This is a genomic window from Rhizobium sp. NZLR1b (assembly GCF_019685155.1).
Taxonomy (GTDB): domain Bacteria; phylum Pseudomonadota; class Alphaproteobacteria; order Rhizobiales; family Rhizobiaceae; genus Rhizobium.
The window spans coordinates 1-56459 of the sequence record NZ_JABDWC010000007.1 but is presented as its reverse complement, the minus strand read 5'-3'; the positions used below and the strand labels follow the sequence as shown (position 1 = coordinate 56459).

The following is a 56459-nucleotide window of genomic DNA, read 5'->3' as shown; positions in this document are numbered from 1 at the left end:
TCGTCTCCTGCTTCGTGCTCGGCAATCCGCTGCAGCCGGTCTGGCGCGGCGAGATCCAGGGGGCCGGCCTCGGCCTTGCGGTCGATGTCTGGAACGATGATGGCAGACCGGTACGCGGCGAGAAGGGGGAGCTCGTCTGCACCAAAGCCTTCCCGTCGATGCCGGTGATGTTCTGGAACGACCCCGACGGCGCCAAGTATCGCGCCGCCTATTTCGAGCGGTTCGACAATGTCTGGTGCCACGGTGATTTTGCCGAATGGACGGAGCATGGCGGCCTGATCATCCATGGCCGTTCGGATGCGACGCTCAATCCCGGCGGCGTGCGCATCGGCACCGCCGAGATCTACAATCAGGTTGAGCAGATGGACGAGGTGGCCGAGGCGCTCTGCATCGGCCAGGAGTGGGACGACGATGTGCGCGTCATCCTCTTCGTTCGCCTTGCCCCCGGCGTGGCGCTGACCGAGGATCTGGTCAAGGCGATCAAGACGCGTATTCGCACCGGAGCCTCGCCGCGGCACGTGCCGGCGAAGATCATCGCGGTCGCCGATATTCCCCGCACCAAATCCGGCAAGATCGTCGAGCTTGCGGTGCGCGAGGTCGTCCACAACAGGCCGGTGAAAAACCAGGAAGCGCTCGCCAATCCCGAGGCGTTGCAGCTCTTCGCGGGGTTGGAGGAACTCAAGGATTGATTGCGGATCGGAAGTTACAAGCTTTTGTCACTTATCCATGCACTGTCATGGACACCTTTCGTTAAGAAAGGTTTGTCAAATCTAAAAGCCAACTTGGGGGCCGTAAATGAACGAGGCGGCCTGGAGCCTTCCGGCTTTCGATGATGGTGATCGACTGAGCTCTTGTTGAACAGCACCAAATTCAAAGGCAGCCCTCGGCTGCCTTTTCTTTATGCCAAGCGCTTCCTATTTATCGCGATCAACCTGCCAGCACGCGCTGCGACGGAAAGGTGATTTCGACGAGCGTGCCCTCGTTCGGCGCCGAATTGATCGAGAACACCGCCCGGTTGGCATCGACCATCGCCTTGGTCAGCGGCAGGCCGAGCCCGGTGCCGTCTCCGCGATGGCGCGATTGGGTCGAGGAAACCTGCCGGAACGGCTTCATCGCCTGGTCGAGCTCGCTGCGCGTCATGCCGATGCCGGTATCGCGGACCCTGAGCACGACGCTGCCATTGGCCTCATAGGATGTGGAAACGACGATCTGCCCGCCTGATGGAGTGAAGCGGATGGCGTTCGACAGGATGTTGAGCGCGATCTGCTTAATCGAGCGCAGATCCGCCACGACCTCTGGCACCGCATGCGACAGCGCCGTGCGGATGATGACACGCTGGCCGTTTGCCTGCGGCTGGACCAGCGCCACGGCCTCGGCGACCGCCTCGTTGAGGCCGACGGCGGCAAAATCGAGATCCATCTCGCCCGCCTCGATCTTCGAAATGTCGAGCAGGTCATTGACGATATCGAGAACGTGCCGGCCGGAACGGCCGATGTCGTTGGCATATTCGATATAGCGCGGATGGCCGATCGGCCCGAAGCGCTCGCCGGCCATCATGTCGGAAAAGCCGATGATGGCGTTGAGCGGCGTGCGAATCTCGTGGCTGACGCGGGCAAGGAAATCGGTCTTGTGGGCGTTGGCGGTTTCGGCCGCACCCTTGGCGTTGCGCAGCTCGTCCTCGGTGCGCTTCCACTGGGTGATGTCGCGGATGACGGCGCAATAGCCGTTGGAGGAGGTGAGCTGGCCCATCGTCATGAACAACGGCACGAAGCCGCCGGCGGCCTCGCGGCCGATCACTTCGCGCCCGTCGTTCAACACACTGGCGACGCCATGGCCGGAAAGGCCATGGAGATAGTCGAGCACTGCCTTCTGGCTCTCATGGGCAAACAGCATAACGAAGGGTTTGCCGCGCGTCTCCTGCTCATCGTAATTGAAGAGCGCGCTCGCCGACCGGTTCATCGAGCGGATATCGCCCTCCGTGCCGATGACGACGACGCCGTCGGTCGCCGTTTCCAGGATCGAGCGCAGTTCCTCTACCTCGACCTGAAGCTTGGCCACCTTTTCGACCATCCGCTCGGGACGCGCTTCGGACCGGGCTTCGGATCGGCCCTCGGAGCGATTTGTCTCGCTGCGGCTATCATCCTTGCCTTCCACCGGCATCAGCGCCAGCATCAGGGCATTGGCGTCTTCCCAGCGCACCGATTGCAGCCGCGCTGTCACCGGAACCAGGCTGTCGTCGGCCTTGACCAGCATCATTGTGCCGGAGCCTGCGGCCTTTTCCTCGAGTTCGCGGCGCTGCAGCAGGGCTTCGATGCCGCCAACCTCGCGCAATGCGTCGAGCGTCGCATAGCCGGTCAGCCGCATGAATTCCGGATTGGCATGGATCAGCGCATCGCCGACATGGATGAGCACGGCAACCGGCAGCTGGTCGACCGTTCCCAGCGAAAGCCCGTCGGTCATCTTGATGCGCGGCGGGATGAAGCTCGTCAGGACCTCGATCTGGCTGACCGTCTCCTCCAGCCCTTCCGTCGCCTCGTCCTCGGTTAAGACTTCAGGCTCCTCGGCGGCGCCGTCGTCGTCGCCCGCCGCGTCGTCGGCATTCTCGAAAATCGCTTCCTGCGGCGCGATCTCCTCGAGCGACGGCACTTCCGTCTCGTTGGCAACGGGTGTTTCGGCCGCGAGGTCTTCCGATTCGGGAGCCTCTTCGAAGCTGGCCGTTTCCGTCACGGGTTCGATCGGTGCCGGCGCAGCAGCTTCATCCTTGCTGGCGCCGAAGGCCTCGAGACGCTTGGCGATCTCGCGGAAATTGGCCTGCTCGGCGGCCGTCAGTCCGGCGCTGCTGTTATGAAGCTGAACGATCTTGTCGGAGAAACGGCGATTGGGCGTTTCCGAAATGCGAAGCGCCGGCGGCTCGTCCGATGTTTCCGCTTCCGGTTCGGCGGCGGAGATATCACGGGCATCGGCACTATCGCCTGCTGCTTGCGAAACACTTTCCTGGAAAACCGGCTCGCCAGATGCCTGCTCGCCTGACTCCTGCTCAATGGACGCCTGCTCGGTGGCAATCTCTTCCGGCGCGGGCTCAGTCTCCGTCTCCGGCTCGGTTGCCGCAAACGCCTGGTCCTCGACCTCATCCGTCAGGACCGGTTCGATTACGGCCTCTTCCTGCACTGCCGGCACTGCGTGTTCCACCTCGGCAATGGTCTCGGACACCGGGCCGAGGCTTGCCGCATCATGGCCGATACCGTCTGGGCCGAGCGTCAGGCCGAGTGCCAGCGGATCTTCCTGCGCATCGGAAAGCCGGACGACGCCGAAGCCGCGGAAACCGTCGAAGTCGCGGTTGCGGGTATAGGTCGGCAGCGCCGCCAGATCGACCGGAACAACGAGGCTGGTGCCTTCGACCGGCCAGAGGATCGTTTTGCCTGACCATGTGTCGCGGCGGGCGAGCGCCTCTGCAAGCTTGCCATCGGGATCGAGATTGAAGAGGGCGGCGACATCGCCGAAGGCAGAACCGATAATGTCGGATGCATGCGGACCGACGGCATCGGCAAATTCGTGGCTGACCTCGTTGAAACGGCCCTCTGCATCGATCTTCCAGACGAAGCGCGTGGCGCGGCTGTTCGGCCTGAAAACGAAGCCGGGTTCAGCTGCAAGCTCGGGGACGGGGGAGGGGGCCACAGGCATTGCAATGACGGGCTCTTCGTGAACCGCTTCCGGCCCCTCTCCGACAGGCGCTTCGATGTCTTCGACAGGCGCTTCCGCCGTTGCCGCTGTTTCCACCGTCTCCGTGACGGAGGCCAGGTCGTCCTCGATGATGGAGGCAGGCTCGTTGGCTTCATCCGCGCTGCTGTCGATCACGCCGCCGTCGCACTCCGGCTCCGCATGCCCGGCGAGATCGGTCTCCTCAACCACCTCGTCTGCGGATGCCGCTGCGGTCTCTGCCGGCAGATCATTTTCACCGGTGATTTCCTCGAGCGTTTCCTCGACTTCCTCAATCCCCGACACCGCCTCGATGATTTCGGTAAAGCCTGCGGCGGCAACCGGCTCGTCACGGAGCTGTTCGGCCGGTGACACGCTATCTTCCTGCGCCGGCGCATCGATCGGTTCGGGCGCCGCGGGTGTGTCGATTGGGTCGAGATGGCCGATCGCGGTCTCCACCGCAAAGAGCAGATTGAGCGCCGGCTCGTCGCTGAGCTTGCCGACTGCTGCCGGAAGATTGCCTCTGCCTGTGGCGACGGGTCGCTTCACCAGCCGGTCGGGATGCGCGCCGGCAAGGTTAATCAAGGTCTTTGCCGTCTGCTCGGAAATCCCGAGCGAGGCAAAACCTGGCGAGGCGGCGATGACGTCGCCGTTGGCGCCGATCACCGCCATATGCGTGTCGGGATCATCAAGCCCCTGCAGCATCTGGGCCGCCGAGGCGCTGGCTGCGAGCGGCTTTGCCGAGACCGGCACCGAAAACAGCATGGCCTTTTCGCCTGAGGAAAGCCGGATTAGTTCGGCCGCCGCCTGCACCTGCACGCGCTGGAAGCCCTTGGCAACGCGGATCATCAGGCTTCTGGAGTCACCGATATCGGCAAGTTGGCGCGCGGCCGTTTCCAGCTGGCGGAAGGTAATGTCGGTGCGGTCGACGCCCTGGTCGAGCAGATCATAGACGGCCGAATGGCCGAATAGTTCGGCGCCGGCACCGTTCGCCCAGAGCAGGCGGGCAAGATCGGCCGAAAACAGCACCATCGCCTCGCCGCGTGAAAATCGTTCCCGCACCCGCGCATGCACGGCGATATCGATGAACGGATATTGGACTGCGGGCATGATCAAACCTTGTCGCTGTCGGCCTTCTTAAATTAACGGCTTATTAATAACTGCGGGGCGCATGCGGGTCCAGAAGAGGAGGGGGTTTTCGGCCGGCAAGGTTAACGTCTTGTGCATTGCACAATAAATGTTGCAATGCACAATGGAATGTCTTATATAAGCATCATCCCAACTATTGCAGGCAGCGACTGCCTCAGCCCAAAGGATGCGCCCCATGGCTACCATAAAGACCGACGACGTTTTTTCAATCGCTTCTTTCGACCCGTCCAAGTTCTCGGAATCCTTCCGTGAATTCGCCGAAAAGGGCGCTCAGCAGTCGAAGGACGCCTATGCCAAGCTGAAGACCGCTGGCGAAGAAGCCGGCAAGACGCTCGAAGCCACCGTACAGACCGCGCAGGCCGGCACCGTCGAGATCGGCCTGAAGGCGATCGACGTTCTGCGGATCAATGCCGAGAACTCGCTGTCGCACATGGAAGCGCTGCTCGGCGTCAAGTCCGTCGCAGAATTCTTCGAGCTGCAGACCTCGTTCATCCGCAAGCAGGCCGAGCTCACCGTCGAGCAGGCGAAGTCGATGCAGGAAACCACCAAGCAGGTGGCCGAAAAGCTGGCAAAGCCCTCCAAGGAAGCGGCCGAAAAGGCCATGGCTTCTTTCAAGGTTGCCTGATCGGTCTTGACCGGTCGAAGACAAAAGGCTGGACCCCGCGTCCAGCCTTTTTCTATATTGACGAGGAATGGGGCTTGAATTCATCGCCAAGTCCTCGTATGTGACCCCCGTCGCGCCAAGCGCGATTTATGCGGTTGTAGCTCAGTTGGTTAGAGCGCAGGTTTGTGGCACCTGAGGTCGGAGGTTCGAGACCCCCCAACCGTACCATCTCCCCCACACGATCAGAACGAAAACCCAGTTCCCGCCGTTTCGATGGAACCCATCCCATCTCGCGCCGTTCTCCAAGTTAACGGGAGAATATGCATGTCGAAAACCCTTCTCTATGGCGCGACCAAAATCGACGAGACCAACAGCGCTTATGCGCCGGTCGAAAGCCTTGCTGCCTTCCAGTGGAAGAACCGCGTCTTCGTTGTTTTCGCCGACAAGGGCAATGCCCGCGCCGCCCGCCAGGAAAACCAGTTGTTGGCCGACCGCTCAGCCCTCGACGAGCGGGATCTGGTGGTGCTCAAGATATCCGGCGCGGGTGTCCGGCCGCTCTTCGGTGACGCGGATGGTCTTGAAGGCGAAGCGATCCGCCGCGATTTCGAGGTGGCGGAGATCGGGGAATTCGCCGCCTTCCTTGTCGGCAAGGACGGCACCGTGAAGCTCAAGCTCAGCGAGCCGATCACCGCCGGCGAGCTTTTCGCCATCATCGACAGCATGCCGATGCGCGCTGCCGAATCGCTGAAGCCGGACAGATAACCCGGCCGAACGTCAGCTTAATCGAACATTATGAAAAGGGAGGCGGTCATGTCCGTGCCCAACGAACCCATTCCTGATCAGCCGCCGATGCCGGCACCCGGCTGGAAGCCGATGCCGCCGATCACCGAGCCCGAGCCGGACAGGCTTCCCGACGAGGCACCCGTTCCCAATCCCGATGAGAACGACGAGCCGGCAAAGCACGTTGGCGGTCTTTAAAGAAAGATCTGCCGTTCGGCGCTGACCAGTTCCTGCAGGAAGTCGACGACGCTCCTGACGCGTACGAGGTCGCGCGCCGTTTCGTGATAGGTCGTCCAATAGGCGCGCCGGATCGAAACGTCCGGCAGGATGCGCTGCAGCTCCGGATACTGCCGGGCAATATAATCGTGCAGGATGCCGATGCCGGCGCCGGATCGCACCGCCTCCGTCTGCCCGATCGCCGTCGAGATTTCGAAGCTCGCATCCCAGCTTCGCATCACCTCGCCGGAGAAATTCAGCGAGGCGGTGAAGATCAGATCTTCGACGTAACCGATGCGCGGATGCGCCTTCAGCGCGTCGATATCACCGGGCGTGCCCCTGGAGGCGAGATAGTCGCGCGAGGCATAGAGGCCGAGCGTGTAGTCGGTGAGCTTGGAGGAGACGAGCCGCCCCTGTTCGGGCCGTTCCAGCGTTATCGCGATATCGGCCTCGCGCTGAGACAGCGAAAAGGAGCGCGGCACCGGTACAAGCTGGATCTTCAGCGCCGGATGGCGCTCGATCAGCCGGCCCATGCGCGGCGCAAGAAAGGAAACACCGAACCCATCCGGCGCGCCGACGCGCACCGTCCCGGCGATCGCCGTATCGGTGTGGCCGAGCTTGGCCTGCGCAGCGAGCATTTCCGTTTCCATCCGCTCTGCCGATGCCAGGAACACTTCGCCTTCGGCCGTCAACTCGCAGCCATTGGTGCGACGGATGAAAAGCCGGGTCTTCAGCGCCTCTTCCAGCGACGTCAGTCGACGCGAGAGCGTGGCGTGGTTGAGCCCCAGCCGCTTGGAGGCGGCAAGGATCTGCCCGGTGCGGGCGACCGCGAGGAAAATCCGGACATCGTCCCAGTTCATGGCTTGGCCCGCATTGCGATCGGATCGACCTCGATCAGCGTCAGCGATGTCACCATGCCGGCCGTCGCGGTCTTGTATTTGAGGAAATGCGGTGTTTGCAGATGGGCCTCGTAGGCCTGCTGGTCGGCATAGACCTCGAGAATTCGGATCCGGTTTGGATTGTCCCTGATGGAAACAGCGCTGAGCGAAATTACGCCGTCTTCCAGCGCGACGGAGGCCTCGATTTCTTCGGTGAGCAATACGCGGTAGGCTTCCAGCATGTGCGGATCGATCTCTAGCTCTGCCATTCTGACGACAGGTTCCCGGCGCATCGGTTTTGTCCTCCCCTCGGGTTTGACTTGTCCGCACACCGTTCCAAGTTCGGAGCAGCAGCGTCGCACATAACGGCAGAGCTATAATATACGCACAACGGTTACTTATATCAGCGCATTGATTTGTGCAAATTGAAGTGCGATTGTGGGTCATCCAAAAACAGGAGGAACATCCCATGCATGAGATCGGTCATTTCATCGGCGGCAAGCAGGTTGCCGGCACCAGCGGCCGCGTCAGCAATGTCTACAATCCGGCAACGGGCGAAGTGCAGGCGACGGTCGCACTCGCAAGCGCCGAGGAATTGCGCGCCGCCGTCGAAAACGCCAAGGCTGCGCAGCCGAAATGGGCCGCCACCAATCCGCAGCGCCGCGCCCGCGTCTTCTTCAAGTTCGTCGAACTCCTGAACAAACACATGGACGAGCTTGCCGAAATGCTCTCCAGGGAGCACGGCAAAACGATCGAGGATGCCAAGGGCGACGTCATCCGCGGCCTCGAAGTCTGCGAATTCGTCTGCGGCATTCCGCATCTCTCCAAGGGTGAGTTCACCGAGGGTGCCGGGCCGGCGATCGACATGTATTCGATCCGCCAGCCGGTCGGCATCGGCGCCGGCATCACCCCCTTCAATTTCCCCGGCATGATCCCGATGTGGATGTTTGCGCCGGCGATTGCCTGCGGCAACGCCTTCATCCTGAAGCCCTCCGAGCGTGATCCTTCCCTGCCGATCCGTCTTGCCGAACTGATGATCGAGGCCGGCCTGCCGGCCGGCATCCTCAATGTCGTCAATGGCGACAAGGGTGCCGTCGATGCGATCCTCAGCGATCCGGATATCGGCGCCGTCTCCTTCGTCGGCTCGACGCCGATTGCCCGCTACGTCTACGGCACTGCGGCGATGAACGGCAAGCGCGCCCAGTGCTTCGGCGGCGCCAAGAACCACATGATCATCATGCCGGACGCCGATATGGATCAGGCGGTCAACGCGCTGATGGGCGCAGGCTACGGCTCGGCCGGCGAGCGCTGCATGGCGATCTCGGTTGCCGTTCCGGTCGGCGAGGACACCGCCAACCGCCTCGTCGAAAAGCTGATCCCGAAGATCGAATCGCTGCGCATCGGCCCCTACACCGACGACCAGGCCGACTTGGGCCCGCTCGTCACCAAGGACGCTTATAACCGTGTTCGCGGCCTTATCTACCGCGGCGTCGAGGAAGGCGCCAAGCTCCTCGTCGACGGCCGCGATTTCAAGCTCCAGGGTTATGAAGACGGCTACTTCGTCGGCGGCTGCCTGTTCGATCACGTCACGCCCGAGATGGACATCTACAAGACCGAGATTTTTGGACCGGTTCTCTCCGTCGTTCGCGCCCAGAACTACGAGGAGGCGCTGTCGCTGCCGATGAAGCACGAATACGGCAACGGCGTCGCGATCTACACCCGTGACGGCGATGCCGCCCGCGATTTCGCCTCGCGCATCAATATCGGCATGATCGGTATCAACGTTCCGATCCCGGTTCCGCTCGCCTATCACTCCTTCGGCGGCTGGAAGGCCTCGAGCTTCGGCGACCTCAACCAGCACGGCACGGATTCGATCAAGTTCTGGACGAAGACCAAGACCGTCACCGCCCGCTGGCCCTCCGGCATCAAGAGCGGCGCCGAATTCGTCATGCCGACGATGAGGTGACCTGACCGATAGATCGATCTGCAATTCGGGGGCCTTTTTGGCCCCCGTTTTGTTCGATCTGTTGGGATTGAAATTTGGCACCCAATCCGGAGCAGGATTCGACGTCGCGGCAAATGGCCTCATAAGCTGAATGCAAATTTCATATTTTGGAATTGTTCAAAACTACCAAACCGCCTATATAGGTCCGAACAGGCACGAGTCAGGAGATCGGCATGCGGTTGACGAAGCAGACCAACTATGCGGTTCGCATGTTGATGTATTGTGCTGCCAATGACGGGCACCTAAGCCGGATTCCAGAAATCGCCAGGGCTTACGGCGTTTCCGAACTGTTTCTTTTCAAGATCCTCCAGCCGCTGAACAAGGCGGGCCTGGTCGAAACCGTGCGCGGTCGCAATGGCGGCGTGCGCTTGGGTAAGCCGGCGGCAGACATTACGCTCTTCGACGTCGTTCGGGTGACGGAAGACAGTTTCGCCATGGCCGAATGCTTCGAGGATGACGGTGTTGTCGAATGCCCGCTGGTCGACAGCTGCGGCCTGAATTCGGCGCTGCGCAAGGCGCTCAATGCCTTCTTCGCCGTGCTTTCGGAATATTCCATCGATGACCTCGTCAAGGCGCGTCCGCAGATCAATTTCCTGCTCGGAATTACCGGCGAGCGACCATATCGCAAACCTGCGATCATTGCACCCGCCGCCTGAATTTAAAGAGCAGGACAGAGTTGTGAAACCGCGGTTGCCCCGGCAATCGCGGTTTTTCATTTTGGTGCGTCTCACCGGCTCGCAAGAGATAAACATCCTCGCGTGGGGAGCGAATCCGATCGATCGCGACACGCTTAAGAGGCGCAATTATCCAAAATACGACGAAATTCGGGATATTTTTATCCGAATATTTCCGAATGAGGCTGATTTTAGACGGAAAATTTCTAAAATTGTCCAACTGGAAAAATTTTCTCCGTAGCCCGTTGCTTTCAGTAGATAAATGTCGTTCCATCGACCGTCGACCGGGATGCCAATCTGCGGTCTCCAGACATCAAAAAAGAACAACCGGGAAACAATATTATGAAAAAGATCTCTGTCATGCTGGCAGCGACGGCCCTGATTTCGGTCATGGCGACGTCGGCCTGGTCCAAGACCCTTGTTTATTGCTCCGAGGGCTCGCCGGAAGGCTTCGACCCGAGCCTCTATACGGCAGGCACGACCTTCGACGCGTCGTCGCGCACGGTCTATAGCCGCCTCGTCGAATTCAAGCATGGCGGTACAGAGATCGAGCCCGGCCTGGCTGACAGCTGGAGCGTTTCGGCCGACGGCACGCAATACACCTTCAAGCTTCATCCCGGCGTCAAGTACCAGACCACCGACTTCTTCACGCCGACCCGCGATTTCAACGCCGACGACGTCGTGTTCTCCTTCGAGCGCCAGCTGAAATCCGACAATCCGTGGAACAAGTATGTCGAAGGCGGTTCCTACGAATACGCAGCCGGCATGGGCTTCCCGGATCTGATCAAGTCCGTTGAGAAGGTCGATGACCTCACCGTCAAGTTCACGCTCAACCATCCCGAGGCGCCGTTCCTCGCCGATCTTGCCATGGACTTCGCCTCGATCGTTTCCAAGGAATATGCCGACAAGCTCGCAGCCGACGGCAAGATGGCGCAGCTCAACCAACAGCCGCTCGGCACGGGTCCGTTCACCTTCGTCGCCTACCAGCCGGATGCCGTCATCCGCTACAAGGCCAACGAAACCTATTTTAAGGGCAAGGAAAAGATCGACGATCTGGTTTTCGCCATCACCTCCGACGCGGCTGTCCGCGCCCAGAAGCTGAAGGCCGGCGAATGCCAGCTGATCCCCTATCCGAATGCAGCCGACGTTCCCGAACTGAAGAAGGATGACAAACTGACGGTGATGGAACAGGCCGGTCTCAATGTCGGCTTCCTCGCCTACAACACGCAGATGGCCCCGTTCGACAAGCCGGAAGTTCGCCGCGCCCTCAACATGGCGATCAACAAGCAGGCGATCATCGATGCCGTCTTCCAGGGTGCCGCGGCCGTTGCCAAGAACCCGATCCCGCCGACGATGTGGTCCTATAACGACGCTGTTCAGGACGACAAGTATGATCCGGACGCTGCCAAGAAGGCTCTTGCCGATGCCGGCGTCAAGGATCTCAGCATGAAGATCTGGGCAATGCCGGTTTCGCGTCCCTACATGCTGAATGCGCGCCGTGCCGCTGAACTGATGCAGGCTGATTTCGCCAAGGCCGGCGTCAAGGTCGAGATCGTCACCCATGAATGGGCCGAATATCTGAAGCTCTCCTCCGACGTGAAGCGTGACGGCGCCGTCATCCTCGGCTGGACCGGCGACAACGGCGACCCGGATAACTTCATGGATACGCTGCTCGGCTGCGACGCCGTCGGCGGCAATAACCGCGCTCAGTGGTGCAACAAGGAATACGACGAACTGATGACCAAGGCCAAGCTGACCGCCGATGTCGGCGAGCGCACCAAGGCCTATGAGCAGGCGCAGCTGATCTTCAAGAAGGAAGCTCCCTGGGCGACCCTCGATCACTCGCTCGTCTTCGTTCCGATGAGCAAGAAGGTCTCCGGCTTCTTCATGGATCCGCTCGGCATTCACCGCTTCGACGGCGTCGACGTTTCCGAATAACCAGAATAATGTAAGAATGCCCGGCAGAGCTGGGCGCAGCCGGCGGTCAGGATCTCCTGACCGCCGGAAACTATTGGACATCTGCCATGTTGCGTTTTTTCATCGGCCGCCTTGCGGTGCTGATCCCGACATTCCTCGGCGTTTCCCTCATTGCCTTCTCCTTCATCCGCATGCTTCCCGGCGACCCCGTCATGCTTCTGTCGGGTGAGCGCGTCATGGCGCCGGAGCGTCATGCCCAGATCATGCATGATCTCGGCTTCGACCGGCCTGTGTATGTGCAGTATTTCGATTATCTCGGAAAACTGCTGCATGGCGATCTCGGCACCTCGATCGTCACCAAGCGGCCCGTTCTCGGTGAATTCCTGACGCTGTTTCCGGCGACGCTGGAACTTTCGCTCTGCGCCATCATCCTCGCCGTCTGTCTTGGCGTGCCCGCCGGTATCTTTGCCGCCGTCAAGCGAGGCACGTGGTTCGATCAGAGTGTGATGGGTGTTGCCCTGATCGGCTATTCCATGCCGATTTTCTGGTGGGGCCTGCTCCTCATCATCTTCTTCTCCGGCTATCTCGGCTGGACGCCCGTTTCCGGCCGCATCTCGCTGATGTATTTCTTCAAGCCGGTCACCGGCTTCATGCTTGTCGACAGCCTGCTGTCAGGCCAGAAAGGGGCGTTTTCCTCCGCCGTCAGCTACCTCATTCTGCCGACCATCGTGCTGGCGACCATTCCGCTTGCCGTCATCGCCCGCCAGACGCGCTCGGCGATGCTCGAGGTTCTGGGTGAGGACTATGTCCGCACCGCGCGTTCGAAGGGACTGAAGCCGCTGCGCGTCGTCGGCGTGCACGCGCTGCGCAATGCGATGATCCCGGTCATCACCACCATCGGTCTGCAGATCGGCGTTCTCCTTGCTGGCGCCATCCTCACCGAAACGATCTTCTCCTGGCCGGGCATCGGCAAATGGATGGTCGATTCCGTCTTCAAGCGCGATTACGCCGTGGTCCAGGGCGGCCTTCTTTTGATCGCCGGCGTTATCATGATGGTCAATCTGATTGTTGATGTCCTCTACGGATTCATCAATCCGCGCATTCGTCATTAGGAGCGGTTCATGAGCACCGTCACCATCAAAACCGGCCAGCCATCCGCTCTCGCGGAATTCTGGCACTATTTCTCCCGCAATAAGGGCGCCGTCATCGGCCTCGTGGTTTTTACCATCATCCTGGTCGTCGCCGTCCTCGCGCCGCTCTTTGCACCACATGAACCGAATGAGCAGAACCGTCAGGTGCTGCTGGCCGTGCCATCCTGGATGGAGGGCGGCAGCATCTCCTTCCCGCTCGGAACGGATGCCGTCGGCCGCGATATTTTGTCGCGACTGATCTACGGCGCGCGCTTCTCGCTCTTCATCGGCGTCGTCGTCGTCACGCTTTCGGTCATTTCAGGCGTGCTGATCGGCCTCGTCGCCGGATATTTCCGCGGCAAGGTCGATACGGCGATCATGCGCCTGATGGATATCATCCTGGCCTTCCCGTCGCTGCTGCTCGCCCTCGTGTTGGTTGCCGTGCTCGGGCCTGGACTTACCAATGCGATGATCGCGATTTCGCTGGTCAACCAGCCGCATTTCGTGCGGCTGACGCGCGCCTCGGTCATATCGGAGCGCGAGAAGGAATATGTGATCGCCTCGCGTGTCGCCGGGGCCGGCACCTTCCGCCTGATGTTCAAGACCATCCTGCCGAACTGTCTCGGGCCGCTGATCGTCCAGGCGACGCTCGCCTTCTCGGCGGCGATCCTTGATGCCGCCGCCCTCGGCTTTCTCGGCATGGGCGCCCAGCCGCCGACACCCGAATGGGGCACGATGCTGGCCGAATCCCGCGAGTTCATCTCGCGCGCCTGGTGGGTGGTAACATTCCCGGGTCTTGCCATCCTCATCACCGTTCTCGCCATCAATCTGATGGGTGACGGCCTGCGCGATGCGCTTGACCCCAAGCTGAAGAGGTCGTGATGCCGCTCCTCGAGATTGAAAATCTGACCGTCGAATTCCAGACGTCGTCCGGTCTCTTCCGCGCCGTCGACCGCGTATCGCTTGCCTGCGACAAGGGCGAGATCCTGTCGGTCGTCGGTGAATCCGGCTCGGGCAAATCTGTCGCCATGCTCGCGCTGATGGGGCTTCTGCCCTGGACGGCGAAGATTACCGCCGACCGCATGCAGTTCGACGGCCAGGATCTGCGCGGTATTTCCGGCCGCCAGCGCCGCAGGATCGTCGGCAAGGACATGGCGATGATCTTCCAGGAGCCGATGTCGAGCCTCAATCCGTGCTTCACGGTCGGATTCCAGCTCGGCGAGACCCTGCGCGTTCACATGGGCCTCAACCGCAAGGAGCGCCGCGAACGCTCGATCGAACTCCTGAACCTGGTCGGAATTCCGGCGCCGGAAGACCGGCTGTCGAACTTCCCGCATCAGATGTCGGGCGGCATGAGCCAGCGCGTCATGATCGCCATGGCACTCGCCTGCAATCCGAAGCTTCTGATCGCCGACGAGCCGACAACCGCGCTCGACGTGACGATCCAGGCGCAAATCCTCGATCTGCTCGTGCGTCTACAGAAAGAGCAGGGAATGGCGTTGGTGCTGATCACCCACGACATGGGTGTCGTTGCCGAAACCGCCGAGCGTGTGCAGGTGCAATATGCCGGCCAGAAGGTCGAGGAGCAGCCGGTGAAGGCGCTGTTCCGCGATCCGCATCATCCGTATACCGCGGCCCTGCTCGCCGCCCTGCCGGAACGCGCAGAAGTCGGCCAGCGTCTTCCCTCGATCGCCGGTGTCGTTCCCGGTCAGCACGGCCGCCCGACCGGCTGTCTTTTCGCGCCGCGCTGCGGCTACGCCACGGTCGAATGTGACCGCGGTGTCGTCCGTCAGGGGCCGGAGCTTGGGCTGGCGCTGTGCAATTATCCTTTGAAGGACGGCAAGCCGCTCGGGCATCCCGGCATCATGGCCGTTGAAACTGCAGGAGATCTCGTATGACGGGCGCTGTTCTCGAGGGCAGGGATCTCGCCCGCTTCTACACCGTCAATCGCGGGCTCTTCAAAGCCGATGCCACCGTCAGGGCGCTGAACGGCGTCAGCTTCAGCCTCCATTCCGGCAAGACGCTAGCCGTCGTCGGCGAATCCGGCTGTGGCAAGTCGACGCTCGCTCGCCTGGTCACCATGATCGAGAACCCGACGTCGGGCGAATTGCTGATTGACGGCAAGCCCGCCCATGTCGGCGACCGCAGCCTGCGCAGCCAGGTTCAAATCGTCTTCCAGAATCCTTACGGCTCGCTCAATCCGCGCCAGAAGGTTGGCTCGATCCTCGAAGAGCCGCTGAAGATCAACACTGATCTCAACGCCGCCGCGCGCCGCCGCAAGGTGGAGGAGATGATGGCCCGCGTCGGCTTGCGTCCCGAGCATCACGGCCGCTATCCCCATATGTTCTCCGGCGGCCAGCGCCAACGCATCGCCATTGCCCGCGCTTTGATGCTACGGCCGAAGGTGCTGGTGCTCGACGAACCGGTATCGGCGCTTGACCTCTCGATCCAGGCGCAGGTGCTGAACCTGCTGATGGATCTGCAGAAGGAGATGGGACTTGCCTATCTCTTTATCTCGCATGGCCTGTCCGTCGTCCATCACATCGCCGACGAGGTGATGGTGATGTATCTCGGCCGGCCGGTGGAAACCGGTCCCGCCGCCGAGGTCTTCGCCAGGCCGCGCCATCCCTATACGGCAGCCTTGCTATCGGCGACACCGATCGCCGACCCCGACCGCGCCAAGAACCGCATCCGCCTGCAGGGCGAACTGCCTTCGCCGCTGAAACCTCCGTCGGGCTGCCATTTCAATCCACGCTGCTGGAAGGCGCAGGATTATTGCCGCCAGGTCTCGCCTGAACTAAGCGGCGAGGGTGCACAACAATATGCCTGTCACTTCCCGCTCGATTGAGTGGGAAAGTCAAGTTTTAGGAGGAAACATGCCGGGTGAGCAGACGAGCGGGCCCCATGCAATCATCGTCATGGGGGTCAGCGGCTGCGGCAAATCCTCCGTCGGCGAAAAGCTCGCGGGAGCCTTGCACCTGGCCTTCGTCGAAGGCGATGCGCTGCATCCCGCCGCCAATGTCGAGAAGATGTCGAAGGGCATTCCCCTGACCGATGAGGACCGGATGCCCTGGCTCGACCGCATCGGCGAAGACATGAAGGCCTCGCTTGAGAAAGGCGAGGGCATCATCGTCTCCTGCTCGGCGCTGAAACGCATCTATCGCGACAGGCTGCGAGCTGCTGCCGGCGACAATCTTTTTTTCGTCTACCTCGAAGGCTCCAGGCAATTGCTGACGAAACGGATGGGCGAGCGCAAGGGCCATTTCATGCCGGTGTCGCTGCTCGAAAGCCAGCTGACGACGCTTGAAGCGCCGACCGGCGAGCATGGCGTCGTCACCGTCGATATCGACGACACGATCGACGGCATCTCGGCCACGGCCCTCGAAGGTCTTGCAGCCCTCGGTATCACGGCTTGAAGCGCTGCGGCGAATAGGCGGCAATATCAATGAACGGCGCCTCGCCGGTAATGAGTTCGGCAAGCACGCGGCCGGTCACCGGTCCGAGCGTCAGCCCGTGATGGGCATGGCCGAAGGCGAACCACAGTCCCTGATGGCGCGGCGCCTTGCCGATAATCGGCATCATATCCGGCGTGCAGGGGCGGGCACCCATCCAGGGTTCGGGATCGAGCCTCTCTCCGAGCGGGAAAATCGTGCGGGCCACGGCCTCGGCCCGGTCGAGCTGGACCGGCGTCTTTGGCGCATCGAGCGTTGCGAACTCCGCGCCCGTCGTCAGACGGATGCCGCGGCGCATCGGCGCCATGAGATAGCCGCGTTCGGCATCGAGCATCCAGTTGTTGAGAACGGCATTGCCCTTGGTGGCATAATGCATGTGATAGCCGCGTTTGACGCCGAGCGGCAAGGAATAGCCGAGCCGGCGCGTCGCAACCGCCGCCCAGGGACCAAGCGCCAGAACTGCATCGTCGGCTTCGAGGGGGCCTTCCGCAGTCATGATCTTCCAGCCGGAGCCGAACTGGCCGAGCGAGGCGGCGTCGCCTGTGACGAACCGGCCGCCGAGGCTTTCGAAATAGCGGCGATAGGCCGATGTCAGCGCATGCGGGTCGAGCACCGACCAGGGGTCGCGCCAGTGGATGCCGCCGACGAAATCGCCTGTTATATCCGGTTCCATGCGGGCGATATCGGCCGAGGTCAGGCTGTCATATTCCACCCCGAATTCATTCTGCCAAAGTGCGGCCTCCGCCAGGGCCTGGTCACGCTTGGCCTCAGTCCGGAAGATCTTCATCCAGCCGTCCTTGCGGATCAGCGCTTCGGCCTGCGCCGCCTCGACCAGATCCTTATGTTCGGCAATTGAATTTTCGATCAGCGGCGCATAGGCCCGGGTGATGACCGCGTGGCGCCGCGCATTGGAATTCCACCAGTAGCGGGCGAGAAAGCCGACCTGGCTCGGCAGCGTGCGCAGGTGATAATGCGCGTCGGTGCGGTTATTCAGTGCATAACGCAGCAGAAGCCCGAGCTGCTGGGGAAAGCCGTAAGGCATGACGCCTTCGCGCTGGATCAGGCCGGCATTGCCGAAGGAGGTCTCGCTGCCCGGATCCTTGCGGTCGATCAGCGTCACCTGCCGGCCGCGCCGCTGAAGATGGATGGCCGCCGACACCCCGACGATGCCGGCGCCGAGCACGATTGCGTTCTTCGTCATTTCCCCTGCATTCCGCTTTGTTTATCGGGTGAAAATGCCCGTGCGGATACCGCCGCGCAAACGAAAAATCGCATTCATTTCATAATCATTGCGCTTTTCAGTGCGGCATTTTCAGCCTTCACGCGGATATAGAGGACAAGGGCGTTGAGAAGCGAAAAGCCGATCGCGTAAAACGGCAGTCCGAAGGCCAGCGGAAGGGCGGCGATCTCGCCGACGACGATCGCGTAGTTCGGATGCTGAAAGAAGCGATAGGGTCCCGATGTTATGAGCGGCGCGCCGGGCAGGACGATAATGCGCGTCGTCCAGCGGCCCTTCAGCGTTGCCAGCACCCAGAGCCGCAGCGCCTGCAGCGCCATGAACACGGCAAACCAGAAGGGCTCGACCGGCCTGCCTGAAGCAAGCAGCCAGAGCCCGATAATCCAGGCTGTATGCAGCGCCACCATGACGGGATAGTGCTCCGCCGCGACCTCTCTGGCGCCCTTGGCGAGCAGGGCGGCGGTGTTGCGCCGGGCGAGCGCGAGCTCCGCCAGCCGCTGCAGCGTCACGAAGGTAAGCAGCGCGATCGACGGCCACATCATGCCGTCCTCCTGAGCGTCACGCAGCTGGCCGAAAAGCCTGGGCCCATGGCAATCATCGCCGCGCGCGCCGGCAACCCGGCACGGATCGCCCGTTCCAGCACGAACAGGATGGTCGGCGACGACATGTTGCCGTAGTCGGCAAGCACCGCACGCTCGTGATCGAGCGAGCCGGGCGCCAGCGACAGCGCGCTCTCCATCGCTGCCAGCACTTTCGTTCCGCCGGGATGGCATATGAAGCGGTCGATATCTGCCGGTTTCAGCCCGTTTCGCGCCAGAATGGCGCTCACCGCCGGACCAAGCTCGCGCTCGGCAAAGGGTGGCAGCGATTGCGCCAGCACGATGCCGAAGCCACCGTCGTCGATCTTCCAGCCCATGATGTCGAGCGTATCGGGGAAGAGGTGTTCGCCGGTCGATTCCACTTCCGCCATCCCGCCTCCGCCCGACCGCAGCACGCAGGCGGCAGCGCCGTCGCCGAACAGCGCTGTCGCGATGATGTTCGGCCGGGTCAGTTCGTCCAGCCGGAAGGCAAGCGTGCAAAGCTCGATCGAGACGAACAGCACGACGGCGCCCGGCCGGCTCCGCGCCTGCCGCGAGGCGATCGCAAAGCCCGACACGCCGGCAGCACAGCCGAGCCCGAAGACCGGCACGCGCTCGATATCGGCCCTGAAGCCCATCCGGCGGGCCATCTGCGCGTCGAGGCTCGGCGTCGTAAAACCGGTGGAGGAGACCGTAACCACACAGTCGACATCCCTGGCCGTCAGCCCGGCCCGATGCAGTGCCGAGCTGGCGGCCTCAACGAAGAGCCCGCCCGCCACCTCCGCATAGGCCTCCATCCGATCCTGCCAGCCATGCGGTTCGTCGAACCAGGCAAGCGGACGTGCCGCATGGCGCTTCTGAATACCGGCGCTGTCGAAGACGCGGGCAAGATGGCGAAAATCCTCGAAACGGTCGGCAAACAGCCGGCCGGAGGCTTCGACCGCCTCTTTCTGGAAAATGACATGTTCGGGTGCGGCGACGGCGAGGCTGACGAGTTTTACGGTATCGGTCACTAAATTCTCCTTGTCGTTCCCGGCGTAACGCTGAGAACACGCGGTTTCGACGATTTATTCGGCCTCGGTGGCTTCACGAAGCCGTGATGGAGAAAATAGAGAGGCTGCCGAATAAAGCTCGGGGCAGCGGTGTTTTCTCCTCGCAACGTCACTTTCGAGGAGTTTTCCCATGACGATCATGACAGTCCGTACTGCTTCCCTCATTCTCGGCGGCTGCCTTGCCGCTTCCGTTTTCTCCGGCCCGGTCTTTGCAGCCGGCAATGACAGCAGCACGATGCCAACCTGCAAGAAGGGTGAGATCTACGACCAGAAGACCAAGAAATGCGTCAAGCAGCAGAGCGCCAACGTCTCGGACGAGAACCGCACCGACTACGCCTATTCGCTGGCCAAGACTGGCCGCTATGAGGAGGCGCTTGCCATGCTCGACACGGTCAAGGACCAGAACACGGCCGAGGTGCTGAACTATCGCGGTTATGCCACCCGCAAGCTCGGCCGCACCGACGAGGGCATCTCCTACTACCTCAAGTCGGTGAAGATGGACCCGCAATACGCCAAGGTCCGCGAATATCTCGGCGAAGCCTATGTCATCAAGGGTCAGCTCGACCTCGCCAAGGATCAGTTGAGCACCATCAAGGCGATCTGCGGCACCGCTTGTGAGGAATATCAGGATCTGAACGCCGCCATCATCGACCCGTCGAAGATCTGATTGGCAGGCACCGGCGGGAAACGGAACAGAGAAAGGCATGTGAGAATGTCTGTCGCGCCTACCTCATTTCCTGCCTATAGTCGCGCGAGAATGGAATCGCCGGTTCGTCCGGCGGTTCCGAAAAATGCAGGATCGGCGGAGGCGGCCATCGCCAGCGAAGCGGATATCAGGAGCGGCCTGACGGAAAATCTGGCAAGGCTCTGGCGTTATGGTCTTGTTCTCTCGCATCAGCGTGATGTCGCCGACGACCTGGTGCAGGCGACCTGTGTTCGCGCGCTGGAACGCGCCGATCAGTTCGTCCCCGGCACCCGTCTCGACCGCTGGCTGTTTTCGATCCTGCATTCGATCTGGCTGAACGAGATCCGTTCCCGCAGGGTGCGCCAGGGCCAGGGTTTCGTCGATGCCCGGGAGACGCTGACCTTCGACGGCGCACATGCCACCGAAACGCAGGTGATGGCCGGTCAGGTGCTGAAACGGGTCAATGCCCTGCCCGAAGCACAGAGGACGGTGGTTTTCCTCGCCTATGTCGAAGGGCTTTCCTATCGCGAGGTGGCAAGCATATTGGATATTCCGATCGGAACAGTGATGAGCCGGCTGGCGGCTGCCCGCGCCAAGCTCTCAGGCGATGGCCTGGAAGGGGGACGGCAATGAACACGAAGCAAATCATTCCCTCTGACGAGGAGCTGACCGCCTTCATCGACGGCGAATTGACGGCCGAAGAGGCCGCGCGCATCGAAACCCTGGTGAATGAAGACGAGAGCGTCGCCGAACGGCTGGAATTCCTGGCGCGCGCCAGCCTGCCCTTCGAGCGGGCCTTTGCCCCACTGCTGTCGCGGGCCCCGCGCCAGAAACTGGAGACGATGCTCGCCGCCATCCCCGTGCAAGAGCGCGCAAAATCCGGCTCCGCACCCATATTCGCCACCCGTCGCCACTTCCTCGGCGCGCTTGCCGCCTCGCTGATTGCCGGCATCGCCATCGACCGCGCTTTCATCGGCATCGGCAAAGGCTTTTCGGCAAGGGACGAAAACAGCGAATGGCGCGCCGTGGTCGCCGACTATATCTCCCTCTATACGCCGGAAACGCTGGCTGGCCCCGTTCCCGCCAGAGACGTCCAGACCGCCCAACTCGGATCCCTCGACGAAAAGCTCGGCCTGTCGCTGTCTCCCGAAGCCGTCTCGCTTCCGGGCATCGACTTCAAACGCGCTTTGCTGCTGCAATATGACGGCAAACCGCTCGCCCAGATCGCCTATCTCGACCCGGAAACCGGCCCGATGGCACTCTGCATCGTCAGATCAGATGCAGGCCCCAAGGCGCCGGACCTCGAAAACCGCAAGGGCATGAATGTCGTCTACTGGTCGAACGAAACGCACGCCTTCATGCTGATCGGACATGCGGCGGCGGATCGGATGACGGCGATTGCGGAGGGGGTGCGGGGGAGGGTTACGGTCTGACCGCGATTGGCCCGGCCTGATATTGGACGTGATAAATCCTGCTATCGATTTCGTGTGAGGAACTGGCCGAGGCGGTTCACTAGCTTCGATGCCCAGAACATTGGAGTCGAGACACTGAAGCCGTGGTCAGCAAGGGCACGCAGCACTTCCTTGTTCTGACGCGATATGTTTTGGACGTTTTTGTTTGTGGCGCCCCCCAAGCGCATCCTGACCAACACGCGGGGGATATAAATGGTTTTGATGCGCGCGACTTCCAGAAATCGCATCATCAGCTCGACGTCGGCTGCCAGCCGATAACGCAGATCGAACGTCCCAAACCGGTCATAGATGTGACGTCGAACATAGAATGTCGGATGCGGCGGACACCAGCCGCGTCCAAAAGAACCGGGTTCAAACGGACAGGATTTCCAATAACGGACTGTGCGATCGGTATGCTGGTTGGAAACATAGATGAGATCGCCATAGCAGCCGTCATAGGCTTCATCGTCCAGCGTGGCCGCCACGGTTTCGAGGGAGTCGCTGCTCTCGAAAGTGTCATCCGCATTCAAGAATCCGATGATGTCGCCGCTCGCAAGGCCAATCCCCTTGTTCATGGCCTCATAGATACCTCCGTCGAGTCCCGAAAGTACGCGGCGATTTTCCGCCGGCGCTGAATCGATGATGGCGAGCGTGGAATCGCTTGAGCCACCGTCGACGATGATGTGCTCGAAATTGCGGTAGGTTTGAGCGTCGATGGACCGCAACGTATCGGCAATGGTCTGCTCGACGTTCCAGCAAACAGTGATGAGGCTTATCCGGGGGGGTAGATCGGCGGTGTCTGCAGCCATTTTGACGGGTGTCTTGCTCACATTATAAGAGGCGAAATCTAGGCAACCCGTAGCAGACGGAAAGGCGGCGTCGCAATCCGGTACCGCACATTATCCTCGATCAAAGCCGGATTGATGCGCGATTGGGCCACCTCCCGTCTCGGTAAGTGCATTGCATGCAGATCAATCTATCTGTAGTGAGCAGTGTCGAACAGCGATCGTCATCACGACAGGCTCGTGGATGCGGATTTACCAGGTTGCAGGAGGTCTCTTGTCTTCGAAGAAAAAGCTGCGCAAGGGCATCTTGCTCGCCGGTGGCTCGGGCACCCGGCTCCATCCCGCGACCCTCGCTATTTCGAAGCAACTTCTTCCGGTTTTTGACAAACCGATGATCTACTATCCCCTATCAACGCTGATGCTTGCAGGTATCCGGGATATCCTGATTATCTCTACGCCGCAGGACACGCCGCGTTTTGAACAGTTGCTGGGTGACGGCGCCCAATGGGGATTGAATCTTCAATATGCCGTGCAGGCCGCGCCGGAAGGCATTCCGCAGGCATTCTCGATCGGCAGGGAATTCATCGGGCGAGAGGCAACCGCCCTCGTGCTTGGAGACAATATTTTTTACGGCAACCTCCTGACGCATGATTTATCCGCGGCTTCCGAGAAATCGGACGAAGCGACGATCTTCGCGTATAAAGTCCACGATCCCGACCGGTATGGGGTAGTGGAATTTGACGGTCAGGGCAAAGTCCTCACCCTGGAGGAAAAGCCGTCCAGACCCCGCTCATCTTATGCGGTGACGGGTTTATATTTCTACGACAATGACGTGGTCGACATTGCTGCCGGCTTGAAACCCTCGCCGCGCGGTGAAACCGAAATTACCGATATCAATCGGCATTATTTGTCGGCCGGCAGGCTGAATGTTGCCGTCCTGGGAAGGGGGCATGCCTGGCTTGATACGGGCACGCATGATTCACTCCTTGAAGCCAGTCAGTTCATTGCCACCATCGAGCGGCGCCAGGGGCTGAAGATAGCCTGCCCCGAAGAAATCGCCTTTCATTTGGAATACATAGATGCCGAGCAGTTGCTAAGGCTGGCAGCTCCACTTGAAAAGAGCTCTTACGGTCGATACCTCATCAGCCTGGTGAGGGAACCAGCTCCGCATTTCCCAACCGGCTGAACCGGCAAAACTGGAAACCAATCTTGTCTGCTTTTACCCTGCTTACGTTAAAGACGATGTCCGACGGACGAGGCGCGCTAACCGTCATGGAGGGAATACTGCCATTTCCGGTCGTCCGGAGCTTCTGGATCTATGGAGCCGACGGATATACACGCGGCGGCCATCGTCATCACCAGACTCGGCAGGCGTTGGTCGCGCTTTCGGGAAGCGTGATGGTTTTGATGGACGATGGAAAAGCCCGGGAAGAGATCACCTTGTCGTCACCGGACCAGTGCCTGTTGGTAGAGCCAAGGGACTGGCACGAAATGACGTTCGGTCCCGGTTCGATCCTGCTCGTTTTTGCCTCTCGCGGATATGATAAGGACGACTACATCGACACCCCTTATGAGCGGCTCTAAGATGATTGAGTATGAAAGTCTTGCGCAGGCCAACCGCGCGCTGATGGAAGAGTTGGAAGCGGTTGCTTCCCGTGTCATTCGTTCCGGGTGGTACATACTTGGCAACGAGGTCTCCTCGTTCGAGGTCGAATTCGCCGCCTTTGCGGAAAGCAAACATTGCATCAGCGTGGCCAATGGTCTGGATGCGCTGATCCTGTCGATTGAAGCGCTCGATCTGCCGAAAGGCAGCGAGATCATGGTTGCCTCCAATACCTATATAGCCACCATCCTGGCAATTCTTCGCGCGGGCCACAAACCCGTTCTGGTGGAGCCCGAACGCGAAACCTTCAATATAGATCCGGCGCGCCTTCCCGCTGCGCTCACACGCAACACGCAGGCAATCTGCGTGACGCATCTTTTCGGCAAAGCCTGCCGGATGACCGAGATCGCGGCGTTTGCGAGCGAACATGGTCTCAAGGTGATCGAAGATTGCGCGCAGTCTCATGGCGCGCGCTATGACGGCAAGCTGACCGGCACCTTTGGAATCGCCGGCTGCTTCAGCTTCTATCCGACCAAGAATCTTGGAGCTCTCGGAGATGCGGGCGCGATCGTCACGGATGATGACGAATTTGCAGATCGCCTCAGACACATGCGCAATTACGGCTCGAAGAAAAAATATGAGAACGTCTATATCGGTGTAAATTCCAGGCTTGATGAGATGCAGGCTGGATTCCTGCGGGTCAAACTCCGTCACCTCGATCAGGTGACTGAACATAAGCGGGCACTGGCCGATAGCTATTTTGCCAATCTGCCCGAATGGCTGGCGCAGCCGCTTCGTCGCCCTGCCGAGTATGACGTGTTTCATATCTTCGGGATACGTCACCCGGCCCGTGACGAATTGCGTCAGTGGCTGCTCGATAACGGGGTCAAGACCGAGATACACTATCCGATCGCGCCGCATAGGCAGAAGGCAATGCAAGGCATTCTTTCCGGCGATTATCCCATTGCCGATGAGCTGCATGCCACCGAGCTGAGCCTGCCTATTTCGGCCGGGCATAGAAAGGATGAGATCGAGCGTGTCTGCAGCCTTCTTGCTGCGCTCCCGGAAAAGCTGAAGTTGGCGGCATGACAGAGCACCTGAAAGGACCGGCCTCGGCACGTGCGGATGACGATTGGGATATCGTTATCAAGCCTTCGAAGGGCAATACGCCGGATCTCGGCCTTGTCTGGCAATATCGCGATCTCGTCTGGATGTTTTTCAAGCGGGATTTCACGACATTTTACAAACAGACCATTCTCGGGCCTGTCTGGTACGTCATCCAACCGTCGCTGACGGCCATGACCTATTATGTCGTGTTCGGAAAAATCGCCAATCTTTCCACGGATGGCCTTCCGCCCTTCCTGTTTTACATGTCGGGCACGATCATCTGGAGCTATTTTTCTGTTTGTCTGGCCAATAACTCCGACGTTTTCTCGAAGAATGCCAATCTGTTCGGGAAGGTTTATTTTCCGAGACTTGTGGTGCCGCTATCCGTTGCGATGAGCGGCCTAGTCGCCTTTGCGATCCAGTTCCTGCTCTTGTTGACGGTTTGCATTGGCTTGAAAATTGCCAATCCCGATCTGGCTCTGAACTATTGGTTCCTGTTGCTGACGCCGCTGGTGCTGCTCTATATCGCCGTGCTCGGCATCGGTGCCGGGCTTGTCGTTTCGGCGCTGACGGTTCGTTTCCGCGATCTTGTTTATGCCGTCGGATTCATGACGCAACTCTGGATGTATGGTACGCCGATCGTGTACCCCTTCAGCCAGATCCCGGAACGGTATCATTGGTTCTATTACCTCAATCCCATGACGACGCCGGTTCAAACTTTCCGCTGGGCGCTATTCGACGCTCCCGCGTTGCCCGTCGGTCTTTGTCTCGCCAATCTCGCGGTGACGATCGCAATCACCCTATGCGGGCTGGCACTTTTTTCGCGGGCGGAAGCTAACGCGATGGACACAGTCTGATGAACGACATCGTTATCCGAGCGGAGCACGTCAGCAAGCTCTATCGTCTTGGCGTGATCAATCACGGCACTCTCTATCGCGACCTTCAGAGCTGGTGGGCGAAGTGGCGCAACCGTCCGGATCCGAATGTTTCGGTATCGGATTATGCCTCCGACCGCGGCAGGCAGTCGCGGCTGAAGGGAGACATCTTTCATGCGCTTGATGATGTCTCATTTGAGGTCGGACACGGCGAGATCGTTGGGATTATCGGCAGGAACGGTGCCGGAAAATCCACGCTGTTGAAGGTGATGTCGCGTATCACCATGCCCAACTCCGGCTTCATAGGAATACGGGGCAGAATTGCGAGCCTTCTTGAGGTTGGCACCGGATTTCATCCGGAGCTCAGCGGTCGAGAGAACGTCTATCTCAACGGCGCCATCCTTGGCATGAGCCGTACCGAGGTCAGATCCAAGTTCGATCAGATCGTCGAGTTTGCTGAAATCGGCGAATTCATTGACACCCCGGTGAAGCGATATTCGTCCGGAATGTACGTGCGCCTGGCTTTCTCCGTTGCGGCCCATCTAGAGCCGGAAATTCTTCTAATTGATGAGGTATTGGCTGTCGGCGACGTCAACTTCCAGAATAAATGCATGGGGCGCATGCAGGAAGTCACCAAGGCTGGTCGAACGATTATCTTCGTCAGCCACAATATGACTGCGATCAGCAGCATCTGCCCCAAATCGATCCTGATGGCCGACGGCAAAGTCGCTGCGATGGGCGATACCGCAGATGTGATCAAAGCCTATCTCGATCGCCCGGAATTCGGCGGCACCGCAAACTACTCGGTCAATCCCGAAGACGTCGACGGAAAGGCAGTCATATGCCGTGTCGCGGTACTGAACGAGAAGGACGAGGTTTCGGGAACGGTGGAACTTTCGAGGGGATTCTCAGTCGAGGTCGAATACGAATTGAGGGAGCCTCTTTCCGGTCTCTCGATCGGGATGCAGATCATGATGGAGGACGGCTATACTCCCCTCGTCAGCCTTTCCGATCCCGAGCTCGACGTCAGTCGCCTGGACGCCCGGCCAGCCGGTTATTATCGCGCCCGGGTCAAATTTCCCGGATATCTTCTCAATACCGGCACCTTCTACCTGCGACTGGGCATATCGAGCCGGTTCTCGATATATTCTGTCGCCGAGGGCATCCGATTTGACGTGGAGGATAATGTCGGAATTATCCAGATGCTGGGCCAACAACGGAAGCCGTCGATTTCAGCGATACAGCTGCCTTGGGAGGTCGAGAAGCTCTTCCTGCGCGATTCTGAGGGTGTTTTGAAATGAAGAAAGCGCTTGTCACCGGGGCAGATGGGTTCATTGGTTCTCACCTCGTCGAGACGCTGATCAGATCGGGTGTCGAAGTTCGCGCCCTCTGCCAGTATAATTCGTTTTCCAGCTGGGGTTGGCTCGACCAATCGGAATATCGCGGCAAGTTCGAGGTGATCCTCGGAGACGTCCGTGATCCCGCCCAGATGCGCTCCGTCGCCAGAGGTGTCGACACGATCTTCCATCTTGCCGCTCTGATTGCGATCCCCTATTCCTATCAGGCTCCCTCGAGCTACATCGATACCAATGTGCATGGGACGCTGAACGTTCTTCAAGGCGCTCTCGACGCCGGTGTCGGAAGAGTGATCCAGACCTCGACGAGCGAAGTCTATGGGACGGCACGTTTTGTGCCCATCAGCGAAAGCCATCCCCTGCAGGCGCAGTCGCCCTATTCGGCGTCCAAAATCGGCGCCGATGCGATCGCCTACAGTTATCATTCGAGCTTCGATCTGCCGGTGACGATCGCACGGCCGTTCAACACCTACGGCCCGAGACAATCTGCAAGGGCGGTTATTCCGACCGTGATTTCGCAGCTTCTGAGTGGACGAAGGACGCTGAAGCTTGGTGCGCTCTCGCCCACCCGGGATTTCAATTTTGTACAGGATACATGCGACGGCTTTCTGGCGCTGGCTGCCTGCGACGAAGCCGTCGGACAGACGGTCAATATCGGCTCGGGCGGCGAGATATCGATCGGCGATACCGTTCGGCTGATCGCCGATATCATCGGCGTCAACATCGAGATTGAATGCGACGAACAGCGTTTGCGTCCGGCAAACAGCGAAGTGGAACGACTGTGCAGTGATAACAGCCTGATCAAGTCTTTGACGGGATTTTCGCCTCGCTACAGCTTGAAAGACGGGCTCCAGGCGACGATTGAATGGCTGCGTCAGCCTGAGAATCTGGCGCGGTATAAGGCGGATCTTTTCAATGTCTAGGCGAGCAGTCATTCTGGCAGGGGGAATGGGAACGCGGCTGCGACCCTATACCGTCGTGCTTCCCAAGCCGCTGATGCCGATCGGCGATTATCCCATTCTCGAAGTCATCATTCGTCAGCTGATATCAGGCGGGTTTCAGCATATAACGCTTGCCGTCAATCATCAGGCTGAACTGATCAAGGCGTTTTTCCAGGATGGTGACAAATGGGGTGTGCGCATCGATTATTCGCTGGAGGATCAGCCGCTCGGCACCATGGGTCCGCTACGGTTGATCAAGGATCTGCCTGAGAATTTTCTGGTGATGAACGGAGACATCCTGACGGACCTGAACTATGCCGATTTTCATGACGCTCACGTCCGGGAGCAGAATATATTCACCATCTCGTCAAAGACACGGGAGCATCGCATAGACTACGGCGTTCTGGACACCAACGAGGCAGGGCTGCTGACGGGGTTCCGGGAGAAGCCGACGGCTGAGTATAAAGTCAGCATGGGCGTCTACATGGTGTCTTCGGGGGCGGTCGAGCACATACCACAAAGCGGCGCCTACGGTTTTGACCAGCTGATGCTCGATCTCCTTGCGGCCGGAAAACCGGCGACGGTTCGAGATTTTCTAGGCTATTGGCTCGATATCGGACGGCCCGACGATTATGCACTGGCGATCGAGCAGTTCGAAACCATGCAATCCAGGTTCTTGAATGGTTGATGCCATCGTCACCGGTGCTGGCGGCTTTCTCGGGAAGCGTCTGGTTGAGCGGCTTAAACAGGCCGGCGTTGACGTGCTTGCGGTTGACCGAACGCATGGTGATATAAGCGAAGAGGGAATGTGGCAGAAGCTTCCCGCAGCAGGCACGCTGTTTCATCTTGCCGGCAGGACGTTTGTCCCGGACAGCTGGTCACAAGGCCCGAGTTTCATGGCCGCCAATGTTCTTGGTACACAGCACGCGTTGAACTGGTGCAAGCGACACAAGGCGAGGCTCGTATTCGCAAGCGCCTATGTTTACGGAGTGCCGGAGCGCCTGCCGATCCATGAAAGCGATTCGGTCAGGCCGAACAATCCCTACGCTCTTTCCAAACACCTTGCCGAACAACTCTGTGAGTTTGCTGCCACACACGAGCAAATACCGGTGGTGGTATTGCGTCTTTTCAATATATATGGGGCTGGGCAGCGACCGGAGTTCCTGATACCGACGCTTCTGAACCGGATACGGGCGAAGCAGGACATACAGGTCATGGACCTCAGTCCGCGGCGGGATTATGTCTTCGTTGACGATGTCCTGAGCGCCTTTGCCAAGGCCCAGGACGTGTCGGAAGGTTACCACTGCATCAATATCGGCTCCGGAATGTCATATTCGGTGCAGGAAATCATCGATATCTTGCAGCAAGCGGCCGGCACTGATCTACCAGTAGTGTCGTCTTGCGCTGTTCGGCGGAATGAAATACCTGACGTGCGGGCCGATATTACGCGGGCTCGCGCCGTTCTCGGATGGCGGCCGGAATGGGATCTGCCCGCCGGCATCCGCGTGATGATGAAGGAGTCGTAAATTGAACGAGCGTTACGTTCCGATCAACAAGGGCAACTACTCGATGGACACGGACGAGCGCGAAGCCGCGTTCGACAAGTTCCGAGGCGAAGGTTGGGAAGCCGAATACGCGGATTACCGTCGCAAGTGGTCGGAATATGCCCTGAACCAGCAGGTTTCGGATTACCCGCTGCTGGTCGATCTCGAGCTGGCGTCGATCTGCAACCTGCGCTGCCCGATGTGCTATACCATCAGCGACGAATTTAAAAAGAGCGTCAACACGACCCGGATGGACTGGGACCTCTATTGCCGCATCATCGATGAGATCGGCGGCAAGGTTCCCGCGATCCGTCTTTCGCTGCGCGGCGAAGCCACGCTGCACAAGCGCTTCGCGGACTGTGTGCGCTATGCCAAGGATCATGGGATCAAAGAGGTCTCGACCCTCACGCACGGCTTCAAGCTCAACAGAGACTATTTCGCCGAGCTCGTCGATGCCGGCATTGACTGGATTACCGTTTCGATTGATGGCACCGGTGAGACCTATGAGAAGATACGCAAGCCGATCAAGTTCCAGGCCCTGCTCGACAAGATCAAAGACATAAAGAAATACAAGGACGAGCGCGGTCTCCACCGTCCTGTCATCAAGGTGCAAGGCATCTGGCCGGCGATCCGGGAAAATCCCGATCTCTATTACGACACCTTCGCGCCCCACGTGGATCTCGTCGCCTTCAATCCGCTGATCGATTACCTCGGCAACGATTCAGACATCGCCTATCTCGACAACTTCACCTGCCCGCAACAGTACCAGCGTTTGGTGATCGGTGCCGACGGGTTGGTGATGAAGTGCTCGAACGACGAGGAGAACCGCGAGGTTATCGGCAATGCGAACACCGAAACCGTGCACCAGATCTGGCACGGGGAAAAAATGAACGCCGTCCGTGCTCTGCACAAGGAACCGCAGGGCTTCCTGAAGAGCGAGGTCTGCCGCAGGTGCTACCTGCCGAGAGAGACCAACGACGAAACCGCACAGATTTGCGGCAGGCAGGTCACCGTCCGGAATTACGTCGACCGGAACCAGGAAATCGGGCGATAATCGACCGCAATGTGCGCATCCCAAGATTGGGCTATGGCATGCCATCAGGGCGCAAGGCAACTTTGCGGGTCGTGAATTACAGGGAGTGACGAATGTTCCGCAACTACCGGCCTGATCGCTGCTATATCATAGCCGAGATCGGCGGCAACTTTACGACGTTCGATCAGGCAAAGCGCCTGATTGACGAGGCAAAGGCGTCGGGGGTGGATGCCGTCAAGCTCCAGACGTATCGGGCCGAAACATTGTCGAGTCGCAATGCCATGTTCGATATGGAGAACACTGGCGTTACCTCGCAATTCGAGCTTTTCCGTAAATATGAAATCGGTCACGAGCTTCATGAAGCGGTTTTCCGCTATGCCGAGGAGCAAGCCCTGGACTGGTTTTCGTCTCCCTCGCATGAGACGGATGTCGACCTGCTGGAGAGATGTGGCGTTGGCGCCCACAAGGTTGGTTCTGACGACGCGGTCAACATTCCCTTTCTTCGGTATCTGGCAAGAACGGGCAAGCCGATAATCTTGTCGACCGGGATGTCGACGCTCGAAGAGGTTCGGGAATCCGTCGCCGCAATCAAGGACGCGGGCAACGATAAGCTCATCCTGCTGCACGCCATCACAAGCTATCCGACGCATCCGGAAAATGTGAACCTGGGTGCGATGCAAACGATGATGGAGGCGTTTCCGGATCTCGATGTTGGCTATTCCGACCATACATTGAACCCTGTCGCGAGCCTTTGCGCGGTCGCGATGGGCGCCCGGGTCATCGAGCGGCATTTCACCTACGACAAGGCCGCCGATGGTCCAGACCATATGCTTTCGGCTGATCCAGCGGAAATGAAATGGCTTGTAGACGCAATACGCGCGTTCGAGGTCATGAAAGGCAGCGGTCGCAAAGAGCCGGCTGCAAGTGAGGCGACGACCAGATTGAACAATCGCAAGAGCGTCGTTCTCAATAGACCCCTCAAAGCCGGTGACGTCATTTCCGCCGGCGACATTTCGGTTAAGCGGCCGGGGACGGGAATCGAGCCTAAGCATCTGGAAACTCTCGCCGGGCGACAACTGATAAGGGACCTCGAAGGCGACGTCGTCCTCCAGTGGAGCGATCTGGCGTGAGGCTTGGAATCATCATCCAGGCGCGGATGGGATCGACGCGGCTACCGGGAAAAGTACTTCGCGACATTTCCGGCAAGCCCCTTCTCGCACATGTCCTTGGCAGGCTTCAGATGTTGAAGCGGCCGGCCAAGATCGTCGTCGCGACATCATCGGCCGGCGAGAACGACATTATCGAAACTTGGTGCCTCCAACACGGCGTAGGCTGCTTTCGCGGCGACGAAGCCGATGTTCTCGATCGTTATTTCGAATGTGCGAGATCACTTGGGATGTCGGATATCGTGCGATTGACCGCGGACAATCCGTTCACCGATATCGAGGAGCTGGAGAGGCTGATCGACCTGCACCAAGAGCAGGGATTCGACTACACGCACGCGTTCGGTCAGCTGCCGATCGGCGTCGGCGCCGAGATATTTACATTCGAAGCCTTATCGCGCAGTCATCGCGAGGGGGAACTGCCGCACCATCGCGAACACGTGAATGAATACTTCACCGATCGGCCCGAGCTCTTCAAGATCGGTCAGCTCGATGTTCCCCCAACCAAAATCTCTCCGAACCTGCGCCTGACGGTGGATACCGAGGAAGACTGGAGACATGCTTGTGCGCTCGCAGCGCAGGCGGGCGGGAACTGGCTTGGGACAGAGGAAGCAATCAGGCTATGTTCGTCTTCTGCATAGAGAGTTCGCATGCACGCGGCATGGGGCATCTGTTTCGATCGTTGACACTCGCCACCGAACTGCGTTCGCGCGGTCATTCGGTCCTATTTCTAGCGAACGATCATCCAAATTCGTTGAGGGTCATCCGGGAGCGCGGCTTTGACGTAGCGCTTTATGATCTCGCCTCCGTGACCGGATGGGAGGATGGCTTTATCGAACCCGATGCATCATCTTCAGTCTGGATTAATGACCGCCTGAACACGCCGCGATCCCACAGCGAGGCGATCAAGGGTTTGGGCGCCAAGCTCGTTACCTTTGATGATCGTGGCGATGGCGCGGGACTTGCCGACATCAATATCTGCGCGCTCCTGTTCGAAAAGACTGTGGGTCTCAAGGGCAAGGATGTTCGGTTGGGGGTGGAGTACATGATACTCAATCCTGAAATCGCGGCGTTTCGCAGACTTCGGCAAAGCCTTGGATCGATCCTTGTCACGCTCGGCGGCGCCGATACTTACGGCGTGACCGTCCGCGTGGCCAAATGGCTGAGCAGCAAGCCTTTTCCTGTCACCATCGTCACGGGGCCGAGCTTCCAACACATGGCGGAGCTTGAAGAGGTCGTCGCGACCGCGGCACCGGATCGGTTCAAACTGCTCAACCAGGTCCCGTCGCTTGCGGCAGAGATGCATAGGCACGATCTGGCGATTACCGGCGGCGGTGTTACTCCATTCGAAGCCTGTGCGGCCGGTTTGCCGTGCGTGGTGATCGCCAACGAACCTTTTGAAATCCCGGTCGGGCGTGCGCTCGAGGGGTTAGGAGGGGCGTTCTTTGCCGGGCATCACTCGGCATTCGATCTCGGCATCCTGGAAAAGCCGATCCCCATCAGGACCATGAGCGAGACTGCCATGACCAAGGTGGATCTTGGCGGGGTCGGCCGCGTTGCCGATTTGTTGGAAAGACTGGCTGCATGACCATCACAGCGGTTATTCACCAGCCGGATTTCGCTTCATATCTCGGCTTTTTTCAGCGTTTTCTGAACGCCAACCTCTACATCGTTCTGGATCACGTTCAGTTCGTCCATGGCACGAGTAAAAGCTGGACGCATCGTGACAAGATAAAGACGGCACAAGGCGACCGCTGGCTCACCGTCGGAATTAGAAAGCCAAACTTCGGTACACCGATCAATGCGGTGGAATTGGCGCCCGCCACCGGCTGGATAGACCAAAACCTTTCCCTGCTTCGCGAAAACTATCGCAAGTCCGCCGGTTGGGACGAAGTCTTTCCCCGCATCGAAGCCCTCTACGGCAAGCGGTTCGACCTCTTAGCCGATTTCAATATGCATTTCCTGGACGGCATTCTGGATATGCTTGAAATCACCATGCCGACCGTGCGATCGAGTACTTTAAGTCCGGAAGGGCATAGGAACGAATTGCTTGTCGAACTGCTGCGCAAAGTGGGAGCAACACGTTATCTCTCGGGTCTCGGCGCGCGCGACTATATGCGGCCGGAAGTGTTTGAGGCAGCCGGTATCGAAATCGAATGGCAGCATTTCGTCCATCCGGTTTATCCACAGCCATTTGGCGCATTCATCCCCTATCTCAGCATTCTCGACACACTGCTGAATTGTGGTATTGCAGGCACGCGTGACCTGCTCTGGAGTTGCAAATGAATATTCTCGCGATCGGTGCCCATTTTGACGACGTGGAATTGGGCTGTGGCGGTGCGCTGGCACGCCATGCTGCAAACGGCGACACGGTGTATGTCTATGTCGCGACCGTATCCGGCTTTTCAAACCAGTATGATCAGTCGGTGCGCAGCAGCCAGGTCGCCAGAGCGGAAGCGGATGCTGCGATGGACATTCTCGGCGTCCAGAAAATGTTTTGCGGCGAGTTCAAAACGCTCCAGATCGAATTCGTCGATCCGCTGAATATCGAGATCCTCAAGCTCGTGCAGGATCTGAAGATCGATATGGTTTACACCCACTGGGTCGGAGACATCCACCATGACCATCTGGCCTTGTCGCGGGCGTCACTGCACAGCTGCCGCCATGTGCCGCGCCTCCTGATGTACCGCAGCAACTGGTACCATTCGACGGTGGATTTCAGGGGGAATTTCTACGTCGACATCACCTCCCACTGGGACCAGAAGGAAAAGGCGATCCTTGCCCATGAATCCGAGATGGAGCGCACGGGGCGGAAATGGGTGAGCTTCTTTCGCAATGAAGCCGAGAACGCCGGCCAGCGCATCGGTGTAAAATACGCGGAGGTTTTTGAGGTGGTAAAGTGGCTGCAGCTTTGAGAAAGTTTTTGACCTTTGGCTCCATGCTGCTCCCCTATGGTGTGCATGAGCTGAAGCGCAGGCTAGAAAATCGTCACAAATTCTCTGCTGATGTCGCGAGTTCGCTGGCAGAAAATAGACAACTTGCTGGTCTGCACGCGGGGCAGCGCTGTTTTATTTTAGGCAATGGCCCAAGCGTCAAGGGCTTGGATCTGTCGCGACTTCAGGGCGAAACCGTTATAACCGTTTCCAATGGCTACCTGCACTCCGATTTCGACAAGTTCCAGTCTCGTTATCATTGTGTTCCGCAAATTACCTACGTATCGATGACATCGGAGGATGTGATCGACTGGTTTAAAGAGATGCATTCGCACTTGGGCGCCGCGGAACTGTTTCTCAGTTCCACTGAAGGGGAGCTGGTTCGAAAACACAATCTGTTTTCAGGGCGAACGGTTCGGCATCTCGTGCTGGGCGAAAGCTTCGACGAAAGAACATCAGAGGAAATCGTCGATATCTCTCAGCCGGTGCCGCGTGTCGATTCGGTGCCGGTGATGGCTTTGATGATAGCGATGTATCTTGGTTTCAAAGAGATTATCCTGCTCGGCGTCGACCACGATCGTTTCCTGACATCGAGCTACGGATACGCGTTCGACCTCAAGGTGCAAAAGGGAAAGGACTTCACCGTAAATGCGGACGGCATCCTGACAAGGAACCGCCACGACGAGTTTCAGCAGCTGGCGCGGCTGTGGCGACAATATCGAGCCATCGCAAATATCGCGAGAGCGAATGATATCCGCATCTTCAATTCCACAGCCGGCGGAGCACTGGACGAATTTGAGCGACGGCCGTTCGAAGCCTGGTTCGAGAAATGAGGCAGATTAGTTTTTCGCTACCAGGCCTTCACTGTTTGCTTGAGGTGACGCGGGATTCGCCGCGGGCCCGTCAACAGGACATCTGGAGCGAGTTTCGGCGTCATAACGTCTTTTTCGATGGGCCTTACGATGAATGGCGCTCGGCCATGGCTGCTTCAGAGGGATATGATGCGCCGGCTATTCTTGCCAAGGCTCTTGACGCGACACGCGCAGTTGTTCAGGGACGTGCCTCCTACGAGCGAGACACCGTCGCTTTCACGGAAAGAAGCTACTCGCACCCTCTGCTCGCCTGGCTTCTCTATGTCGCGTCCCGATCCGATCTTCGTTTGAGGGTGGTCGATTTTGGGGGCGCGCTGGGAAGTTCTTATTTCCAACACCGTTTGGCCTTGGCGCATCTTGTGGAACTGAATTGGTGCGTTGTCGAGCAGCCTCATTTTGTTAGCGCGGGCCGAGCCGAATTTGAAGACGGAGGATTAAGCTTTTCCGACAGCCTGGATGAGGCGATCGATCGTGTGAGGCCGAACGTTGTTCTGCTCTCCGGTGTTCTTCAATATCTTGAACATCCTCATGAATATCTCGAGGATCTTCTGTCGAGAGGCGTCAAGTTCATACTTATCGACAGGACTGCAGCGCAGTTCGATGGCGCATCCGCACCCTTTGTGCAGCATGTCCCGGCGTGGATCTACAGCGCGAGCTACCCGGTATGGTTCTTGAACGCGCATGAAATGCAGGCCAGTTTTGCCAAGCATGATTATGAGGTTGTGGATCGCTTCCAGCCAACTGGAACATTTGGCTTAGTGACGCCGCCGCCCTTGCAAGAATTGAAGCGTTGGGGCATTGGCGTTACACCAGCGCCTCAGCAGCACGAATGGGCGTATGTTGGCTGGTTTCTCGAGAAGCTGGAAATCTAGCGAATGCGCGTGAACGTCATTATCCCTGTCTTCAATCGTCTGGAACACACCCGCAAGGTGTTGGAAGCTCTGAGACAGCAGACCATCTTTGACGCCTTGACGATTGTCATCGTCAACGATGGTTCGACCGATGGAACCGCAGGATACTTGCAATCGCAGAGTGATGTGATTGAAATCCAGGGGGACGGCAATCTCTGGTGGGGTGGGGCCATCGAGGAAGGGCTGAAACACGTCCTTCCCGCCTGCCAGCCGGACGACTATGTCCTATTCCTCAACAATGATACCTCGTTCGACGACAATTTTGTTGAGACCCTGGTCCAAGCGTCCAAAGAGAACGGCGGAGCCGCGGTCGGAAGCGTCATCCATGAAGAGGGTCGCGATCCACCTCTCGTCAGCATTGGGCCCAAAGTCAACCTCAATAGGCTTGCCATTTGGGATCTGCTCTCGGAACTGAGCGAAAAGGAAAAACGGTCGCCCGCCAACCAGTATCGTGTCGATGCATTGAGTGGCCGAGGAACGCTCTATCCAGCGCATCTGTTTCGGAAATATGGCGGTATGCGGCCGCACCTTCTGCCGCACTACATGGCTGATTACGAAATCGCCATGCGCTTCGCGCGTGAAGGAGTGCCCTTAGTCGTCAGCAGCAAGGCAATTATCTACTCGCCCCCGGTATATGGAAATGACGCGTCCAGATTTTCATGGCGAAAGCGATTGTTTGGCAAGCGTTCGTCTCACAACGTGTTTCAGCGTCTAATTTTTTACTCGCTTGTCGGGTCGCCGGTGCAACGCGTTACCGCGCCGATCCGTATGGCGTATTTCATGGGCAGTCGCGGGATTTGGGGAATGCTGAATGCAAAACTAAACCATTCTGTGGAGTCTTTTCTCAAAGCACGGCAACTGAGCAAACTGAAGCGTGATGGAGTGAGCGTCGGTCGCGACGTTGTTTTCTATGGTACCCCTCTGTTGCAAAGGCATCCCGAGAGCGAGATTTGCCTTGGCGATCGTGTCGTGCTGTGTTCCGATTCGCGGTTTACTGCGCTTGCCCTGAACCATCCGGTAAAGATAGCTACCATTCGCGCGGGATCGAGCATCACTATCGGCGCTGATAGCGGCATTAGTGGCGCAACCATCGTCTCGGCCGTCCAGATTTCGATTGGCTCAGAGGTCCTCATGGGTGCCAACGTCGCGATATTCGACACCGATTTTCATCCGGTACGCCCTGAAGGGCGTCGCCATTCGGACGTAGAAGCCGACACAAAGACAGCACCAGTACATATCGGGGACAATGTTTTCATTGGCACTAACGCGGTAGTCTTGCGTGGCACGGAGATAGGACGTGACAGTGTTGTCGCGGCAGGTTCAATCGTGCGAGGAAAATTCCCTGCGGGCGCAATAATTGCCGGAAATCCGGCAAAAGTCGTTGGTAGCGCCTATGAACAAGCCCAGGAACTTCCCCACCTTCTAACAGACGATAGACATGAAGATAGCGATATTTGACACCTATTACGCGCGCTTTCTAAGTCGTTTTTATGCTGCGCGGCGACGGCTCTCGAAATCCAGTTCAAGCGAGCAGACAGACGCGCTGTTGGCTGCCGGCTTCGGAACCTCCGATTTCTATTCGCGCCACCTGAAGGAATTGGGTTGCGACGTCGTCGATATCATCGGCAATTGTGTTCCGCTTCAATCGGCCTGGGCGCAAGAGAACAACGAACCTTTCAGTCCATGGGCTATGAAACTGCCGCACCGGTTTTTCAGGTTGCCGTATATCGGTGCGCGCCTGGCAGCGCTGCCGGGCCTGCTAGAGGTTGCAATGGCGCGCGTTAAAGCCTTCAAGCCGGATGTGCTCTATTGCCAGGATCTCAGCTTCTTTCCGCCTCATGCCCTGACAGAGTTGAAAAAAACTGTGCCATTAATCGTGGGCCAGATCGCTTGTCCGTTGCCGCCGGACGGTTTTTTGCGTCCCTATGATCTCATTCTGACGTCCTTTCCCCATTTCGTGCCCCGTTTTCACGAGATGGGCATAAAATCCGAATACTTCCGGATCGGCTTCGACACACGGGTTCTCGATATCATTGGCGACGTGCCATGCGATGTGCCGGTGAGTTTCGTTGGCGGCATAAGTCGTCACCATGGCAAGGCGATCCCGCTGCTCGAACATCTTGCAAATACCACCCCGATACAGTTTTTCGGTTATGGTTCCAGGACGCTGCCGCGCTCTTCGCCTATCCGCAAACGCCACAACGGCGAAGTATGGGGTCCGGACATGTACCGCGCTCTGGCTCGCAGCCGGATCACCGTCAACAGGCATATCAATGTTGCCGAAAACAATGCCAATAATATGCGCCTCTATGAGGCGACCGGTGTCGGATCACTGCTTATAACCGACAGGAAAGACAACCTCGGTGAGATTTTTGACATCGGCAAGGAGGTGGTTGCCTATTCCAGTCCTGAGGAAGCGGCAGAACTCGTTCGCTACTATATAGATCATCCCGACGAGGCCGATGCCATCGCAAAGGCCGGGCAGGCAAGGACGCTGAAGGACCACACCTACAAGTCGAGAATGGAAGAATTGATGCCGATCCTCGAGCGATATCTGGAGAAACAGGGCTGATGTCGTTTTTGCGCGAGAGTCTCAATCGCTTCCCGGTCTTGAAGAGCCGGTTGAAGCGATTGCGGGAACAGCTGCTGCCGGCGACATCGGTCTCGTCCCGCTATGTCGAAATAGATGCGGCTCGTCGGGGCAGCGAAAGTTCGCGCCTTGCCGCATCTTGGAAAGCGAGCGATCTACCCGCACGTCAGAGAGCCCTCGTCGAGCGCCAGCTGAAGGAATACCGCAGCGGCGCCTCCGTAGATGTATTCGATGTTTTTACCGCCGCCTTGCGCAGGATCGTCGATCTCCCGACGAATGGTTCATTGCTCGAAATCGGTTGCTCCAGCGGATATTACTCCGAAGTGCTTGAAGTGAATGGCTTACCGTTGCGATATCGCGGCTGCGACTACTCCGATGCGTTCATCGATATGGCGCGCAGCATCTATCCGGGACTGCCGTTCGATGTGGAGGATGCGACGCGGCTCAGCTATCAGAATGATGCTTTCGATGTCGTGGTCTCAGGATGCTGCCTGCTGCATATTCCCGACTATGAAGCGGCGATCGCCGAGAGCGCCCGTGTCGCCAGGGAATACGTGATCTTTCACCGTACTCCGGTTGTCTATGGCGAACCGACCAAGTATTTCCGCAAGCAGGCCTATGGCGTCGAGACCATAGAGATCCATTTTTCCGAGCCGCAGCTATTGGATACTTTTCGGGTTCATGGCCTGGAGGTCCAGGCGACCTTCACGCTGAATGAGAGCGCCGACCCAAGTTACAGTAGCAAAGGCAATGCAATCCGCACCTATTTGTGCAGGAAACAATCCCAGTCATGACGAACTACTTCTGTACCCTTTTCGACAGCGGCTATCTCATCAAGGGGATGGCGATGATGGAGAGCCTCGTCCAGTGGTGCCCAGACGCGCATGTTTTCGTCCTCTGCATGGATCAGCAGACGCAGGAGATACTGACTGCCCCCAAGAGATCCTACATCACCTGCATCGCACTTGCCGATCTGGAGACACCGGAACTCCTGGAGGCTAAGAAATCGCGGGGTGTCGCCGAATATTGCTGGACCTTGTCTCCCTGCCTCCCGACCTTCGTGCTGCACCACCACCCGGAGATCGATTTCATCACCTATCTCGACTCTGACCTGCTGTTCTATTCGTCGATCCAACCAATCCTCGACGAAATCGGCGATAACTCCATCGCAATTATTGAGCATCGTTTTGCCCCGCGGCTGCAGGACAGGGAGGTGAACGGCCGTTTCTGTGTGGAATGGGTGAGCTTCCGACGCGATGAAGAGGGAATGCGCTGCCTTACGCGCTGGCGCGAGCAGTGCATCGAATGGTGCTACTATCGCCTGGAAGACGGCAAAATGGGCGACCAGAAATACCTGGACGAATGGCCGGATCTCTACCCGAATTGCCATATCATCGAGCATCCGGGAGCTGGGGTAGCGCCCTGGAATTACGAAAAGCTGCTTTTTACGCAGGATGCATCCGGCAGGATTGAGGTCGATGGTTCACCTCTGATCTTTTATCACTTCCACCAGTTCCAGCTGCTGACCAACGGCATGTTCGATCGACTGTCTAATTTCTACACCTCCGTTTGCAAGGAGCCGGTGGCTGTCTACAAGGCTTACGAGCGCGCACTGATGCAAGCCCTGACCGTGATCAGGACGATTTCCCCAGGCTTTTCCGGCGGCCTTCGACCCTTTTTCATGGTTATGGCGCGCAGATGGGTGCAACGTCATGTGCCCCTGCCGGTCAAACGCTTCCTGCACCATTTCATCAGGTATTGAGGTCACGCTTGCGGGAGGAGCCTTGCCTCCTCCAACAGATTATTGGTACTGGCGGTCGATCCATTGGCGGTAGCTACCGCTTGTGACGTTTTTCACCCAGGCTTCGTTGGCGAGATACCATTCGACGGTCTTGCGAATGCCTGTCTCGAAGGTCTCGCTCGGACGCCAGTTCAGTTCCCGCTCGATCTTGGCCGCATCGATGGCGTAACGGCGGTCGTGACCAGGCCGATCCCGTACGAACGAGATCTGCGCTTTATAGCTTGCCCCGTGTGGCAGGGGCCTCAATTCGTCGAGGATCTCGCAGAGCGTATTGACCACCGATAGATTGGTCAGCTCGTTTCTGCCGCCGACATTATAGGTCTCTCCAACCTTACCATTCTTGAGAACGCGCCGGATTGCGCTGCAATGGTCTTTGACGAAGAGCCAGTCGCGGACCTGCATCCCGTCGCCGTAGATTGGAATCTGTTTCCCCGAGAGGGCATTGTGAATGACCAGGGGAATAAGCTTCTCGGGAAAATGATGGGGACCATAGTTGTTCGAGCAGTTCGTCGTCAGAGCAGGCAGGCCATAGGTGTGATGATAGGCGCGAACCAGATGGTCACTCGCTGCCTTGCTTGCGGAATAAGGGCTGTTGGGTTCGTATTTGCGATGTTCGTTGAAGGCCGCCTCCGCCGGGGCAAGCGAACCGTAGACTTCGTCCGTCGACACGTGAAGAAAACGGAAGCCGTTTCGGAAGGCTTCATCCTGTGAGGCAAGAAATCCGCGGATAGCCTCCAACAGGCGAAAAGTGCCGACGATATTCGTCTGGATAAATTCTTCAGGCCCGTGGATCGATCGATCGACGTGACTTTCGGCAGCGAAATTCAGGATTGCGCGAGGACGATGGGAGCCGAGCAATTCTTCAATCAGATCATAGTCTGCGATGCTGCCTTTGACGAACAGATGGCGCGGGTCGTGCCAGATGGAGGCGAGATTCTCCAGGTTGCCGGCATACGTCAGCACATCGAGGTTGACGATCGGTTCATCATGAAGCGCAAGCCAATCGAGTACGAAATTCGCACCGATGAAACCGGCCCCCCCCGTCACCAGGATCATATTTTCCCCCTTGGAGTTCTGATAATTTGGAAAACTCTAGTCTCATTGTGCCAGCCCCACGTCAACCGCAGAGATCCGCAATGCTCATTTCGCTTGCTTAGCTCGGTTACATGGGGGTTGCGCTGGTTCGGCCGTTTCCATAAACACATCCCGAAGATTGCATCGAAAGACGACGTAAAAAATGACAAAAACCGCGCTTATCACTGGGGTGACTGGTCAGGATGGTGCCTATTTGGCCGAATTGCTTCTGAGCAAAGGCTATACGGTGCATGGTATCAAGCGCCGGTCATCGTCTTTTAATACTGGCCGCATCGAGCATATCTACCAGGATCCGCACGAGGAACATCCACGCTTTATCCTCCACTATGGCGATATGATTGACTCGACCAACCTGCTGCGGATCGTGCAGCAGACGCAGCCCGACGAAATCTACAATCTTGCCGCACAAAGCCACGTGGGTGTCAGCTTCGAAACGCCGGAATACACCGCGGATGCCGATGGTATCGGGACGTTGAGACTGCTCGAGGCGATCCGTATTCTGGGGCTCGAGGGAAAGACCCGGTTCTACCAGGCATCGACATCGGAACTCTACGGTCTTGTGCAGGAAGTGCCTCAGAACGAGAAGACGCCCTTTTACCCGCGGTCTCCCTATGCCGCAGCCAAGCTCTACGCCTACTGGATCGTCGTGAATTATCGCGAGGCCTATGGCATGCACGCATCCAACGGCATTCTTTTCAATCACGAAAGCCCGCTTCGCGGCGAGACCTTCGTCACGCGCAAGATCACGATGGCGGTGGCTGCCATCCATCTGGGTCGGCAGGATAAGCTTTTCCTCGGCAACCTGGACGCCCAGCGTGACTGGGGCCATGCCCGTGAATATGTCGAGGGCATGTGGCGCATGCTGCAGCAGGACAAGCCGGATGACTACGTCTTGGCGACGGGTGAGACCACGAGGGTCCGCCAGTTTGTCGAGTGGGCGTTTGCCGACATCGGCATTGCTTTGGAATGGAAGGGATCCGGCGTTGACGAAAAAGGTTATGACTCTGCGTCCGGTGCCTGCCTTGTGGAAGTCGATCCTCGGTATTTCCGCCCGACGGAAGTCGACCTTCTGTTGGGTGATCCGACCAAGGCACGCCAGAAGCTGGGCTGGCAGCACAAGACCCCGGTTCGTGAACTTGCCGCCGAAATGGTGCGCGAGGACGTCAAGCACGGGAAGGCTCTAAACAGCCGGAAAGAGATCTGAGTGTACGACTTGTCCAACAAGAAGATCTGGGTTGCCGGTCATCGCGGTATGGTCGGCAGTGCTCTTGTGCGCAGGCTTCAATCCGAAGATTGCAACGTCATCACGGCCACGCGCCGTGAGGTCGATTTGACGCGGCAGGACGAGGTCAAGAAATTTGTTGAAGCAAACCGACCAGACGCGATCATTCTCGCCGCTGCCAAGGTTGGCGGTATCCTCGCCAATGACAGCTATCCCGCTGAATTTATTTATGACAATCTGATTATTGAAGCGAATATCTTCGAAGCCGCCCACCGGGGCGAAGTGGACCGGCTGCTCTTCCTCGGTTCAAGCTGCATTTATCCCAAGCTCGCTCCACAGCCGATTCCCGAAGAGGCTCTGCTGACCGGTGAGCTGGAGCCAACCAACGAATGGTACGCGATCGCCAAGATCGCCGGTATCAAGCTTGCGGAAGCCTATCGTAAGCAATACGGTCGCGACTACATCTCGGCCATGCCGACCAATTTATACGGCCCGGGCGATAATTTCGACCTGAATTCCAGCCATGTGCTGCCGGCACTCATCCGCAAGGCGCACGCAGCGAAACTTCGCAAAGACCCGCATATGGTGGTCTGGGGCACGGGAACACCGCGCCGCGAGTTTCTGCACGTCGACGACTGCGCCGACGCGCTGGTGTTTCTTCTCAACACATATTCGGGCGCGCAGCACGTCAATGTCGGCTCGGGCACAGATCTCGAAATTATCGAGTTGACGCGGTTGGTCTGCCGCGTTGTCGGTTACGAGGGAGAGATCATTCATGATCTTTCCAAGCCCGATGGCACGCCGCGAAAGCTGATGAGCAATCAGAAGCTGCAGGACATGGGCTGGAAGCCGCGCATCTCGCTTGAGGACGGCATCCGGGCCACCTACGCCTGGTTTCTGGAGTTTGAAAATAGATCGGATCCGGCGGCCTGATATTAGGTCGGTGACGGCCAGCATTTCTCTATTTCGGCGTTGATGTTGTTCGCGACATGGAAAATGTCGCGGGACCGACAGCACGTTTCTGTCAATTTCAAGCGTGACTCGAACAGGGCAATCTACCCGGAAAATCTTCGCCGCCTGGATTCAATAAGTGCTTGATCAGCAGAATCGATTGGCTGGGGAGCCTTGATTCTCGCATGATTTCAATGACTTAGTGAAATCGCCTTTGAATTCATCATATTTTCCCGTCGCGAGCGACCGTGGATGCCACCTTTGTGCCCTGGCTTTGGGCATCAGTCAACAGGACTGGTGAGCGGCAATTATTTCCGCTGTCTGACTTCGAGTTAGCCGTCCAGCGGCCAAAACGCGCCCTGATACTTCGCGCCCTTCTGTCGGTCATAAAGGACGTCGTCGCGCTTGCCTGAAGCGGGCGTCGTCTGGGCACGGCCTCGTCCACAACGCGCCATAAAGCGGACGTCGCTGCGCAGGCGTCAGACGACCGACAAGGGGCCGAAAGCCGTCGGTCGGCTTCCGGGCTCCGATTTTCGAAAGCAGACCTTGAGCCTGGCGGTCGCGTGATGACGCGAGGGGGACGTTCGGTCGCCCTCGGCCGAACGCACGCGCCGACGACCCCCTTCATAAGTCCGAAATCTTGGTTTCAGTCCCATCATTTCAGCTATAAGGTGGGAGACATCGCCCAAAGGGGATTCAAGGCCAATGCCCCCAGAGAAGAAGGACCGTTCGCCTGTTGCGCTGGAACAGCGTGACATAAGCGCCGACCAGCGCATGTTCTCACCTTCCGTTGCGCGAAATTCGGCGCCGATCCTCGGGCTCCTAAAACGTGTCCTTCCAACACGTGGCGCCGTGCTGGAGATTGGATGCGGGACCGGCGAGCACGCCGTGTGTTTTGCGGGAGCAATGCCCAACCTCACCTGGCAGCCGAGCGATCCGGATGCCGACGCCCGCACCAGCACGTCTAGCTGGATCAAATTCGCAGGGCTGAAGAATGTGCTGGCACCGCGGGATATTGATGTGAGCTCAGGACAATGGGGCGTCGAACAAACGGGGCATTTTGACGCCATCGTGTCGATCAATATGATCCATATCGCGCCATGGGGGGCAAGCTTAGGATTGTTCGCAGGAGCTGGCCGTTTGCTTCACGCTGGTGGGCTTCTTCTTCTCTACGGCCCATTCATGCGCGACGGGGCACACAACTCCCCCTCGAACGCTGCTTTCGACGCGGCTCTAAAGGAGCGCAACCCATCCTGGGGTGTGCGTGATATCGCTGATCTTGAACAAGTGGGTGAGGCCGCTGGACTTAATCTCCGCGAGACGATCGAGATGCCTACCAACAATATGTTGCTGGTCTTCTCCAGCGGTAGTGCCTGAACGACAAGCGGGTGCGAAAGAGACGTGGGCCTATAGAAACATTCGGGCCCTTTGCTGCCGTTCGAGGTCGATCCGAGGAACGTGCGGTATGTGCTAGAATGCGGCCGAAGGCGGAACGCGACAGACGCACTGCGAGGGGCGGTGTGATCGAACCGGAATTCGCGCGACCGAGTGCCAACGTTGTGCTCTTGGAAGGGGAGACGAGGACTATGCCGACACCAGAGCAACCCAGTCTAATAGTTCGACAGAAATCCCCACAGAACATCGAGTTTCCGTTTGCGTCACTCTCCGATTGGCTGATCCCAACCGAGCTGTTCTTCGTGCGAAACCATTTCCCGTCGCCGGATCTGGATGCGCGAGACTGGAGATTGCGGGTTGGCGGGGCGGTGGAGCGGCCGATCGAACTTGACCTCGACAGCATCAAGGCGATGCGGAGCACGACTTTCACTGCCGTCGTAGAGTGCGCAGGGAACGGGCGCGTCTACTATGTGCCGCCGAAGGACGGGTTGCAGTGGCAGAACGGAGCCGTCGGCAATGCCGCGTGGACAGGTGTTTTTCTGCGCGACATTTTAGAAATGGCGGGCGTTAAGCGAACCGCACGTGAGGTTCTGCTCGTAGGCGCAGACAGCGGCGTCGTCGACACGAACAGGAAAACGGCTTCTCCCGGCCCCATCGCTTTTGCGCGCAGTTTACCGCTAGAGAAGGCCATCGCTCACAGCACGATCCTTGCCTATTCGATGAACGAGGAGCCGTTGACGCGCGATCACGGCTACCCGCTACGCGCGGTCGTGGGTGGCTGGTTCGGCATGGCTTGGGTCAAGTGGATCACGCATATCACGGTTGTGGAGCAACCGTTCCTTGGCTACTGGCAGGCGCGCGACTATTTCCGTTGGGAGCGCAGCCTCGGGGAACCCAGGCTGGTCCCCCTCGCGAAGATGGAGGTCAAAGCGCAAATCGCGCGTCCCGTGCAGGGGGCGCGTCTCATCGCCGGCCAACCGTACCGGATTTTCGGAGCCGCCTGGAGCGGAGAGGCTGTTATCCGGCAGGTGCAGGTCTGCACCGGAGATGGCAGGGGCTGGCGCGAGGGAAGGCTCCTCGAAACAGAACGTCCCTTTGCATGGCGCTTGTGGGAGTACATGTGGACCCCTGAAGAAGTGGGGCGATATAAACTGCGATGTCGCGCGATCGATGGGGCGGGGTGCGTGCAGCCCGACCTCCAGCGTTCCGACTGCGAGAGCTACGCGGCCAATTGGATCGTTCCGGTGGAGGTTACGGTCGTTCCCGAGCCACAGACGTACGAGGAGGAATTCGTGATCTAATCACCCGCATGGGGCAGAATGGCGGCTTGGCGCAACTGCGACCCGCGTTGTCACTGCGTCACGTCCGTTTTGCAGCAACGGCGGCCGGTGGCTCGATGACCACTATGCGGGCGCAAAGCTGACGCCGCATACTCAAGCTGCTATGCCCCTTTGGACCAACTGTGGGGCCTCGGTCCTGAACCCCTCCAGCCAGATTTGGGCGATCCGCTTCTTCCTTGATAGGGAGGGACGCATGAGAGATCGTGCGTTGTTTGATCTCGCAATCGACAGCAAGCTGCGTGGTTGCGATCTCGTGAAAATGAAAGTCGGGAGTCTCGTGACAGGAACGGAAATTCGAACTCGAGCCCTGGTCGTCCAGCAAAAGTCCGGCCGTCCGGTTCAGTTCGAAATCACGGCGGAGGTGAGGGCAAGTTTGCTTGCATGGCTTGAACGGCGAGGTGGAACAGTTGACGATTACGCCTTTCCCAGTCGAGTCGACCACACCGATCATCTGAGTACTCGTCAGTATGCCCAATTGGTCGATGAATGGTTGACCGCAATTGGTCTACGACGCGAAGACTACGGCACGCACTCGCTTCGGCGCACGAAGGCCGCAATGATCTACAAGGCGACAGGCAATCTTCGCTCGATCCAAATCCTGTTGGGGCACACCAAGATCGAAAATACGGTCAAGTACCTTGGCGTGGACATTGAGGATACACTGGAACTAGCTGAGCACACTGAAATCTGAGCGCGTGCGGCCCCGCGCGCAGTGGGGCTGCACGTGTCAACGAAACTTTCTCAATTCCAAAGATCGCGATCGAGCGGCTATGCGCCCTCAAGACGGCCGTTAGGATGCCCGGTTTGTCATTCTTAAAGCTGCCGGCTATGAAACCGACAACGCCGCCAGTGAGCCGTACGGCAGCTAACGTCTTTCTCGCAATAATCAGTTGCTCCCCTCCCGATCACAAGCCTGCCGGGCTTCAGGTGAGTTTAGCGAGGATATCGTCGACGACACTTGGGACGGTATTCGCCGTGTCGATATTTATGCCGGCAAGAAGATACTCCCGGGTACGATGGTAGCGAAGTACCAGGGCCCGCTCGGCCGGCTCGAAGCCCGGCTCATTCGGCCGCCCATCTAGTCGTCGGTTCAACGTCTCAACGTCGATGTCGAGCACGAAAACCTTATCGAACAGGTCCAGGAATTTGTGGAAATTGCGCGAACCGCCACAAAAGAACGTGGCAGGATGGGTGGTGTCGGCAGCAATAGCTCGGACCTTGTCGACAGGCCAGATCCAGTGCGCATATCCCCAAGCGATGCGGTCTGCGCCTTCGGGTGGTCCTGCGAGCGCCTGGCCTGTCTCGGGGTCGCCGACATAGGCCAAAACGCGGTCACCATGGACGACATGGTAGCCCCGCCGCTCCAGTTCGGCAGCGACAGACGTCTTTCCAGTGCCCGAGCCGCCTTCGATTAGATAGTTCTTGATGCCCATGGGCCCTTTTTATCACGGCCGTCAATCCGGTGAGAAGACACTCTACCTGGGTGTGCTCAGCCAACGAGCTCACCTGATCAAGGTTAGCATTCGGTACATTTCGATTAAGGGTGAATGTCTGGCGGGAACACCCTCAACCCGGCCGTTGATCTCCGCTTCACCGCCGCCTAAGGGCAGTCATTGCCGACACAGACTTGATCCGACGCCAGTGGCCGGGTGTCATGTTTTCCCACTCGCGGAAAGCTCGATAGAACGAGTTGGCGTCCTGGTATCCCAGCAGGTAGGCTACCTCTTCCACGTCAATCGTGAGATCGGAGAGAAGCTGGCGGCCGAGTTCCTGTCTGGCTTCGGTCAGGAGAGCACGGAAAGTCTGGCCTTCCGCCGCTATCCGCCGCTGCAAGGTGCGTTCGCTCAGGCCCAGATCGCGCGCCACGGCAGCGAGATCATGGCGACCACTGGCCATTGTGCGCTTCAAGGTGCCCTTTACCTGTTCACCGATCGTGGCCTGCACCTCGATCTCGCGCACGGCCTCTGCCAGCGCGGGGGTGAGCATCTGGATCAGTTCGGGGTTGTGTCCGGGGAATGGCAGGTCGAGGTCCGGTGCATTCAGCACCATGCGATCACGCTCTGCCCCGAAATGGATCGGGCAATCGAAGAAAATTGCGTGCCTGTCCGTTCCCGGATTTGGTCGCCGCAGCTCCAGCGAGATTGGCCGCAGGTGACGGCCAGTACCGCGTCGCCCGAGTTCCAGCAAAAGGGCAAAGCTTGCGTCCACCGACAGGGGAGGCTCAGGTTCGGTGACGGTAGGCCACTCGATGGTCACCGACACCTTGCCGTCGCGCTCTTCGCAACAAAGACGGTCAGGGCTGCAAAGACGATTGAAGCGGTCCAGCCGCGCCATACCGTCTCGAAAGTCGGCAGCGTAGGACGCCACCAGAATTGCGAGCTTGTGATTGGCGGTGCTGGTCTCGCACACCATCCTTATGCTGAAGGCGGGGTCACCGGACAGCGCCTCTATGGCGTTCCAGATGGCGAAAAGTTGTGTGGTGCTGATGACGCGGAATTGTCGAGATGCAGCGTCGCAGGAAGCCTGGCCTGTCGCAGCACCGCCGAAGGCCGCAGTCCCAGTTGTTCAAGTGACTGCCAGAATGGCCTCGGCAATTTGCATCGGTCGGAAAGGACTTTGGCCATAGTTATCTATTTACTCCATTTGGAGATTGCAGGCGGTCGAAATAGCCCGCAGACGCGTTTTGTTTTGCAGAAGGCGAGTGTGCCATCACCTAGACCGCACATCGGCAGTCACGCTTTCGATTAATATTTTCGGTCTGGCGCGCGGAGTTCAGGTGAAGGCGGCGGGTAACGTACGACCTGGCCTATACCGTAGTATTTTTGGCGCGTTGTGCAAGTCTTGTGGCGTAGCTTGCTAATGCGTGCGCGGTGTCCTGTTCTTATCTTCTCCTCCGATGGCGCTGGCGCTGAGCCTCAGATCCGGCGGCAACCATCTCTGGAGCCGACAGTCCCACAACATCCCCTGCAGGACGAACGGATCCAGATAACAACAACCATCAATCAGGAGATCGAGCATGGCGCTCACATTCTACACCAACCCGAACTCACGCGGGCGCATCGTGCGCTGGATCCTGGAGGAGGTAGGCCAACCCTACGACACGGTGGTCCTCGACTACGAAAAGACCAGCGCAATTGACGAATGGGGCGGCGCGGCGCTCGAACGGCCAGCATCGAGCAATCCCAGCGAGGAACTGGTTCGCTTCTTCACCGCGATCAATCCCATGGGCAAGGTGCCGGCGCTTGTGCATAATGGCCGCGCCGTGACAGAGAGCGGCGCAATCATTACGTACCTCGCCGAGACGTTCCCCGAGGCCGGGCTTTCGCCTACCGCAAACGAGCGTGCCGAATATTATCGCTGGATGTTCTTCGCCGCGGGGCCTGTGGAACAGGCCGTCACGAACCACAGGGCTGGATTTGTGCCCGCTCCCGAGCAGGAGTTCTTCTTCGGCTATGGCAGCTACACGCGCACTTTGGACCAGTTGGAAAAAGCGGTGCAGGCGCATCCCTTCATCGCGGGCGATCGGTTCACGGCTGCGGACATCTATATCGGCTCGCATATCGGCTGGGGTCTTGGCCTTCAGACACTGCCCCCGCGCAAGGCGTTTCTGGACTATATCGGCAAACTGTTAGAGCGGGATGCCTTCAAGCGGGGCGTGGCCAAGGACGAAGAATTGATAGTGCAAGCCGCAGCAGCCCGTGCCGCATAGGCACTTGCCTTCATGGCCGGGTTCGGAGAATACAGTCTCGCGCAAAGCTGCGCCCGGTGGGCGGGCTAAACCCCTCCGGCAAACCGTACTGCAGGTATGACGCTGCCCAATGGCCGGTTTACTCCGGCCGTTACCACGCGCAGGTTTGAAGCTGGTCACGCGAGCGGCGACCCGGAGCGGAGGATACCGTCAGCCTTTCCCATGTGAATGTCCGCTTTCCCACAAGTTTACCTGACTGCGGAATGTCAACTTCCGGCCCAAATCAGCCACCGCAAGCAGGCCAACCATTTGGCCTGCCGAGCAATTCAGTTTCAGAGAGAATTCGGAATAACTGGGTCGTCGATTCCAATCCCTTCAAGAGCAGCAGGAGCTTTCAATGTTATTGATCGCCCCTCCTGCTACGCCCCATCAAGTCAGAATGCGAACGACCGTTTTTCCCGCGCGCCGCTCGGTAGCGTTGAACGTGGTGACAGCGTCGGCGAGAGTTGTGACCTTGCCGATATTTGTCCGCAGTCTTCCGTCGCGGACCCGCTGAACGATCTCGGATAGTTGGTCGCGATCGGCCTCGACTACGAAGTCGACCGTCAAGCCGTGGGAAGGCCGGACTTCCGTCGGCCCGACAGCCGTCACAAGCGTTCCGCCTGCCCGGATGAGCGCCGCTGACTGCTTCTGGATGTCGCCGCCGATGACGTCGAAGACCAAATCGACGCCACCGATGTCTTCCAGCGTGTCGTTGGCAAGATCAAGGAATTCATTTGCGCCATAGTCGAGAACCTTCTGCCGGTCGGCTGTGCGCCCGGTACCGATGACATAGGCACCGGCTTCCCTTGCAAGCTGTGTTACGATCGAACCGACCGCGCCGGCCGCACCGTGCGCCAGCACAGTTTGCCCCGCCTGAAGCCGACCATGCTGGAACAGACCCTGCCATGCCGTCAGCCCGGAGATTGGCAGACTTGCACCGACAGTGAAATCGACATCGCCTGGCAGCGGCGCCAGATTGCGAGCCTCCAGGGCGACATACTCGGCGAGCGTGCCATCGCGATACCAGTCCGCCAGGCCGAACACCCGCTGGCCGACTGAAAGCCCCGTGGTGCCGTAACCCAACGCCGTGACCACGCCAGCCAACTCGTGGCCGAGGATTGATGGCGTCCGATTATGTGAGGTACGATCGGTCCAAGTGGAAGGCCATTCGAGTTCGGTATTGACGAACCCCGCTGCATGAACCTTGACGACGACGTCGTTGATGGCGGCCTTCGGCTCGGCTCGATCCACCAGTTTCATTCCGGCGAGACCTGCCTCCGGGTCTGTTACTACAATCGCTTTCATTGGAGTTGTTTCCTCTAATCTCTGTTGGTTGTGACGGTAAATTAGATGCCTACGAGCTCATCTCGAGCTATCACGCCAAGCAGTTTCGGCTCGTCGGCAGCGTTGATGGATTCGATGTCGACGCGCGAAGCCGGGATGTTTTGCCATCACTTGCCCGATGGCGGAGGACGCTTCATCGCCAAGAGGTCTTTTACATCTTGCAGATCGCTTGCCTTTAAAATCGGAAGCGTCAGCCATTTCCCGTCGATATAGGTTTTGGCTTCATCGTAGAGCTTGACTAGCTGCGGACGCCAGGCATAACGCCGTTCCTCGAACTTCTCCCGTTCCACCCGGCCCATCACCACGACGGCCGAAAGCCGCTTGAACTCCGGGACCAAGGTGGTGAACGCCTTGGTTTTCTTATAGCGCAGGGACCAACCTCGGTTCTTGCCGCCGTAAAGCCATTCCGGTGCGAAAACGCCCGGGTAAAATTCATGGATCCAGGTCCGCAGCTCGGACCAATAGGCAAACCCCTCAGGTCCGATCCATTCGCGGAGGGCGGTATCATCCGGTGGCGCTGCCCTTTCGGTGATCCTATCACCGATTTGCGGCAGGGTATTTGCTGTTTGAGTCATCTGAAGGCCTCCTATTGTTTGCGGCGGGGCGGAAAGGGTTGAGGTGTCGGGGCTGCTTGGGTGCCAGCCCAGAACGACATTTGGCTATCGTCCGCTGACATCCGCCAGCACCATGGGGACGCCATGAATGTCTCTAAGTCCCGGTACGACCGTCAGGTCGAGGGCGGCGAGGATCTTCTGCCTCGCCCCGGGTGCGTCGTCCCAGTCGAGGAACGCTGTGCCTTGCAGAGGAAAAAATTGATGCGTTTTCAGGCCGATCGAACTCAGTGACAGCGACAGATAGGGTGTGAGAAAATCAGGTTGGTTCGCTCTCTCTCCGGTGAAAAAGCCGCCCGAAGCGACGCCGATAAAAACCGGACGGTCTCGAAGCATTCCCATCTTTCCGGCGGGCGTCGATTTCATCGTGCGACCGACGCGCAGAATCTGGTCAATCCAGGCCTTGAGAACCGAGGGGACCGTCAAGTTGTGCATCGGCGTTCCGATAACGATTATGTCCGCTGCTTCGACCTCCCCGATGAGGATTTCGGAAAAGTCAAGAGAGCCCGACGGCGGCGCGGCCGAGGTCGCCGGCGACGCCAACGCAGCGGCGTATAGCGGCGCGGTCTGGGGCAAGGGGTCTGCCCCAATGTCGCGCCGTGTGATGCTCGCGGCGGACACGACCCCAAGAAGCTTTTCGACGATCGCCGCCGAAAGCGCGCGACTATGCGATTCCAGACGCGGGCTGGTATCAATATGGAGAATGTTCATTTGGTCGATCCCAACAGCTTCAAAAGGTTGCGAATGAGAAAGGATCAGATCGATCCCGCTGGGGGAACGGCGGGGAAGTCCTTCTCGGGATCGAACACGTTGTTTAAGAAGTTCGTCAGTGAATACATGGCCACCAGTGCGACGATTTCGATGATGTTTGCATCGGTGTAGCCGACATCGCGGACCGTCTTCAGATCGGCGTCGCTGACCTGCCCGCGGGTCTCGCTCACCTTGCGCGCAAACTGGACCGCCGCATCCCGCTTCGGATCGTTGGCATGTCCCTTGCGGGCGAGGATGATGTCATCGGCCGGCAGCTTGGCCATATGTTCGGCGGTAAAGCTGTGAACCGTCAGGCAATAGTTGCACCCGTTCACCTCGGAGACTGCGAGACCGATGCTGTCGCGTGTCCTCACATCGAGCGTCTTGCTCAGAGATCCGAGCAGAGCGGCCCAGGCGTTGAACGCGATCGGACTCTGCGCGAAGGCCGCCATCATGTTGGGGGTGAACCCGATGTTCTTCGTGAACGCATCGAGGGTCTGCTTGGATTCTGCGGGCACATGCTCCGGCGTCAGAACGGTGGTTCTGGTCATGGTAGGTTTCCTTAAGCTTGCTGGTTGAAATGAGGGTTATGCAAAGTCCAGGACGTCAGCCACGGGCATGCGCGGCTTCTGCGGCCAGTTACCGGCGCGCAACGGCCCAACGGTGAGGAGCATCACCGGGATTTCGTCTTCGGCGAGACCGAACTCGCTATGCACGGCCTCTGCGTCGAAGCCGATCATCGGCGTCGAACCCAAGCCAAGCGAGCGGGCGGCATAGATAATCGCCGAGGTGCCGAAGGTTGCCGAGCGTACCGCTTCGTCGCGCTGCCGCTGCGGTTGGTCGTCATAAAGACCGCGCGCCGGGATTTCCCATTCCGGCACCAGACGCGCCGGCATGATGCCGGCTTCGACCACCGGCGACAGGCGCTCGGGGACAGTGCTGGCATCGGCCAGTTGGCCGATGATGATAAAGGTCACTGCGGCATCGGTGATCGCCGGCTGGTTCCAAGCGATCGGGCGCAGTTGGGCTTTGGCCCTGGGCGTACGAACGGCGATAAACCGCCAGTTCTGCAGATGGAAGGATGTCGGCGCGGACGTGCCGATCCGCACCAGATCGCGGATCTGATCGTCGCTCAGTGACGCGGTGGCGTCGTAATATTTGGCGGCACTGCGGCTCAGGATGGTTTCGATGACGGCGTTGGTCGGCGCCGTTTGGATGGCTGCGTTGCTGATATCGTTCATTGGGGGGTTCCCTCATCAAGTGATTACGGAAACCAATTTACGGGCATCAGTGATAATATCGAGACTGGATTGCCTCAATTTAATGCTCAAAAGGATCAGTTAGAAAGCGCCGGTCCTAGTTCGCGCGCATCTCCCCGGTTTGCGCCAGCCGGCGCCATTCCCCCGGCGTCATCCCCATTCTCTCGGCAAACACGCGGCGGAACGCCGAAACGGATTGATAACCAACCGTTTCGGCGACGGCCTCGGTGCTGATCGACGGTTTTTTCAATTCGTTCGCCGCCAGGCTCATGCGCAGGTCGGTCAACAGATCGAGGGCGGAGCAGCCCAGCCTGTCCTGGAAGTGCCGCATGAAGGTGGCGCGCGACATGCCGCACAGGTCCGCCAGATCGGGCAGTTTCCAGGGATTGGCCGGATCGGCGAGCATGGCAGTGATTGCCGGCGCCAGTCTTGGGTGGCCGGCGAGAGCCAGCAGGCCTTCGGGGGCCTTTTCGGATTCGCTTGCCGCCCTCAGCACCAGCGTGAAAAGGGCCGAAGACAGCGCGTTGAGAACGGCGCGCCCGCCCGCCCGGTCGCCGGCGGCCTCCATGCGCATCAATGCCACCAGGCCGGCTAGTTGATCGGTCGCGGGGCTGACTACGTTCTCTGCGGGGCGGTCGATTGCCCGCGCCACCAGATTTGTCGGCAGGTAGTTGCGGATCAGCCGATCATGGGGCGGCGCTATGAAAAACCGGCCGCATAAAAGATCGAGCTGCTCGTCCGGGCTATCGTTCTCGCTCAGCATCCATCCGGCCGCCCCACGGCTTTGCCGGGTCAGGACGGGTGTTTGACCGCTGCCATCATGTAGCACATGGGGCGCGCCGTGAGGCAGCAACACGATATCTCCGGCCGCCAGTTCTCTCGTCGTTTTCGTCTCTAGGTGCTCGAAGATGGCTCGGCCCTTGACGATGACGTGGTAAGGGATTTCGTTCGCCGCTGCCCGCGGCCAGGCAACTCGCCATGGTGCGCCATAGGAACAGCGGACCTCGAGCTGGCCCGTCACGGTGACGATTTGCAGGAGATGGCTCAGCCAGTCGACTTCGGACATAGAATCTCAGTGAGTTAAGACGCCCTGGCATCTTAAGCCACTCTACCCCAGTTGTATGTACTCTATGGCCTGTCGGTGAAAAGGGTAATCGAGGCATTGTCGACAAGCCTATGGGCAATACATCCGTCAGCTGGGGTCTTGCTGGACTGTTGGAAAGGCGGCAAGCGTGTGATCCGCTGGGCTTTAAGGTCAGTGTTTGCACGCAAATGGACCGGCCGCCGGTTCATATCCCTTCAAGGCGTGCATTGCGATTGTCCACTGGAAGACGTCGGTGACAACTCGTGCCGAAAGAGTTGCCGACAGTTAGTACGCATTGGTTCCAGACTATCTACCCGATCGCGCCGGTCTTGAGTTCGTCTGGCCGCGTGACTACTCGGCGAACCGATTTCATCGTGGACTTTTGCCGCTAAGGTTAGATCCCCTGCCGACATCCTCCGCCCGGGCTCCAGTCGTCCAGTTCGCAAATCAGGATTAAGGTTGGCACGGTCGCATCGCCCGCCCGCAGCCTTGAACCTCCGGCCCATCAACCGTTCGTTTCCCTCGGCTAGACGCTACACGGCCTGCACATTCTGGTCCTTCGGCAGCGAGATCGTCATCGCCGCGGCGGCGGCGGCCGTGACTGCAACCGCGAGATAGATGCCGCTGAAACTCTCCGTCGATGTCTTGATCACGCCGCCAA

The 56459-nt window shown here is 58.8% G+C and carries 57 protein-coding genes, 1 tRNA gene and 1 pseudogene (1 of these 59 running past the window's edge); 42 read left to right on the top strand and 17 right to left on the bottom strand.

Going from position 1 to position 56459, the window contains the following annotated elements; genetic code table 11:
- Positions 1 to 689 carry the 3' end of an acetoacetate--CoA ligase gene (locus HJB84_RS12420; RefSeq protein WP_221116064.1) on the top strand. The gene continues 1264 nt to the left of window position 1, outside the view, so 689 of the gene's 1953 nt are visible here — the last part of the coding sequence; its start codon lies off the left edge, out of view; it ends in the stop codon at positions 687 to 689.
- 238 nt (positions 690 to 927) lie between these two features.
- Here the strand turns inward: HJB84_RS12420 and HJB84_RS12415 are convergent, their stop codons facing one another.
- The gene (locus HJB84_RS12415) at positions 928 to 4806 is read right to left on the bottom strand and encodes a PAS domain-containing sensor histidine kinase (protein WP_221116063.1); all 3879 of its coding nucleotides are present in this window, start codon (positions 4804 to 4806) and stop codon (positions 928 to 930) included.
- A gap of 214 nt (positions 4807 to 5020) precedes the next feature.
- Here HJB84_RS12415 and HJB84_RS12410 point away from each other — a divergent pair, with 214 nt between their 5' ends.
- The 4 genes from HJB84_RS12410 to HJB84_RS12395 all read left to right on the top strand — a co-directional run bounded on the left by HJB84_RS12410 (position 5021) and on the right by HJB84_RS12395 (position 6427).
- Positions 5021 to 5470, top strand: a complete 450-nt coding sequence (locus tag HJB84_RS12410; protein ID WP_207582996.1) for a phasin — start codon at positions 5021 to 5023, stop codon at positions 5468 to 5470.
- Positions 5471 to 5600: 130 nt separating this feature from the next.
- Positions 5601 to 5677 (top strand) — tRNA-His (locus HJB84_RS12405).
- A 96-nt stretch (positions 5678 to 5773) separates the two neighbouring features.
- Complete coding sequence (locus HJB84_RS12400) at positions 5774 to 6211, top strand: DUF4174 domain-containing protein (RefSeq protein WP_207582997.1); 438 nt, start codon at positions 5774 to 5776, stop codon at positions 6209 to 6211.
- Positions 6212 to 6259: 48 nt separating this feature from the next.
- Positions 6260 to 6427, top strand: a complete 168-nt coding sequence (locus tag HJB84_RS12395; RefSeq protein ID WP_207582998.1) for a hypothetical protein — start codon at positions 6260 to 6262, stop codon at positions 6425 to 6427.
- Here HJB84_RS12395 and HJB84_RS12390 read toward each other — a convergent pair.
- The gene (locus tag HJB84_RS12390; RefSeq protein ID WP_207582999.1) at positions 6424 to 7305 is read right to left on the bottom strand and encodes a LysR family transcriptional regulator; all 882 of its coding nucleotides are present in this window, start codon (positions 7303 to 7305) and stop codon (positions 6424 to 6426) included. The two genes, HJB84_RS12395 and HJB84_RS12390, sit on opposite strands and share 4 nt — an antisense overlap.
- A complete protein-coding gene (locus HJB84_RS12385; RefSeq protein ID WP_221116062.1) occupies positions 7302 to 7616 on the bottom strand; it encodes a putative quinol monooxygenase in 315 nt (104 codons plus the stop codon). Before HJB84_RS12385 ends, HJB84_RS12390 begins: the two co-directional genes overlap by 4 nt.
- Positions 7617 to 7792: 176 nt before the next feature.
- On the opposite strand from HJB84_RS12385, the gene HJB84_RS12380 reads away from it, so the two are divergent.
- From HJB84_RS12380 to HJB84_RS12345, 8 genes are all read left to right on the top strand, one after another.
- On the top strand, positions 7793 to 9289 hold the full coding sequence (locus HJB84_RS12380; protein WP_221116061.1) for a CoA-acylating methylmalonate-semialdehyde dehydrogenase: 1497 nt from the start codon (positions 7793 to 7795) through the stop codon (positions 9287 to 9289).
- Positions 9290 to 9501: 212 nt separating this feature from the next.
- Positions 9502 to 9984 (top strand): iron-responsive transcriptional regulator RirA, encoded by a 483-nt coding sequence (gene rirA / locus HJB84_RS12375; RefSeq protein WP_207583002.1) that lies wholly within the window; start codon positions 9502 to 9504, stop codon positions 9982 to 9984.
- A gap of 360 nt (positions 9985 to 10344) precedes the next feature.
- Positions 10345 to 11940, top strand: coding sequence for an ABC transporter substrate-binding protein (locus HJB84_RS12370; protein WP_207583003.1), 1596 nt, complete (start codon positions 10345 to 10347; stop codon positions 11938 to 11940).
- 86 nt (positions 11941 to 12026) lie between these two features.
- A complete protein-coding gene (locus HJB84_RS12365; RefSeq protein ID WP_207583004.1) occupies positions 12027 to 13031 on the top strand; it encodes an ABC transporter permease subunit in 1005 nt (334 codons plus the stop codon).
- Between the two features lie 9 nt (positions 13032 to 13040).
- The gene (locus HJB84_RS12360) at positions 13041 to 13931 is read left to right on the top strand and encodes an ABC transporter permease subunit (RefSeq protein ID WP_207583005.1); all 891 of its coding nucleotides are present in this window, start codon (positions 13041 to 13043) and stop codon (positions 13929 to 13931) included.
- The gene (locus HJB84_RS12355) at positions 13931 to 14947 is read left to right on the top strand and encodes an ABC transporter ATP-binding protein (RefSeq protein ID WP_207583006.1); all 1017 of its coding nucleotides are present in this window, start codon (positions 13931 to 13933) and stop codon (positions 14945 to 14947) included. The genes HJB84_RS12360 and HJB84_RS12355 overlap by 1 nt, the downstream gene beginning before the upstream one ends.
- Positions 14944 to 15897, top strand: coding sequence for a peptide ABC transporter ATP-binding protein (locus HJB84_RS12350; RefSeq protein ID WP_207583007.1), 954 nt, complete (start codon positions 14944 to 14946; stop codon positions 15895 to 15897). Before HJB84_RS12355 ends, HJB84_RS12350 begins: the two co-directional genes overlap by 4 nt.
- A gap of 28 nt (positions 15898 to 15925) precedes the next feature.
- Entirely contained in the window at positions 15926 to 16465 is a 540-nt protein-coding gene (locus tag HJB84_RS12345; protein ID WP_221116060.1) for a gluconokinase, read from the top strand.
- On the opposite strand, the gene HJB84_RS12340 is transcribed toward HJB84_RS12345, so the two are convergent.
- The 3 genes from HJB84_RS12340 to HJB84_RS12330 all read right to left on the bottom strand — a co-directional run bounded on the left by HJB84_RS12340 (position 16455) and on the right by HJB84_RS12330 (position 19329).
- Positions 16455 to 17702, bottom strand: coding sequence for an FAD-binding oxidoreductase (locus tag HJB84_RS12340; RefSeq protein WP_221116059.1), 1248 nt, complete (start codon positions 17700 to 17702; stop codon positions 16455 to 16457). The two genes, HJB84_RS12345 and HJB84_RS12340, sit on opposite strands and share 11 nt — an antisense overlap.
- Positions 17703 to 17776: 74 nt before the next feature.
- A complete protein-coding gene (locus HJB84_RS12335; RefSeq protein WP_221116058.1) occupies positions 17777 to 18280 on the bottom strand; it encodes an isoprenylcysteine carboxyl methyltransferase family protein in 504 nt (167 codons plus the stop codon).
- On the bottom strand, positions 18277 to 19329 hold the full coding sequence (locus HJB84_RS12330; RefSeq protein ID WP_207583011.1) for a type III polyketide synthase: 1053 nt from the start codon (positions 19327 to 19329) through the stop codon (positions 18277 to 18279). The genes HJB84_RS12335 and HJB84_RS12330 overlap by 4 nt, the downstream gene beginning before the upstream one ends.
- A 169-nt stretch (positions 19330 to 19498) precedes the next feature.
- Here HJB84_RS12330 and HJB84_RS12325 point away from each other — a divergent pair, with 169 nt between their 5' ends.
- Genes HJB84_RS12325 through HJB84_RS12315 form a run of 3 tightly spaced genes read left to right on the top strand, consistent with a single transcriptional unit; the run spans position 19499 to position 21486 of the window.
- Positions 19499 to 20035, top strand: coding sequence for a tetratricopeptide repeat protein (locus tag HJB84_RS12325; RefSeq protein WP_207583012.1), 537 nt, complete (start codon positions 19499 to 19501; stop codon positions 20033 to 20035).
- 45 nt (positions 20036 to 20080) lie between these two features.
- A complete protein-coding gene (locus tag HJB84_RS12320; protein ID WP_207583013.1) occupies positions 20081 to 20686 on the top strand; it encodes an RNA polymerase sigma factor in 606 nt (201 codons plus the stop codon).
- Positions 20683 to 21486: an anti-sigma factor gene (locus HJB84_RS12315; RefSeq protein ID WP_207583014.1), complete on the top strand. Its 804-nt coding sequence runs from the start codon at positions 20683 to 20685 to the stop codon at positions 21484 to 21486. The genes HJB84_RS12320 and HJB84_RS12315 overlap by 4 nt, the downstream gene beginning before the upstream one ends.
- Before the next feature lie 41 nt (positions 21487 to 21527).
- On the opposite strand, the gene HJB84_RS12310 is transcribed toward HJB84_RS12315, so the two are convergent.
- Positions 21528 to 22313 carry a glycosyltransferase family 2 protein gene (locus HJB84_RS12310; RefSeq protein WP_221116057.1) on the bottom strand — a complete coding sequence of 262 codons (786 nt, stop codon included), beginning with the start codon at positions 22311 to 22313 and terminating at the stop codon, positions 21528 to 21530.
- 250 nt (positions 22314 to 22563) lie between these two features.
- Here HJB84_RS12310 and rfbA point away from each other — a divergent pair, with 250 nt between their 5' ends.
- From rfbA to HJB84_RS12210, 20 genes are all read left to right on the top strand, one after another.
- Positions 22564 to 23475, top strand: a complete 912-nt coding sequence (gene rfbA / locus HJB84_RS12305) for a glucose-1-phosphate thymidylyltransferase RfbA (RefSeq protein WP_207583016.1) — start codon at positions 22564 to 22566, stop codon at positions 23473 to 23475.
- Between the two features lie 23 nt (positions 23476 to 23498).
- Positions 23499 to 23873, top strand: a complete 375-nt coding sequence (locus HJB84_RS12300) for an FdtA/QdtA family cupin domain-containing protein (RefSeq protein WP_207583017.1) — start codon at positions 23499 to 23501, stop codon at positions 23871 to 23873.
- Position 23874: 1 nt separating this feature from the next.
- Positions 23875 to 24981, top strand: a complete 1107-nt coding sequence (locus HJB84_RS12295; RefSeq protein WP_221116056.1) for a DegT/DnrJ/EryC1/StrS aminotransferase family protein — start codon at positions 23875 to 23877, stop codon at positions 24979 to 24981.
- Positions 24978 to 25856, top strand: coding sequence for an ABC transporter permease (locus HJB84_RS12290; RefSeq protein ID WP_221116055.1), 879 nt, complete (start codon positions 24978 to 24980; stop codon positions 25854 to 25856). The genes HJB84_RS12295 and HJB84_RS12290 overlap by 4 nt, the downstream gene beginning before the upstream one ends.
- On the top strand, positions 25856 to 27175 hold the full coding sequence (locus tag HJB84_RS12285) for an ABC transporter ATP-binding protein (RefSeq protein ID WP_221116054.1): 1320 nt from the start codon (positions 25856 to 25858) through the stop codon (positions 27173 to 27175). Before HJB84_RS12290 ends, HJB84_RS12285 begins: the two co-directional genes overlap by 1 nt.
- Positions 27172 to 28152 carry an NAD-dependent 4,6-dehydratase LegB gene (locus HJB84_RS12280; protein WP_221116053.1) on the top strand — a complete coding sequence of 327 codons (981 nt, stop codon included), beginning with the start codon at positions 27172 to 27174 and terminating at the stop codon, positions 28150 to 28152. Before HJB84_RS12285 ends, HJB84_RS12280 begins: the two co-directional genes overlap by 4 nt.
- Positions 28145 to 28858 (top strand): sugar phosphate nucleotidyltransferase, encoded by a 714-nt coding sequence (locus HJB84_RS12275; RefSeq protein ID WP_221116052.1) that lies wholly within the window; start codon positions 28145 to 28147, stop codon positions 28856 to 28858. Before HJB84_RS12280 ends, HJB84_RS12275 begins: the two co-directional genes overlap by 8 nt.
- The gene (locus HJB84_RS12270; RefSeq protein WP_221116051.1) at positions 28851 to 29696 is read left to right on the top strand and encodes an NAD(P)-dependent oxidoreductase; all 846 of its coding nucleotides are present in this window, start codon (positions 28851 to 28853) and stop codon (positions 29694 to 29696) included. Before HJB84_RS12275 ends, HJB84_RS12270 begins: the two co-directional genes overlap by 8 nt.
- A gap of 1 nt (position 29697) precedes the next feature.
- Complete coding sequence (locus tag HJB84_RS12265; protein ID WP_003588387.1) at positions 29698 to 30768, top strand: radical SAM/SPASM domain-containing protein; 1071 nt, start codon at positions 29698 to 29700, stop codon at positions 30766 to 30768.
- Positions 30769 to 30860: 92 nt separating this feature from the next.
- Positions 30861 to 31877 (top strand): N-acetylneuraminate synthase family protein, encoded by a 1017-nt coding sequence (locus HJB84_RS12260; RefSeq protein ID WP_221116050.1) that lies wholly within the window; start codon positions 30861 to 30863, stop codon positions 31875 to 31877.
- A complete protein-coding gene (locus tag HJB84_RS12255) occupies positions 31859 to 32551 on the top strand; it encodes a cytidylyltransferase domain-containing protein (RefSeq protein ID WP_405048933.1) in 693 nt (230 codons plus the stop codon). Before HJB84_RS12260 ends, HJB84_RS12255 begins: the two co-directional genes overlap by 19 nt.
- Entirely contained in the window at positions 32533 to 33498 is a 966-nt protein-coding gene (locus HJB84_RS12250; protein ID WP_221116048.1) for a PseG/SpsG family protein, read from the top strand. The genes HJB84_RS12255 and HJB84_RS12250 overlap by 19 nt, the downstream gene beginning before the upstream one ends.
- Positions 33495 to 34196, top strand: coding sequence for a WbqC family protein (locus tag HJB84_RS12245; RefSeq protein ID WP_221116047.1), 702 nt, complete (start codon positions 33495 to 33497; stop codon positions 34194 to 34196). Before HJB84_RS12250 ends, HJB84_RS12245 begins: the two co-directional genes overlap by 4 nt.
- Positions 34193 to 34825 carry a PIG-L deacetylase family protein gene (locus HJB84_RS12240; RefSeq protein WP_130709564.1) on the top strand — a complete coding sequence of 211 codons (633 nt, stop codon included), beginning with the start codon at positions 34193 to 34195 and terminating at the stop codon, positions 34823 to 34825. Before HJB84_RS12245 ends, HJB84_RS12240 begins: the two co-directional genes overlap by 4 nt.
- Complete coding sequence (locus HJB84_RS12235) at positions 34810 to 35676, top strand: hypothetical protein (RefSeq protein ID WP_221116046.1); 867 nt, start codon at positions 34810 to 34812, stop codon at positions 35674 to 35676. The genes HJB84_RS12240 and HJB84_RS12235 overlap by 16 nt, the downstream gene beginning before the upstream one ends.
- On the top strand, positions 35673 to 36587 hold the full coding sequence (locus HJB84_RS12230) for a TIGR04325 family methyltransferase (RefSeq protein WP_221116045.1): 915 nt from the start codon (positions 35673 to 35675) through the stop codon (positions 36585 to 36587). The genes HJB84_RS12235 and HJB84_RS12230 overlap by 4 nt, the downstream gene beginning before the upstream one ends.
- Before the next feature lie 3 nt (positions 36588 to 36590).
- A complete protein-coding gene (locus tag HJB84_RS12225) occupies positions 36591 to 38084 on the top strand; it encodes a glycosyltransferase (RefSeq protein ID WP_221116044.1) in 1494 nt (497 codons plus the stop codon).
- The gene (locus HJB84_RS12220) at positions 38065 to 39198 is read left to right on the top strand and encodes a glycosyltransferase (protein WP_221116043.1); all 1134 of its coding nucleotides are present in this window, start codon (positions 38065 to 38067) and stop codon (positions 39196 to 39198) included. Before HJB84_RS12225 ends, HJB84_RS12220 begins: the two co-directional genes overlap by 20 nt.
- Positions 39198 to 40010, top strand: coding sequence for a class I SAM-dependent methyltransferase (locus tag HJB84_RS12215; protein WP_221116042.1), 813 nt, complete (start codon positions 39198 to 39200; stop codon positions 40008 to 40010). The genes HJB84_RS12220 and HJB84_RS12215 overlap by 1 nt, the downstream gene beginning before the upstream one ends.
- On the top strand, positions 40007 to 40978 hold the full coding sequence (locus tag HJB84_RS12210; protein WP_221116041.1) for a hypothetical protein: 972 nt from the start codon (positions 40007 to 40009) through the stop codon (positions 40976 to 40978). Before HJB84_RS12215 ends, HJB84_RS12210 begins: the two co-directional genes overlap by 4 nt.
- Before the next feature lie 39 nt (positions 40979 to 41017).
- Here HJB84_RS12210 and rfbB read toward each other — a convergent pair whose 3' ends face one another.
- Positions 41018 to 42073 carry a dTDP-glucose 4,6-dehydratase gene (gene rfbB / locus HJB84_RS12205; RefSeq protein WP_221116040.1) on the bottom strand — a complete coding sequence of 352 codons (1056 nt, stop codon included), beginning with the start codon at positions 42071 to 42073 and terminating at the stop codon, positions 41018 to 41020.
- Between the two features lie 181 nt (positions 42074 to 42254).
- Between rfbB and gmd the strand changes: the two genes are divergently transcribed.
- From gmd to HJB84_RS12180, 5 genes are all read left to right on the top strand, one after another.
- The gene (gene gmd, locus HJB84_RS12200; RefSeq protein ID WP_221116039.1) at positions 42255 to 43316 is read left to right on the top strand and encodes a GDP-mannose 4,6-dehydratase; all 1062 of its coding nucleotides are present in this window, start codon (positions 42255 to 42257) and stop codon (positions 43314 to 43316) included.
- A complete protein-coding gene (locus HJB84_RS12195) occupies positions 43317 to 44267 on the top strand; it encodes a GDP-L-fucose synthase (RefSeq protein WP_311044996.1) in 951 nt (316 codons plus the stop codon).
- Positions 44268 to 44990: 723 nt separating this feature from the next.
- Complete coding sequence (locus HJB84_RS12190) at positions 44991 to 45662, top strand: DUF938 domain-containing protein (RefSeq protein ID WP_207583040.1); 672 nt, start codon at positions 44991 to 44993, stop codon at positions 45660 to 45662.
- Positions 45663 to 45871: 209 nt separating this feature from the next.
- Positions 45872 to 46981: a sulfite oxidase gene (locus HJB84_RS12185; RefSeq protein WP_259671081.1), complete on the top strand. Its 1110-nt coding sequence runs from the start codon at positions 45872 to 45874 to the stop codon at positions 46979 to 46981.
- Between the two features lie 142 nt (positions 46982 to 47123).
- Complete coding sequence (locus HJB84_RS12180; protein WP_221116036.1) at positions 47124 to 47711, top strand: tyrosine-type recombinase/integrase; 588 nt, start codon at positions 47124 to 47126, stop codon at positions 47709 to 47711.
- Between the two features lie 232 nt (positions 47712 to 47943).
- Here the strand turns inward: HJB84_RS12180 and HJB84_RS12175 are convergent, their stop codons facing one another.
- Positions 47944 to 48453 (bottom strand): AAA family ATPase, encoded by a 510-nt coding sequence (locus tag HJB84_RS12175; protein WP_221116035.1) that lies wholly within the window; start codon positions 48451 to 48453, stop codon positions 47944 to 47946.
- A 157-nt stretch (positions 48454 to 48610) separates the two neighbouring features.
- Positions 48611 to 49471 (bottom strand): AraC family transcriptional regulator ligand-binding domain-containing protein, encoded by an 861-nt coding sequence (locus HJB84_RS12170; protein ID WP_311044266.1) that lies wholly within the window; start codon positions 49469 to 49471, stop codon positions 48611 to 48613.
- Between the two features lie 565 nt (positions 49472 to 50036).
- Between HJB84_RS12170 and HJB84_RS12165 the strand changes: the two genes are divergently transcribed.
- Positions 50037 to 50729: a glutathione S-transferase family protein gene (locus tag HJB84_RS12165; protein ID WP_221116034.1), complete on the top strand. Its 693-nt coding sequence runs from the start codon at positions 50037 to 50039 to the stop codon at positions 50727 to 50729.
- A gap of 408 nt (positions 50730 to 51137) precedes the next feature.
- Here HJB84_RS12165 and HJB84_RS12160 read toward each other — a convergent pair whose 3' ends face one another.
- The 7 genes and pseudogenes from HJB84_RS12160 to HJB84_RS33570 all read right to left on the bottom strand — a co-directional run.
- Positions 51138 to 52055: an NADP-dependent oxidoreductase gene (locus HJB84_RS12160; protein ID WP_221116033.1), complete on the bottom strand. Its 918-nt coding sequence runs from the start codon at positions 52053 to 52055 to the stop codon at positions 51138 to 51140.
- 146 nt (positions 52056 to 52201) lie between these two features.
- Positions 52202 to 52669, bottom strand: coding sequence for a DUF3788 domain-containing protein (locus HJB84_RS12155; protein WP_221116032.1), 468 nt, complete (start codon positions 52667 to 52669; stop codon positions 52202 to 52204).
- Positions 52670 to 52753: 84 nt separating this feature from the next.
- Entirely contained in the window at positions 52754 to 53416 is a 663-nt protein-coding gene (locus HJB84_RS12150; protein WP_221116031.1) for an FMN-dependent NADH-azoreductase, read from the bottom strand.
- Between the two features lie 44 nt (positions 53417 to 53460).
- Positions 53461 to 54006 (bottom strand): carboxymuconolactone decarboxylase family protein, encoded by a 546-nt coding sequence (locus HJB84_RS12145; RefSeq protein ID WP_207583047.1) that lies wholly within the window; start codon positions 54004 to 54006, stop codon positions 53461 to 53463.
- 36 nt (positions 54007 to 54042) lie between these two features.
- Entirely contained in the window at positions 54043 to 54696 is a 654-nt protein-coding gene (locus HJB84_RS12140) for a nitroreductase family protein (protein ID WP_221116030.1), read from the bottom strand.
- 115 nt (positions 54697 to 54811) lie between these two features.
- Positions 54812 to 55780: an AraC family transcriptional regulator gene (locus tag HJB84_RS12135; protein WP_221116029.1), complete on the bottom strand. Its 969-nt coding sequence runs from the start codon at positions 55778 to 55780 to the stop codon at positions 54812 to 54814.
- A 551-nt stretch (positions 55781 to 56331) separates the two neighbouring features.
- Positions 56332 to 56459 (bottom strand): annotated as a pseudogene (locus tag HJB84_RS33570) (MFS transporter); the annotation flags it as partial.

Excerpts from the sequence above, each read along its gene's own strand:
- HJB84_RS12285 (WP_221116054.1), top strand. The coding sequence starts at position 25,856 with ATGAACGACATCGTTATCCGAGCGGAGCACGTCAGCAAGCTCTATCGT.
- HJB84_RS12135 (WP_221116029.1), bottom strand. The coding sequence starts at position 55,780 with ATGTCCGAAGTCGACTGGCTGAGCCATCTCCTGCAAATCGTCACCGTG.
- HJB84_RS12295 (WP_221116056.1), top strand. The coding sequence starts at position 23,875 with ATGATTGAGTATGAAAGTCTTGCGCAGGCCAACCGCGCGCTGATGGAA.
- HJB84_RS12400 (WP_207582997.1), top strand. The coding sequence starts at position 5,774 with ATGTCGAAAACCCTTCTCTATGGCGCGACCAAAATCGACGAGACCAAC.
- HJB84_RS12345 (WP_221116060.1), top strand. The coding sequence starts at position 15,926 with ATGCCGGGTGAGCAGACGAGCGGGCCCCATGCAATCATCGTCATGGGG.
- HJB84_RS12140 (WP_221116030.1), bottom strand. The coding sequence starts at position 54,696 with ATGAACGATATCAGCAACGCAGCCATCCAAACGGCGCCGACCAACGCC.
- HJB84_RS12325 (WP_207583012.1), top strand. The coding sequence starts at position 19,499 with ATGACGATCATGACAGTCCGTACTGCTTCCCTCATTCTCGGCGGCTGC.
- gmd (WP_221116039.1), top strand. The coding sequence starts at position 42,255 with ATGACAAAAACCGCGCTTATCACTGGGGTGACTGGTCAGGATGGTGCC.
- HJB84_RS12225 (WP_221116044.1), top strand. The coding sequence starts at position 36,591 with ATGCGCGTGAACGTCATTATCCCTGTCTTCAATCGTCTGGAACACACC.
- HJB84_RS12335 (WP_221116058.1), bottom strand. The coding sequence starts at position 18,280 with ATGATGTGGCCGTCGATCGCGCTGCTTACCTTCGTGACGCTGCAGCGG.
- HJB84_RS12230 (WP_221116045.1), top strand. The coding sequence starts at position 35,673 with ATGAGGCAGATTAGTTTTTCGCTACCAGGCCTTCACTGTTTGCTTGAG.
- HJB84_RS12220 (WP_221116043.1), top strand. The coding sequence starts at position 38,065 with ATGAAGATAGCGATATTTGACACCTATTACGCGCGCTTTCTAAGTCGT.
- HJB84_RS12245 (WP_221116047.1), top strand. The coding sequence starts at position 33,495 with ATGACCATCACAGCGGTTATTCACCAGCCGGATTTCGCTTCATATCTC.
- rfbB (WP_221116040.1), bottom strand. The coding sequence starts at position 42,073 with ATGATCCTGGTGACGGGGGGGGCCGGTTTCATCGGTGCGAATTTCGTA.
- HJB84_RS12395 (WP_207582998.1), top strand. The coding sequence starts at position 6,260 with ATGTCCGTGCCCAACGAACCCATTCCTGATCAGCCGCCGATGCCGGCA.
- HJB84_RS12390 (WP_207582999.1), bottom strand. The coding sequence starts at position 7,305 with ATGAACTGGGACGATGTCCGGATTTTCCTCGCGGTCGCCCGCACCGGG.
- HJB84_RS12380 (WP_221116061.1), top strand. The coding sequence starts at position 7,793 with ATGCATGAGATCGGTCATTTCATCGGCGGCAAGCAGGTTGCCGGCACC.
- HJB84_RS12370 (WP_207583003.1), top strand. The coding sequence starts at position 10,345 with ATGAAAAAGATCTCTGTCATGCTGGCAGCGACGGCCCTGATTTCGGTC.
- HJB84_RS12355 (WP_207583006.1), top strand. The coding sequence starts at position 13,931 with ATGCCGCTCCTCGAGATTGAAAATCTGACCGTCGAATTCCAGACGTCG.
- HJB84_RS12260 (WP_221116050.1), top strand. The coding sequence starts at position 30,861 with ATGTTCCGCAACTACCGGCCTGATCGCTGCTATATCATAGCCGAGATC.
- HJB84_RS12145 (WP_207583047.1), bottom strand. The coding sequence starts at position 54,006 with ATGACCAGAACCACCGTTCTGACGCCGGAGCATGTGCCCGCAGAATCC.
- HJB84_RS12270 (WP_221116051.1), top strand. The coding sequence starts at position 28,851 with ATGGTTGATGCCATCGTCACCGGTGCTGGCGGCTTTCTCGGGAAGCGT.
- HJB84_RS12240 (WP_130709564.1), top strand. The coding sequence starts at position 34,193 with ATGAATATTCTCGCGATCGGTGCCCATTTTGACGACGTGGAATTGGGC.
- rirA (WP_207583002.1), top strand. The coding sequence starts at position 9,502 with ATGCGGTTGACGAAGCAGACCAACTATGCGGTTCGCATGTTGATGTAT.
- HJB84_RS12350 (WP_207583007.1), top strand. The coding sequence starts at position 14,944 with ATGACGGGCGCTGTTCTCGAGGGCAGGGATCTCGCCCGCTTCTACACC.
- HJB84_RS12310 (WP_221116057.1), bottom strand. The coding sequence starts at position 22,313 with ATGGCTGCAGACACCGCCGATCTACCCCCCCGGATAAGCCTCATCACT.
- HJB84_RS12360 (WP_207583005.1), top strand. The coding sequence starts at position 13,041 with ATGAGCACCGTCACCATCAAAACCGGCCAGCCATCCGCTCTCGCGGAA.
- HJB84_RS12210 (WP_221116041.1), top strand. The coding sequence starts at position 40,007 with ATGACGAACTACTTCTGTACCCTTTTCGACAGCGGCTATCTCATCAAG.
- HJB84_RS12185 (WP_259671081.1), top strand. The coding sequence starts at position 45,872 with ATGCCGACACCAGAGCAACCCAGTCTAATAGTTCGACAGAAATCCCCA.
- HJB84_RS12275 (WP_221116052.1), top strand. The coding sequence starts at position 28,145 with ATGTCTAGGCGAGCAGTCATTCTGGCAGGGGGAATGGGAACGCGGCTG.
- HJB84_RS12160 (WP_221116033.1), bottom strand. The coding sequence starts at position 52,055 with ATGAAAGCGATTGTAGTAACAGACCCGGAGGCAGGTCTCGCCGGAATG.
- HJB84_RS12150 (WP_221116031.1), bottom strand. The coding sequence starts at position 53,416 with ATGAACATTCTCCATATTGATACCAGCCCGCGTCTGGAATCGCATAGT.
- HJB84_RS12165 (WP_221116034.1), top strand. The coding sequence starts at position 50,037 with ATGGCGCTCACATTCTACACCAACCCGAACTCACGCGGGCGCATCGTG.
- HJB84_RS12175 (WP_221116035.1), bottom strand. The coding sequence starts at position 48,453 with ATGGGCATCAAGAACTATCTAATCGAAGGCGGCTCGGGCACTGGAAAG.
- HJB84_RS12385 (WP_221116062.1), bottom strand. The coding sequence starts at position 7,616 with ATGCGCCGGGAACCTGTCGTCAGAATGGCAGAGCTAGAGATCGATCCG.
- HJB84_RS12315 (WP_207583014.1), top strand. The coding sequence starts at position 20,683 with ATGAACACGAAGCAAATCATTCCCTCTGACGAGGAGCTGACCGCCTTC.
- HJB84_RS12320 (WP_207583013.1), top strand. The coding sequence starts at position 20,081 with ATGTCTGTCGCGCCTACCTCATTTCCTGCCTATAGTCGCGCGAGAATG.
- HJB84_RS12155 (WP_221116032.1), bottom strand. The coding sequence starts at position 52,669 with ATGACTCAAACAGCAAATACCCTGCCGCAAATCGGTGATAGGATCACC.
- HJB84_RS12215 (WP_221116042.1), top strand. The coding sequence starts at position 39,198 with ATGTCGTTTTTGCGCGAGAGTCTCAATCGCTTCCCGGTCTTGAAGAGC.
- HJB84_RS12340 (WP_221116059.1), bottom strand. The coding sequence starts at position 17,702 with ATGACGAAGAACGCAATCGTGCTCGGCGCCGGCATCGTCGGGGTGTCG.
- HJB84_RS12180 (WP_221116036.1), top strand. The coding sequence starts at position 47,124 with ATGCCCCTTTGGACCAACTGTGGGGCCTCGGTCCTGAACCCCTCCAGC.
- HJB84_RS12190 (WP_207583040.1), top strand. The coding sequence starts at position 44,991 with ATGCCCCCAGAGAAGAAGGACCGTTCGCCTGTTGCGCTGGAACAGCGT.
- HJB84_RS12415 (WP_221116063.1), bottom strand. The coding sequence starts at position 4,806 with ATGCCCGCAGTCCAATATCCGTTCATCGATATCGCCGTGCATGCGCGG.
- HJB84_RS12280 (WP_221116053.1), top strand. The coding sequence starts at position 27,172 with ATGAAGAAAGCGCTTGTCACCGGGGCAGATGGGTTCATTGGTTCTCAC.
- HJB84_RS12365 (WP_207583004.1), top strand. The coding sequence starts at position 12,027 with ATGTTGCGTTTTTTCATCGGCCGCCTTGCGGTGCTGATCCCGACATTC.
- HJB84_RS12410 (WP_207582996.1), top strand. The coding sequence starts at position 5,021 with ATGGCTACCATAAAGACCGACGACGTTTTTTCAATCGCTTCTTTCGAC.
- HJB84_RS12290 (WP_221116055.1), top strand. The coding sequence starts at position 24,978 with ATGACAGAGCACCTGAAAGGACCGGCCTCGGCACGTGCGGATGACGAT.
- HJB84_RS12250 (WP_221116048.1), top strand. The coding sequence starts at position 32,533 with ATGTTCGTCTTCTGCATAGAGAGTTCGCATGCACGCGGCATGGGGCAT.